50 protein-coding genes and 2 pseudogenes (2 of these 52 running past the window's edge) are annotated in these 57,671 nt (G+C 61.4%); 26 read left to right on the top strand and 26 right to left on the bottom strand.

The window, feature by feature from the left end; translation table 11 throughout:
- The 7 genes from pgi to VWZ81_RS08790 all read right to left on the bottom strand — a co-directional run.
- Positions 1-893, bottom strand: the 5' portion of a protein-coding gene (pgi, locus tag VWZ81_RS08820; protein ID WP_416542984.1) for a glucose-6-phosphate isomerase. Its footprint begins 748 nt before the window's first position; the window shows 893 of its 1,641 coding nt (coding positions 1-893); its start codon is at positions 891-893; the stop codon falls past the left edge of the window.
- Between the two features lie 184 nt (positions 894-1,077).
- Complete coding sequence (locus tag VWZ81_RS08815) at positions 1,078-2,073, bottom strand: ABC transporter ATP-binding protein (RefSeq protein WP_416542983.1); 996 nt, start codon at positions 2,071-2,073, stop codon at positions 1,078-1,080.
- Between the two features lie 12 nt (positions 2,074-2,085).
- On the bottom strand, positions 2,086-3,186 hold the full coding sequence (locus VWZ81_RS08810; RefSeq protein WP_416542982.1) for a Gfo/Idh/MocA family protein: 1,101 nt from the start codon (positions 3,184-3,186) through the stop codon (positions 2,086-2,088).
- 157 nt (positions 3,187-3,343) lie between these two features.
- Positions 3,344-4,183, bottom strand: coding sequence for a carbohydrate ABC transporter permease (locus VWZ81_RS08805; protein WP_044040979.1), 840 nt, complete (start codon positions 4,181-4,183; stop codon positions 3,344-3,346).
- A gap of 10 nt (positions 4,184-4,193) precedes the next feature.
- On the bottom strand, positions 4,194-5,120 hold the full coding sequence (locus tag VWZ81_RS08800; protein WP_416536595.1) for a carbohydrate ABC transporter permease: 927 nt from the start codon (positions 5,118-5,120) through the stop codon (positions 4,194-4,196).
- Positions 5,121-5,203: 83 nt separating this feature from the next.
- Complete coding sequence (locus VWZ81_RS08795) at positions 5,204-6,457, bottom strand: ABC transporter substrate-binding protein (protein WP_416542981.1); 1,254 nt, start codon at positions 6,455-6,457, stop codon at positions 5,204-5,206.
- Between the two features lie 77 nt (positions 6,458-6,534).
- Positions 6,535-7,464, bottom strand: a complete 930-nt coding sequence (locus tag VWZ81_RS08790; RefSeq protein ID WP_416536597.1) for an N-acetylmuramic acid 6-phosphate etherase — start codon at positions 7,462-7,464, stop codon at positions 6,535-6,537.
- A 177-nt stretch (positions 7,465-7,641) separates the two neighbouring features.
- Between VWZ81_RS08790 and VWZ81_RS08785 the strand changes: the two genes are divergently transcribed.
- From VWZ81_RS08785 to nagA, 4 genes are read left to right on the top strand one after another with little or no spacing between them, the layout of a single operon-like run.
- Entirely contained in the window at positions 7,642-8,589 is a 948-nt protein-coding gene (locus VWZ81_RS08785; RefSeq protein ID WP_416542980.1) for a BadF/BadG/BcrA/BcrD ATPase family protein, read from the top strand.
- Positions 8,586-9,344, top strand: a complete 759-nt coding sequence (locus tag VWZ81_RS08780) for a GntR family transcriptional regulator (protein ID WP_340547440.1) — start codon at positions 8,586-8,588, stop codon at positions 9,342-9,344. Before VWZ81_RS08785 ends, VWZ81_RS08780 begins: the two co-directional genes overlap by 4 nt.
- Positions 9,345-9,368: 24 nt before the next feature.
- Entirely contained in the window at positions 9,369-10,397 is a 1,029-nt protein-coding gene (locus VWZ81_RS08775; RefSeq protein WP_416542979.1) for an SIS domain-containing protein, read from the top strand.
- Positions 10,394-11,554, top strand: coding sequence for an N-acetylglucosamine-6-phosphate deacetylase (gene nagA / locus VWZ81_RS08770; protein ID WP_340547438.1), 1,161 nt, complete (start codon positions 10,394-10,396; stop codon positions 11,552-11,554). The genes VWZ81_RS08775 and nagA overlap by 4 nt, the downstream gene beginning before the upstream one ends.
- A gap of 295 nt (positions 11,555-11,849) precedes the next feature.
- On the opposite strand, the gene VWZ81_RS08765 is transcribed toward nagA, so the two are convergent.
- The 7 genes from VWZ81_RS08765 to VWZ81_RS08735 all read right to left on the bottom strand — a co-directional run bounded on the left by VWZ81_RS08765 (position 11,850) and on the right by VWZ81_RS08735 (position 21,026).
- Positions 11,850-12,419 carry a Glu/Leu/Phe/Val dehydrogenase dimerization domain-containing protein gene (locus tag VWZ81_RS08765; RefSeq protein ID WP_416542978.1) on the bottom strand — a complete coding sequence of 190 codons (570 nt, stop codon included), beginning with the start codon at positions 12,417-12,419 and terminating at the stop codon, positions 11,850-11,852.
- 169 nt (positions 12,420-12,588) lie between these two features.
- Positions 12,589-16,218 (bottom strand): hydantoinase B/oxoprolinase family protein, encoded by a 3,630-nt coding sequence (locus VWZ81_RS08760; protein WP_416542977.1) that lies wholly within the window; start codon positions 16,216-16,218, stop codon positions 12,589-12,591.
- Between the two features lie 75 nt (positions 16,219-16,293).
- Positions 16,294-17,580, bottom strand: coding sequence for a TRAP transporter large permease (locus VWZ81_RS08755; RefSeq protein WP_416542976.1), 1,287 nt, complete (start codon positions 17,578-17,580; stop codon positions 16,294-16,296).
- Positions 17,577-18,131, bottom strand: coding sequence for a TRAP transporter small permease subunit (locus VWZ81_RS08750; RefSeq protein ID WP_416536603.1), 555 nt, complete (start codon positions 18,129-18,131; stop codon positions 17,577-17,579). The genes VWZ81_RS08755 and VWZ81_RS08750 overlap by 4 nt, the downstream gene beginning before the upstream one ends.
- Before the next feature lie 26 nt (positions 18,132-18,157).
- On the bottom strand, positions 18,158-19,195 hold the full coding sequence (locus VWZ81_RS08745) for a TRAP transporter substrate-binding protein (RefSeq protein ID WP_340547434.1): 1,038 nt from the start codon (positions 19,193-19,195) through the stop codon (positions 18,158-18,160).
- Between the two features lie 20 nt (positions 19,196-19,215).
- On the bottom strand, positions 19,216-20,046 hold the full coding sequence (locus VWZ81_RS08740; RefSeq protein ID WP_416542975.1) for a putative hydro-lyase: 831 nt from the start codon (positions 20,044-20,046) through the stop codon (positions 19,216-19,218).
- 77 nt (positions 20,047-20,123) lie between these two features.
- Positions 20,124-21,026 (bottom strand): LysR family transcriptional regulator, encoded by a 903-nt coding sequence (locus VWZ81_RS08735; RefSeq protein WP_416542974.1) that lies wholly within the window; start codon positions 21,024-21,026, stop codon positions 20,124-20,126.
- Between the two features lie 412 nt (positions 21,027-21,438).
- Between VWZ81_RS08735 and VWZ81_RS08730 the strand changes: the two are divergent.
- From VWZ81_RS08730 to VWZ81_RS08695, 8 genes and pseudogenes are all read left to right on the top strand, one after another.
- A pseudogene (locus VWZ81_RS08730) lies at positions 21,439-22,195 on the top strand (IS5 family transposase).
- A gap of 189 nt (positions 22,196-22,384) precedes the next feature.
- A pseudogene (locus tag VWZ81_RS08725) lies at positions 22,385-22,528 on the top strand (IS5/IS1182 family transposase); the annotation flags it as partial.
- 783 nt (positions 22,529-23,311) lie between these two features.
- Positions 23,312-24,439, top strand: a complete 1,128-nt coding sequence (locus VWZ81_RS08720) for a CaiB/BaiF CoA transferase family protein (RefSeq protein ID WP_416542973.1) — start codon at positions 23,312-23,314, stop codon at positions 24,437-24,439.
- 72 nt (positions 24,440-24,511) lie between these two features.
- Positions 24,512-26,500, top strand: coding sequence for a CocE/NonD family hydrolase (locus tag VWZ81_RS08715; protein ID WP_416542972.1), 1,989 nt, complete (start codon positions 24,512-24,514; stop codon positions 26,498-26,500).
- A 210-nt stretch (positions 26,501-26,710) separates the two neighbouring features.
- Entirely contained in the window at positions 26,711-27,715 is a 1,005-nt protein-coding gene (locus VWZ81_RS08710) for a glycosyltransferase family 2 protein (RefSeq protein ID WP_416542971.1), read from the top strand.
- A complete protein-coding gene (locus VWZ81_RS08705; RefSeq protein ID WP_340547428.1) occupies positions 27,712-28,113 on the top strand; it encodes a GtrA family protein in 402 nt (133 codons plus the stop codon). Before VWZ81_RS08710 ends, VWZ81_RS08705 begins: the two co-directional genes overlap by 4 nt.
- A 16-nt stretch (positions 28,114-28,129) precedes the next feature.
- Positions 28,130-28,915, top strand: coding sequence for a hypothetical protein (locus VWZ81_RS08700; RefSeq protein ID WP_416542970.1), 786 nt, complete (start codon positions 28,130-28,132; stop codon positions 28,913-28,915).
- On the top strand, positions 28,915-30,375 hold the full coding sequence (locus VWZ81_RS08695) for a hypothetical protein (RefSeq protein WP_416542969.1): 1,461 nt from the start codon (positions 28,915-28,917) through the stop codon (positions 30,373-30,375). Before VWZ81_RS08700 ends, VWZ81_RS08695 begins: the two co-directional genes overlap by 1 nt.
- Positions 30,376-30,469: 94 nt before the next feature.
- Here VWZ81_RS08695 and nadC read toward each other — a convergent pair whose 3' ends face one another.
- The 3 genes from nadC to nadA are packed head-to-tail and all read right to left on the bottom strand — an operon-like array spanning position 30,470 to position 34,047.
- Positions 30,470-31,324, bottom strand: coding sequence for a carboxylating nicotinate-nucleotide diphosphorylase (nadC, locus tag VWZ81_RS08690; protein ID WP_416542968.1), 855 nt, complete (start codon positions 31,322-31,324; stop codon positions 30,470-30,472).
- On the bottom strand, positions 31,321-32,991 hold the full coding sequence (locus VWZ81_RS08685; RefSeq protein ID WP_416542967.1) for an L-aspartate oxidase: 1,671 nt from the start codon (positions 32,989-32,991) through the stop codon (positions 31,321-31,323). Before VWZ81_RS08685 ends, nadC begins: the two co-directional genes overlap by 4 nt.
- Positions 32,992-32,994: 3 nt before the next feature.
- Complete coding sequence (nadA, locus tag VWZ81_RS08680; RefSeq protein WP_340547423.1) at positions 32,995-34,047, bottom strand: quinolinate synthase NadA; 1,053 nt, start codon at positions 34,045-34,047, stop codon at positions 32,995-32,997.
- A gap of 346 nt (positions 34,048-34,393) precedes the next feature.
- On the opposite strand from nadA, the gene VWZ81_RS08675 reads away from it, so the two are divergent.
- Genes VWZ81_RS08675 through VWZ81_RS08665 form a run of 3 tightly spaced genes read left to right on the top strand, consistent with a single transcriptional unit; the run spans position 34,394 to position 36,620 of the window.
- On the top strand, positions 34,394-35,098 hold the full coding sequence (locus VWZ81_RS08675) for an ABC transporter permease (protein ID WP_340547422.1): 705 nt from the start codon (positions 34,394-34,396) through the stop codon (positions 35,096-35,098).
- A gap of 5 nt (positions 35,099-35,103) precedes the next feature.
- Complete coding sequence (locus VWZ81_RS08670) at positions 35,104-35,820, top strand: ATP-binding cassette domain-containing protein (RefSeq protein ID WP_416536613.1); 717 nt, start codon at positions 35,104-35,106, stop codon at positions 35,818-35,820.
- Positions 35,817-36,620, top strand: a complete 804-nt coding sequence (locus tag VWZ81_RS08665; RefSeq protein WP_416542966.1) for a substrate-binding domain-containing protein — start codon at positions 35,817-35,819, stop codon at positions 36,618-36,620. The genes VWZ81_RS08670 and VWZ81_RS08665 overlap by 4 nt, the downstream gene beginning before the upstream one ends.
- Positions 36,621-36,767: 147 nt before the next feature.
- Here the strand turns inward: VWZ81_RS08665 and VWZ81_RS08660 are convergent, their stop codons facing one another.
- The 3 genes from VWZ81_RS08660 to apbC are packed head-to-tail and all read right to left on the bottom strand — an operon-like array spanning position 36,768 to position 39,029.
- Positions 36,768-37,244 carry a DUF6505 family protein gene (locus tag VWZ81_RS08660; RefSeq protein ID WP_416542965.1) on the bottom strand — a complete coding sequence of 159 codons (477 nt, stop codon included), beginning with the start codon at positions 37,242-37,244 and terminating at the stop codon, positions 36,768-36,770.
- The gene (locus VWZ81_RS08655; RefSeq protein ID WP_340547535.1) at positions 37,244-37,951 is read right to left on the bottom strand and encodes a DUF4444 domain-containing protein; all 708 of its coding nucleotides are present in this window, start codon (positions 37,949-37,951) and stop codon (positions 37,244-37,246) included. Before VWZ81_RS08655 ends, VWZ81_RS08660 begins: the two co-directional genes overlap by 1 nt.
- A gap of 13 nt (positions 37,952-37,964) precedes the next feature.
- Entirely contained in the window at positions 37,965-39,029 is a 1,065-nt protein-coding gene (gene apbC / locus VWZ81_RS08650; protein WP_340547418.1) for an iron-sulfur cluster carrier protein ApbC, read from the bottom strand.
- Positions 39,030-39,158: 129 nt separating this feature from the next.
- Between apbC and VWZ81_RS08645 the strand changes: the two genes are divergently transcribed.
- Positions 39,159-39,941: a hypothetical protein gene (locus VWZ81_RS08645; RefSeq protein WP_416542964.1), complete on the top strand. Its 783-nt coding sequence runs from the start codon at positions 39,159-39,161 to the stop codon at positions 39,939-39,941.
- A gap of 29 nt (positions 39,942-39,970) precedes the next feature.
- Here the strand turns inward: VWZ81_RS08645 and VWZ81_RS08640 are convergent, their stop codons facing one another.
- A complete protein-coding gene (locus tag VWZ81_RS08640; RefSeq protein ID WP_416542963.1) occupies positions 39,971-41,920 on the bottom strand; it encodes a 4Fe-4S binding protein in 1,950 nt (649 codons plus the stop codon).
- 394 nt (positions 41,921-42,314) lie between these two features.
- Between VWZ81_RS08640 and VWZ81_RS08635 the strand changes: the two genes are divergently transcribed.
- From VWZ81_RS08635 to VWZ81_RS08590, 10 genes are all read left to right on the top strand, one after another.
- Positions 42,315-42,851 carry a DUF3305 domain-containing protein gene (locus tag VWZ81_RS08635; RefSeq protein WP_340547534.1) on the top strand — a complete coding sequence of 179 codons (537 nt, stop codon included), beginning with the start codon at positions 42,315-42,317 and terminating at the stop codon, positions 42,849-42,851.
- A complete protein-coding gene (locus VWZ81_RS08630) occupies positions 42,848-43,612 on the top strand; it encodes a DUF3306 domain-containing protein (protein ID WP_416542962.1) in 765 nt (254 codons plus the stop codon). The genes VWZ81_RS08635 and VWZ81_RS08630 overlap by 4 nt, the downstream gene beginning before the upstream one ends.
- A 42-nt stretch (positions 43,613-43,654) precedes the next feature.
- On the top strand, positions 43,655-44,302 hold the full coding sequence (locus VWZ81_RS08625; protein ID WP_416542961.1) for a TorD/DmsD family molecular chaperone: 648 nt from the start codon (positions 43,655-43,657) through the stop codon (positions 44,300-44,302).
- A gap of 59 nt (positions 44,303-44,361) precedes the next feature.
- Positions 44,362-44,553 carry a twin-arginine translocation pathway signal protein gene (locus VWZ81_RS08620; RefSeq protein WP_340547413.1) on the top strand — a complete coding sequence of 64 codons (192 nt, stop codon included), beginning with the start codon at positions 44,362-44,364 and terminating at the stop codon, positions 44,551-44,553.
- Between the two features lie 107 nt (positions 44,554-44,660).
- Positions 44,661-47,636: a formate dehydrogenase subunit alpha gene (locus VWZ81_RS08615; protein ID WP_340547412.1), complete on the top strand. Its 2,976-nt coding sequence runs from the start codon at positions 44,661-44,663 to the stop codon at positions 47,634-47,636.
- A 12-nt stretch (positions 47,637-47,648) separates the two neighbouring features.
- Complete coding sequence (gene fdh3B / locus VWZ81_RS08610) at positions 47,649-48,242, top strand: formate dehydrogenase FDH3 subunit beta (RefSeq protein WP_014875661.1); 594 nt, start codon at positions 47,649-47,651, stop codon at positions 48,240-48,242.
- 94 nt (positions 48,243-48,336) lie between these two features.
- The gene (locus tag VWZ81_RS08605; RefSeq protein WP_416542960.1) at positions 48,337-49,578 is read left to right on the top strand and encodes a formate dehydrogenase subunit gamma; all 1,242 of its coding nucleotides are present in this window, start codon (positions 48,337-48,339) and stop codon (positions 49,576-49,578) included.
- A gap of 51 nt (positions 49,579-49,629) precedes the next feature.
- The gene (locus VWZ81_RS08600) at positions 49,630-50,919 is read left to right on the top strand and encodes a c-type cytochrome (protein WP_416542959.1); all 1,290 of its coding nucleotides are present in this window, start codon (positions 49,630-49,632) and stop codon (positions 50,917-50,919) included.
- A 4-nt stretch (positions 50,920-50,923) separates the two neighbouring features.
- Complete coding sequence (locus tag VWZ81_RS08595) at positions 50,924-51,049, top strand: hypothetical protein (RefSeq protein WP_340547409.1); 126 nt, start codon at positions 50,924-50,926, stop codon at positions 51,047-51,049.
- Positions 51,046-52,407 (top strand): sigma-54 dependent transcriptional regulator, encoded by a 1,362-nt coding sequence (locus VWZ81_RS08590; protein WP_340547408.1) that lies wholly within the window; start codon positions 51,046-51,048, stop codon positions 52,405-52,407. Before VWZ81_RS08595 ends, VWZ81_RS08590 begins: the two co-directional genes overlap by 4 nt.
- Positions 52,408-52,458: 51 nt before the next feature.
- On the opposite strand, the gene VWZ81_RS08585 is transcribed toward VWZ81_RS08590, so the two are convergent.
- The 5 genes from VWZ81_RS08585 to VWZ81_RS08565 all read right to left on the bottom strand — a co-directional run.
- Positions 52,459-54,429: a cache domain-containing protein gene (locus tag VWZ81_RS08585; RefSeq protein WP_416537583.1), complete on the bottom strand. Its 1,971-nt coding sequence runs from the start codon at positions 54,427-54,429 to the stop codon at positions 52,459-52,461.
- A 161-nt stretch (positions 54,430-54,590) separates the two neighbouring features.
- Positions 54,591-55,322, bottom strand: coding sequence for an SDR family NAD(P)-dependent oxidoreductase (locus tag VWZ81_RS08580; protein ID WP_416542958.1), 732 nt, complete (start codon positions 55,320-55,322; stop codon positions 54,591-54,593).
- The gene (locus VWZ81_RS08575) at positions 55,319-56,050 is read right to left on the bottom strand and encodes an SDR family NAD(P)-dependent oxidoreductase (protein ID WP_416542957.1); all 732 of its coding nucleotides are present in this window, start codon (positions 56,048-56,050) and stop codon (positions 55,319-55,321) included. Before VWZ81_RS08575 ends, VWZ81_RS08580 begins: the two co-directional genes overlap by 4 nt.
- A gap of 1 nt (position 56,051) precedes the next feature.
- Positions 56,052-56,600 carry a DUF3833 domain-containing protein gene (locus tag VWZ81_RS08570; protein WP_416536623.1) on the bottom strand — a complete coding sequence of 183 codons (549 nt, stop codon included), beginning with the start codon at positions 56,598-56,600 and terminating at the stop codon, positions 56,052-56,054.
- Positions 56,597-57,671 carry the 3' portion of an MFS transporter gene (locus tag VWZ81_RS08565; protein ID WP_416539997.1) on the bottom strand. It continues 149 nt past the right edge of the window, so the window shows 1,075 of its 1,224 coding nt (coding positions 150-1,224); the start codon falls outside the window, past its right edge; the stop codon is at positions 56,597-56,599. The genes VWZ81_RS08570 and VWZ81_RS08565 overlap by 4 nt, the downstream gene beginning before the upstream one ends.

Here is a 57,671-nt window from a genome sequence, read left to right as displayed (position 1 = left end):
CGGAAATGGCGGTCCATCGCCGCCCCGCCCGACAGGAACTCGCGGAAATTCGTGGCCCCGATGGCGATCATGATCGGCAGGCCAACCGGCCCCCAGAGCGAATAACGCCCGCCCACCCAATCGGCAAAGCCAAAGACCCGTTCGGGGGCAATGCCAAAGGCACCGGTTTTGTCCAGCGCCGTGGAAACCGCCGCCAGATGCGCAGAGGTGTCATCCCCCAGTGCGGCCCGCAGCCAGTCCTGCGCGGTGCGGGCATTGGTCATCGTCTCGATGGTGGTGAAGGTTTTGGAGGCGATGATCACCAATGTGGTCTGCGGATCCAGAGCTTTCAGCGTGTCGGCGATATGGGCGCCATCGACGTTGGAGACGAAATGGCAGCGCGGACCGTCGTGGTAGGGCGCCAGCGCCAGCGTGGCCATCGCCGGGCCAAGGTCGGAGCCGCCGATGCCGATATTGATCACATCGGTGAATTTGGCGCCGGTGCTGGAGCGCAGGCTGCCATCGCGCAGCGCCTCGGCAAAGCTTTCCATCTGTTGGAGGGTCTGACGCACCGGCGGCAGGATATCCTCGCCATCGACCAGGATCGGCGCGTCAGTCTGTGCCCGCAGGGCAGTATGCAGAACGGCGCGGTCTTCGGTGGTGTTGATCTTCTCGCCCCGAAACATCTGGCTGATGCGATCGGCAAGACCGGCCTCGACGGTGAGGCGCTCCAGTAGCGAGAGCGCGGTGGCGTCCAGCGCGGTTTTGGAATAGTCCAGCAGCAGCCCGTCGGTTTCGGCGGAGAAGCTCTGAAACCGGTCTGGCGTCGCGAAGAGCGACAGGAGCGGGATATCGGCGGTCTCTGTCCGGTGCTGTTCCAGAAGCTGCCAGATCTGCGTCCGGGTCTGCGTCATCGTCGGTCTCCCTCGGTTGTCCTTGCCCCGTTGCGAATCACTCAAGGGCACCGCTGCCGATTAGTTAGCGCTAACATGTGCATTTGTAACGCCCTAATATAGCAGGCCGCGCGAATAGGCCCAAATCGGGCTGTCACGGGTGAAAATGGGAGCCGGAATGAGGGGCGGGCCGGGGCGTGCCGGATCAGACCCGCTGACCCGCAGCATCAAAGGCGAGGCAGTTGGCCGGATCAAAGTCAAAGGTCAGCGTTTCGCCCACATGGGTGTCATGCTGACCAAAGAGGCGGGCGGTAAAGGTCAGATCCTCGCCCATGTCGACCAGAATATTGGTGTCGCCGCCCAGTTTTTCCACGTGAATCACCTCGCCTGTGAGCGGGCCATCCGGGCTGATGCGGGCATATTCCGGGCGAATGCCGATGAACTGTCCGGGGTTGCCGCCCAGACGCGGGGCGGGGACAAAATTCATGGCTGGTGCGCCAATGAATTCCGCCACAAAACGGTTGGCAGGATTGTTGTAGAGTTCCATCGGGGTGCCGACCTGTTCGATACGGCCGTCGCGCAGCACGACGATTTTATCCGCAAGGGTCATCGCTTCGATCTGGTCGTGGGTGACGTAGATCATGCTGGCCGACAGCTGACGGTGCAGGCGGGCGATTTCCAGACGGGTGTTCATGCGCAGGGCGGCATCGAGATTGGAGAGCGGTTCGTCAAACAGGAACAGCTTGGGTTCGCGCACCACGGCGCGGCCAATGGCGACGCGCTGCCGCTGACCGCCCGACAGTTCCGAGGGGCGGCGATCAAGGTAGTCCTCCAGCGACAGCATCCGGCTGGCTTCGGCGACGCGGGCGGCGATTTCCTCCTTGGGCTGGCGTTCCTGTTTCAGGGCAAGCGCCATGTTTTCGCGCACGGTGAGATGCGGATAAAGCGCATAGGACTGGAACACCATGGCGATGCCGCGTTTGGCGGGGGGCGTGGTGGTGACGGTCTGGCCGCCGATGGTGATCTCACCCGCCGTGGCGTCCTCAAGCCCAGAGATCACCCGCAGAAGGGTGGATTTGCCACATCCCGACGGGCCGACAAAGACCACGAATTCGCCGTCCTCCACGGTGAGGTTGATATCTTTCAGCACCTCGACCGGGCCGAAGGATTTGCAGACATTGGTAAGCTGTAGGGCGGTCATGGCGGGGATCCTTCAGGTCTTCGGGTTCGCAGAGGGCGAGGTGGGCGCTGTCGCCGCGGCCTCGGTCTGTTCTGGCTGTACTGTGGTCAGGTCAACGGGCGCGCCGCTGCGGATGCTCTGGTCGGCGGCCAGACAGATCGCCAGCGACGCAACGGCGTCCTGCATGTGCCGCTCCATGTCGATGTCCTCGGCAATGACCCGCAGCATATGGGTCTGTTCGGCAGCGCAGAGCGCCTGATGGTCGGGTTCCTCGGGCAGGTCGATGCGGCGGTCCGGGGTGTCTTGCGTGCTGCGATGCACGATCAGGCTGCCGACGGCGGTATGGCCATCGACATCGTCCGAGCCAGCCTTGTCTGTTTCGGTGATCGAGACGGATCCGTTGGGGGAAATCACGTCTTTTACGAAATACGCGGTTTCGGACATCATCGGTCCCCAGCCTGCCTCGTACCAGCCGACGGAGCCGTCAGAGAAGGTCACCTGAAACTGGCCGTAGTTATACATATCCTCGGCAATTTCATCCGACAGGCGCAGGCCGATGCCATGGACGCGCTGGGGTACGGCATCGGTGATCTGGCACATCACATCGACATAATGCACGCCGCAGTCCACGATTGGCGAAGTGGTCTGCATCAGTGCCTTGTGGGTCTGCCATGTAGGGCCATCGGACTGCTGGTTGAGGTTCATGCGGAACACATACGGGGGCCCGAGATCGCGGGCCTCGGCAATCAGGCGCTGCCAGCTGGGATGGTGACGCAGGATATAGCCCACCATCAGCTTGCGCCCCAGACGGCGGGCGGCGTCGGTCACTGCGCGGGCATCGGCAACCGTGGTGGCCAGCGGCTTTTCGACGAAGACATCCGCGCCGGACTCCATTGCGGCAATGGCATAGGCGGCATGGCTGTCGGAATAGGTGGCGATGACCACCAGATCGGGTTTGGTCTGCGCCAGCGCCTGATGGAAATCGCTATAAACCGGATAGTCCTGCAAGGGGGCCTGTGCAGGCGCGCCGGAGCGGTTGACGAGGCCGACGATCTGCGCGGTTTCGTCATTGTGGTGAGCCAGCGCATGGGCAAAGCCCATATTGCCAAGGCCTGCGATCAGTACGCGGGTCATTTGGGGCCTCCGCTGTGGTCAGGATGGCTGCTGTGATGATGGCGAGAGGACAGGCTGAGCGCCGGGCCAACAAGCGGCTGAAGACTGCCGCTCCGGGGGGCTGGCCCGACGCGGCCCGGCACTGCTGCCGGACGAGCGCATAGCGTGATATGTCGGATCATTTCACCGCTCCTGAGGTGATACCGCGGATCAGCTGGCGCGAGAAGATCACATAGAGCACCATGACCGGCAGGATCGCCATCGACAGCGCCGAGAGCACGGCGTTCCAGTCTGTCACGAACTGGCCGATGAAGACCTGGCTGCCCAATGTCAGCGTCTTGGTTTCCTCGGCCGGGGCCAGGATCAGCGGGAACCAGAGATCGTTCCAGATCGGGATCATGTTGAAGACGGCGACGGTGGCCATGGCCGGGCGCACCAGCGGCAGCACCAGGCGGAAGAAGATGGTGTATTCCGAAAGCCCGTCGATGCGGCCGGCGTTCTTCAGATCATCGCTCACCTGTTTCATGAATTCCGACAGGATGAACACCGCCAGCGGCAGACCCTGCGCGGTATAGACGAGGATCAGCGCAGTCAGCGTATTGACCAGCCCGGTGTCCACCATCAGCTCCAGAATGGCGACGGTGCCGATGCGGATCGGGATCATGATGCCAAGGGCGAGGTACAGGCCGAGCAGCATATTGCCCTTGAACCGGTATTCGGCGAGGGCGAAGGCGGCCATGGCGCCAAACAGCAGCACCAGCGCCAGCGACACCACGGTGACAATCATCGAGTTCTGAAAGTAGAGGAAGAAATCCCCCTGCTTCAGGACGGTCTGATAGCCGACCAGCGAGAATGTGTCGGATGTCGGTAGGCCGAGAGGGTCGCGAAAGATCGCTTTGCGGGTTTTGAAGCTGTTCACCAGGATCACAAACACCGGAAACAGGGCGATCAGCGTGTAGGTGATCAGCGCACCGTGGGCGAGGATGCTGTTGAACGGGTTTGAGCGGGATTTATGCATCATCGGATCCTCAGAACTGGTAGCGGCGCAGACGGGTCTGGATGCCGAAGAGATAGATGCAGACACCGATCAGGATGATCGCGAACATGGCGGTGGCAATGGCGGACCCCATATGCGGATCGCCCAGTTGCAGCTGAAAGCCGAAGAAGGTGCGATACATGAAGGTCCCAAGGATATCGGTGGAGAAATCCGGCCCGGCAAGTGCGCCTTGGGTGGTGTAGATCAGGTCGAAGGCGTTGAAGTTGCCTACAAATGTCAGGATCGAGATGATCCCGATGGAGGGTAGGATCAGCGGCAGTTTGATTTTCCAGAAGGCGGACATGCCGGTGATGCCATCAACCTCGCCGGCTTCGATCACCTCTTCGGGGATCGACAGCAGGGCTGCGTAGATCAGCATCATCGGGATGCCGACAAACTGCCAGACAGAGATCAGCGCCAGCGTGGTCAGCGCGTAGTCTTCCTTGCCCAGCCAGGGGGCAAACAGCCACTTCAGGCCAATGGCGTCGAGGAGGTCGGGGGTGATGCCCCAGATCGGCGAGAGGATCAGTTTCCAGGCGAAGCCGACGATGACAAAGCTGAGGATGGTCGGCACGAAGATCGCGGTGCGATAGAGTGCGGCAAACCGGAGCCGGGGATGGCTGAGGATCGCCGCCAGCGCCACCCCGATTGGGTTCTGCACCAGCATATGCACGATGAAGAACCAGAAATTGTTGCCAAGCGCATTCCAGAACTGTTCCGACCAGTTGGGGTTGCCGAACAGGGTCTGAAAATTGGCGAGGCCGACGAACTGGCGGATCTGGTCGCTTTCGCTATAGAGCGCGAGCCGCAGGGTATTGAACAGCGGGAAGATCATGATGGCCGTATAGACCAGCACAGCGGGCGCCAGAAAAACGGCGATATGCCAGCGTCTGCGCGGTTTATGAGGGGTGTTTTGCATGATGTGTCCCATCTGTCGACGGGTCCGGGCCGCGTGAGGCCGCCCGGACGCCTGAGTCTGTGGTCAGTCAGATCGCGGCGCGCTTATTTCTGCGGCTCGTACCAGCTGGCCAGACCCTCTTGCAGTTCAGCGCCGAGATCAGCGGCGGCCTTGGTGCCCTTGATCGCGGCAACGGAGGCCCCCCAGGTTTCGTTTTCGAGGTTCGGCGTACCGCGCGACAGGATCTGATAGGTGGAGCGGATGGTGCTCTCACACTCGCCACGCCAGGAGACGAATTCCTGCGCCAGCGGATCATCCATCGCGACCTTATGGTTTGACAGCGAGAAGAAGCCCGGCAGCGCGTTGGCGTAGATTGCGGCGAATTCAGGCGAGCCGACCCAGTTCAGGAAGGTCTTGGCAGCTTCTGCATTGGGGGAGGCGGCATTCAGGCCCACCGCGATATCGGTGTGATCCGAGATGTAGCAGGTGTCGCCCGCCGCTTTGACTGGCGGTTTGAAGGCGCCCATGGCGAAATCGGCCTGGGTGTTGAAGCCGGAGATTTCCCAGCTGCCTGCCGGATAGATCGCGGCGCGGCCCAGGGTGAAGATGTTCTGGCTGTCGGGATAGGTCTGGGCTTCATAGCCGTCGCCCATGTAGGCACCCCATTTCGACAGGGTCTCATAGGGGGCGACCCACTGCTCGTCGGTCAGTTTCTGGTCGCCTGCGATCAGGGCAAGACGGCCTTCCTCACCTTTCCAGTAGTTCGGGCCGATGTTGTTATAGCCCATGGTGGCGGCTTCCCACTGGTCGTTGGTGCCCATCGCCAGCGGAATGTAATTGCCGTCCTGTTTGATTTTCTCCAGCGCCGCGAAGAACTCGTCTTCGGTCTCCGGTACGTCCACGCCCAGCTCGGCAAAGGCGTCCTTGTTGTAGATGAAGCCGTGGATCACCGAAGCAATCGGCACGCAGAAGGTGGCGGAGCCGTCATCTGTCTGCCAGGCGGATTTGGCCACATCGGAGAAGCTGCTCATCGCCTCAAGATCGGACAGATCGGCCAGCTGGCCCTTGTCATAAAGACCAAGCGAAGCATCAAAGGGGCGGCAGGTGATCAGATCGCCGGCGCTTCCCGCATCCAGTTTGGAGTTCAGCACGGCGTTATATTCCGCCGGGGCAGAGGGGGTGAACTTCAGCTTGATGCCGGGGTTGGCGGCCTCAAAGGCGGGGATGATCTTGTCCTGCCAGAGGGCGAGGTCATCGTTGCGCCAGCTCTCAATCGTCAGCGTGACGTCTTCGGCAGCGGCTGCGCCGCCGAGCACGGTCGAGCCGAGCAGCGCGAGGGTAAAGAGTTTGCGTGTCATTCTGTATCTCCCAGTTTGCATGTTTGGTATTTGAAATCAGGGTCTTGGTGACCTCTTGGGTGGCGCGTGGCCGACCGTTACACCTGTGCGAGCGCGGCTCGCAGGTTGTCCTTGTTATGGCGCAGCAGCGTGTCCGCCGCAGTGGGGGAGGCCGCACCCTGCAACAGCAGAATGGCGGCTTTCACCGCGCCGCCGGTCTGATCCAGCGCGCGGGCGGCGGCCTCGGCGTCCTGCTGTGTGAGGGTGCAGACTATGCGGATCGCGCGTTGGCGCAGCTTGGCGTTATCTGCGATCAGATTGACCATCATACCGTCCATCACATGCCCCAACCGGATGCCTGCCAGCGTCGACATCATGTTGAGCGCGGCCTTCTGCGCGGTTCCGGCGCCCATGCGGGTGGAGCCTGCGATGACCTCCGGCGGTGTTGGCAGGCAGATTGCCACATCGGCCAGTTGCAGCAGTGGCGTGTCTGCGTTGTTGGCGATCGCGATGACCTTGGCGCCGGCGGCCTGTGCGGTTTTTGCAAAGCCGATCGGGAATGGCGTGGTGCCGCTGGCGGAAAGGGTGATCGCCACATCACCTGCGGTCACTGCGGCGGCAGCCTTGCTGCCGGCCGCGCTGTCATCTTCAGTATGGCCGGGCATCCGCCCGTCGGATGGGATGCCGCCGGCCATGTGAATGGAGATCTGATCGGCGCTGATGCCGAATGTGCCGGGCAGTTCGGCGCCATCAGCCAGCGCCATAAGGGCCGAGGAACCTGCCGCCGCATAGTGCAGGTGACCAGCGTTGCGCAGGCATTCCGTCAGCAAAGCGGCGCCTGCGGCGATGGCGGGGCGGGCGCTGTCTACAGCTGCCAGTGCGCGCGATTGCCCGTCGAGAAGCGTGTCGAGGATATCGGCATCGGCGCGCAGATCGAGCCCCCTGGCGCGGGGGTGCAGCGTTTCCGTCTGCGCATCGGTGGGCGCCGATATGCGTGCTGCGGACGGTTGTTCGCTGGTCGATGCCATGTGATTCCTCCCCCTCAGGTGAATGAGAAGTATTTAATACCTATGCAATACCACTTGTCTACCATTTAATTATTTTCTTGGTCTGGTGTAGGTTTTTCAAAGAGTTATCTACTGTGGTGTCAACACTTGCGGCCGATAGGTCTTTCTTTTGGTTAAAAGGTATCTTATAGGTATTGCATGACTGACTCGTGCTTTCCATATCTGATCGCCGTGGACGGAGGGGGGACCTCCTGTCGCTTTGTCCTGCTGGGGGCGGGCGATCCTGCGGCTGATCTGCCTGATACCTCCGCGCCCAAGAGCTGCGGGGCGTCGCCGCGCCGGCTGGTGGTCACCGGGGGGAGCGCCAATGTCTATACCGCGCCCGAGCTTGCGGTTGAGACGCTGCGCGCGGGATTGGGCGATCTGCAACGTCAGGCGGGCCTTGACGATGAGGCTTTTCACCAGATCCCGGTCTATGCAGGGCTGGCGGGGGTGATTGATGCCGGGTCGGCAGCCTTTGTCGCCTCGGCCCTGCCGCATCGGCATATCCGGGTCGAAGATGACCGGATGCCTGCGGTTGTCGGGGCGCTTGGCGAGGGCACTGCCTGTCTGATCGGTGTCGGCACCGGGTCATTTCTGGGCCGTCAGGTGGCGGGGCAGGTCACGCTTATTGGTGGTCACGGGGCGGTTCTTGGCGATGAGGCCTCGGGCGGCTGGCTGGGGCGGCGTGTGTTGCAGCTGACGCTACAGGCGGCCGAAGGGATCGAGCCGATGACGCCGCTGCTGCGCAGCTGTCTCAGGGATTTTTCCAATCAGACTGCCGAGATTGTCCGGTTTGCCCAGACCGCGCGTCCGGCGGCCTTTGGCGCCTATGCGCCGCGGGTGGCGCAGGCTGCCGCTGCGGGCGATTCCGTAGGGCGGCGGCTGATGGCCGAAGGGGCGGAGTATCTGTGCCACGGGTTGCAGGCGCTGGGACGTCGGCCGGAGGAACCGGTTTATCATATCGGCGGTGTGGCGGCGCAATACGCCGCCTATCTGCCTGCGGATGTGGCGGAGTACCTGCAGGCGCCGGTGGGCTCGCCACTGGACGGGGCGCTGGAGCTGGCGCGCCGCTTTGCTCGCGAGATCCGGCAGGAGGCGCTATGACGGTCGAGGAATTCCTGAAACCGGCCGCCTGGCTGGAGGACGCCGCCGGGCCACGCTATGTGCGGCTGCGCCAGCGTATCGAGGACGGTATCGAGACCGGGCTGCTGCCCAAGAGCGCGCCCTTGCCCGCCGAACGAGAGATTGCAACGCTGACCGGACTGTCGCGCGTCACCGTGCGCCGCGCCATGCAGGATCTGGTGGATCGGGGCATCGTGGTGCAGCGGCAGGGCTCGGGGAGTTTTGTGTCCGATGGCACGCCCAAGGTGGAGCAGTCGCTGTCGCAGCTCACCTCGTTTACCGAGGACATGGAGCGGCGCGGCTATGACACCAGCGTCGAATGGCTGGAACGCGGCATCCATACCCCTTCGCCCGAGGAGGTGATGGCGCTGGCGCTGACCTCGGGGGAGGCGGTTGCGCGTATTGCCCGTCTGCGGCGTGCCAATGGGCGTCCGATGGCGATCGAGCGGGCCTCGCTTCCGGTGGATATCCTGCCCAATCCGCAGGCCGTCCGGGGGTCGCTTTATGAGGTGCTGGAGCAGACCGGCAGCCGCCCGGTGCGGGCCTTGCAGCGGATTTCGGCGATCAACCTGCCGGAGTATGAGGCGCAGCTGCTGGGGGTGGAGCCGGGAATGGCGGGCCTAAGCATCGTGCGGACGTCTTATTTGCGCAACCGTCGCGTGGTGGAGTTCACCCGCTCGATCTATCGCGGCGATGCTTATGATTTTGTCGCCGAGCTGCGGCTCGGGACGAGCTAACCTGGCGACCCTGAGGAGGGAACCATGACAGATATCACCAAGATGCGTCGCGAGATCGACGAGATCCCGACCGCCGTGGATCGGCTGCTGAGCCAGGGCGAGGCGGATATTGACGCGGTGGCCGAGGCGGTGCGCCGCCTTGATCCGAATATTATGGTGACGGTGGCACGCGGATCGTCCGACCATGTCTGCACCTATCTGAAATATGCCAGCGAGATCCTGCTGGGGGTGCCTGTTGCCTCGGTCGGGCCGTCGGTTGCGTCGATCTACAAGGCGCCGTTGCGGCTGCAGGGGGCGCTGAGCCTGGCGGTGTCGCAGTCGGGCAAAAGCCCGGACATCGTGGCGATGGCGGAAAGCGCGCGCCGTGACGGGGCGCTGGCGGTGGCGCTGACCAATGATCCCGCCTCGCCGCTGGCGGCTGCGTCGGACCATGCGCTGGATATTCACGCAGGGCCCGAGTTGAGCGTGGCCGCGACGAAGACCTTTGTCACCTCGGCGGTGGCGGGGCTGTGGCTGGTGGCCAAATGGGATCGCAATCAGGCGGTGCTTGCGGCGCTGCACGCCTTGCCGGAGCAGTTGGAGCGCGCCTGCCGCATTGACTGGCCCGAGGTGCGCGAGGCCATCGGCGCGCGGTCATCGCTGTTCACGCTGGGGCGTGGTCAGGCGCTGGCGGTGTCGAATGAGGCGGCGCTGAAGTTCAAGGAAACCTGCCAGCTTCATGCGGAGAGCTATTCCTCGGCGGAGGTTTTGCATGGGCCGGTGTCTATTGTGGAAGAGGGGTTCCCGGTGCTGGGCTTTGCGGCGGCGGATGCCGCTGAGGACGCGCTGGCGGGTATCGCCGATCAGATCGCGGGCAAGGGCGCGCAGGTCTTTGCCACCAGCGACAAGGTGACGGCGGCGCGGCGGGTGGATCATATCCGCACGGACCATGCGCTGACCGATCCGATCAGCCTGATCGTGTCCTTTTATGCGATGGTTGAAGCCTTTGCCGCCTCGCGCGGGATTGACCCCGATGCGCCCCGCCACCTGAAAAAAGTGACGGAAACGGTATGACCGGCGACCGGCAACCGCTGCGTGCGCTGACCGGTGCCCGCATCCTGACCCCGGTGGGCTGGGAGGAGGACAGCGCGCTGGTCCTGCGCGGCGACCAGATCGCGGCCGTCCTGCCCGTCGGCAAACTGCCCGAGGGGGCGGAGGTGACGGAGCTGACCGGTGGGATCCTGACGGCGGGGTTTGTCGACCTGCAGGTCAACGGTGGCGGCGGGGTGATGTTCAACGACGCGCCCGAGCTGGAGCAGTTGCAGGTCATCGCAGCGGCCCATGCGCAGATTGGCGCGACCTCGATCCTGCCGACGCTGATTACCGATACGCCGGATTTCGTCGCCCGCGCCATCGACGCCGTGGACGCCGCGATTGCCGCCGGGGTTCCGGGCATCATCGGGCTGCATCTGGAGGGGCCGCATCTGGCGGTGTCGCGCAAGGGCGCGCATGATGCGTCTTTGATACGCCCGATGAGCGAGACCGATCTGGAGATGTTATGCGCAGCGGCCACCCGGTTGCCGGTGCTGAAGGTGACGCTGGCGACCGAAGCGGCGACCCCGGCGCAGATCCGGCGGTTGAGCGAGGCGGGCGTGCTGGTGTCGCTGGGTCATACCGATGCGAGCCACGCCGATTGCGTGGCGGCGGTTGCGGCAGGCGCGCGCTGCGTCACCCATCTGTTCAACGCCCAGAGCCAGCTTGGCAATCGCGAACCGGGTGTTGTCGGCGCCGCCCTTGATCTTGGCGGGCTGTCAGCGGGGCTGATTGCGGACGCGGTGCATGTGCATCCGGCATCCATGCGGGCGGCGCTGGCGGCCAAGACCGGGCCCGGGCAACTGTTTCTGGTCAGCGATTCCATGGCCACCGGCGGCTCCGATATCGACCGCTTTACCCTGAATGGTCGCGAAATCCGCCGTGACGGCAATCGGTTGACGCTGGCTGACGGCACCCTTGCGGGCGCCCATCTGGAGCTGGCAACGGCGGTGCAAATCCTGGTCGAGACCTGCGATCTGCCGTTGGAGACGGCGCTGGAGATGGCCACGAGCCGGCCGGCGGATTTGATCAGGCGGCCCGATCTGGGGCGCTTGCAACCCGGCGCGCGCGCCGATGTGCTGCATCTGAACGACGCGCTGGAGCTGCAGCAGGTCTGGCAGGGCGGCCTGGCGCTGTAGCTGCTGTTGCATCGTGTCGCTCAGCGATGCCTCATACGGTGAAACTTGGCGCCAACTGTTCTGCTGGGGCTGGAAGTCCTGCTGGTCTGCTCTGAGGTCATGCTGACCGATCCTGCACGACCCACGAACGGCAGAAAAGCGCGGATAGTGTGCGTTGCAAAGTCGGTCATTTGACGCAACCAGCCGAGGGTTTCTGCTGCGCCGCAGCCGACCGTTCGCTGCGACTGCGAGGTTTTGCAGCCGGTGAGCTGACACAATGCGGGACGGACCCGACTTTTGCTAATGCAGCCAGTGCTTACACAGCAATCTCTCGCGGTTGCAGCAAAAATAATTCTGCGATGCGGCCCGTGTTGGACCTGTCACGTTTTAGTGCCGCCCCAGGTGCTCGTTTAAGCCACCTTCCGTGCGAATGCGACTGGGATCGGAATATCACATTCATCGTGCAGCGCCTCTGCTCCATCTGGCGCATAGGTGCCGCCTTCAATCCCGCTGCCCCCCCCAGGGGTTTGCCGGTATCACAGGCCAGGCCGTTGATATCTTCGGGCTTCTGGTGCCGGTATTCATCGGCGATCCACATCATGGTCAGTTCATTGGTGTCCCTGTCGGGTGCCGGAACATTCATGCCTGAGTTCAAGAACCCATGGCGGATCAATTCCTGGGCAAAGCGCCGGGTGATTTTTTCCAGCTCATGTTCTTCCCGGTGGCGTGGGTCGATCCGCAGGGCGCCCTTGGAGCCGCCGAACGGCGGCCCCAACAAAGCACATTTATGAGTCATAAGCGCCGCCAGCGCCTCAACCTCTTCCTGATCGGTATCCGGAGAATATCGGATGCCGCCCTTTGCCGGAGGGTTTTGGGTGGAATGCACCGCGCGCCACCCTGTAAAGGAGTGCATTTTGCCACGCAGCCGCACACCGAAGCGGGTCACATAGGTCGCGTGGCAGATGCGGATTATTTCTCATCCAGCCCTTCTGGCAAATCGATTGTGGATGCTATGTCGTTAAATATGGCATTCACATCAGGCAAGAACGCACGACTCATCGGATGGCCCCCAGCAGGCGGGGCATCAAAGATGCCTTTGCGGTGCCAAAGCCGCCTCCGCCTGGGGTTTTCATGATGAAGACGTCATCGACCCCCATTTGAGTTTCATCATTCCCTTTCAGCATTTGCACATCCCCGTTGCTGCGCTTAACCGAGTTTTCACCGGGTTTGCCCGGTTCACCACCTGCTGCGCCATGGGGCACGGTTTCCCGATGCGAAGACAGCACCGTGACGGTCATCGGAGTGAGGAACCGCAGCTTGCGGATAATCCCGTTGCCGCCCGTGGTTTCCCCCGCGCCGCCAGAGTCCTGCCGGATCGAGAATTCATCCACGCGCACCGGGAACCGAGTTTCCAGAACCTCCGGGTCCGTCATGCGGGTGTTTGTCATATGGCTGTGCACCGCACTGGCCCCGTCAAAACCATCCACTGCGCCTGTGCCACCGCAGATCGTTTCATAGTTTTGATACTCATCGTTCCCGTAAACGAAGTTGTTCATAGTGCCCTGCGAGCCGGCGATAACACCCAGAGCACCATAAAGCGTATCGGCAATGGCCTGGCTGACTTCGGTATTACCTGAGATCACCGCAGCTGGGAATTCCGGGTTGATCATTGAGCCCTTTGGCATTCGAACCTCCAGCGGCTTCATGCAACCTTCGTTCATCGGGATATCGGACCCGACCAGCGTGCGGAAAACGTAAAGAACAACTGCGCGGCAAATCGAGTAAGGAGCATTGTAATTCAAAGAACTCTGATCAGAGGTGCCTTCAAAATCGATGATCGCCTTGCGCTCGACTCGGTCCACCGAAATGCTGACACAGATCTTTGCACCACCGTCCAGTGGATATTCAAACGAGCAATCCTTTAGAACATCCAGAACCCGGCGTACGCTTTCTTCGGCGTTGTCTTGCACATGGCCCATATAGGCGTGCACGACACCAAGCCCAAACTGCTCTACGATATTCTGCAACTCTTTGACGCCCGTGGCATTTGCAGCCACCTGCGCTGCCAGATCAGCCATATTCTGATCGATGTTCCGACAGGGATATGGTCCGCTGCCCAGCAAAGCGCGCGCTTCTGCTTCGCGCAAAGTGCCGCGATCCACCAGCAGGAAGTTGTCGATCAGGATACCTTCCTCATCAATGGTCTTGCTGTCTGGCGGGGCTGAACCCGGGGTTTTGCCACCAATATCTGCATGGTGACCGCGGGATGCTGTGACGAAGATGATGTTTTTCCCATCCGCGTCAAACACCGGGGTGATGACGGTGACATCCGGCAGGTGTGTGCCGCCATTAAAGGGATTGTTCATCATGAACACATCGCCCGGGCGGATCTTGTCTGTGTTTTCGCTGAGAATAGATTTGACGCTGCCGCTCATGGACCCAAGGTGGACAGGCACGTGTGGTGCATTGGCCACCAGGTCGCCGTTGGCATCAAAGATCGCACAGGAAAAATCAAACCGTTCCTTGATGTTTACCGAATAAGCGGTGTTGGCTAAAGTTGCCCCCATTTGTTCGGCAATCGACATGAACAGGTTGTTAAACACCTCAAGCATTACTGGATCGACGGTCGTGCCAATCGCCTCTTTGCGTTCCAATGGCACAATCCGCGTCAGCACAAGGTTGCCACCTTCGCGGCATTCTGCTTGCCAACCATCTTCGATGGCATTGGTCCCAGTGGGCTCAAAAATGATTGCTGGTCCGGTGACCTTGTCACCAATGGTCAAGCCGGTTCGATCCACCATTGGAACATCTTGCCAACGGCCATTGCTATACATGGAGGCGTTCAGGTTCTTACAACGCCCTTCTTCATTGACAGGAAGCGTTACATCTTCGCCAGTGGATCCGATGGATTCTGATGTCAGAAGGTCGATGATTAGCTGATTGTAGTCCGGCACAAAGCCGAAGCGCTGCTCGTGCGCTTCCTCAAATCCTTTACGCATCTCCTCGACGGTTCCAAAAGGAACGTCCAGGGTCTGATGTGAGCCATCGGTCCTAATATGAGCTGTGCGAACAATTTGAATCGCCTCTTTGGATACACCCTGTTCCAGAACTTCGTTATGCGTTTCAGCATCCAGCCCTTTCAGAACAGTTTCCGCTTCAGAGACATTATTGATGGGCTGCGCAAACTGGTATTCCCGCAGGGCACGTACATCCGCCAACCCCATACCGAATGCTGAGAGAACGCCCGCAAACGGGTGAATGAAGATACTCTCCATGCCCAGGACATCCGCAACCTGACAGGCGTGCTGCCCCCCCGCACCACCAAAACAGTTCATGGTGTATTGGGTCACATCATAGCCGCGCTGAACACTGATCTGCTTGATCGCATTTGCCATGTTTTCCACGGCGATGCGCAGGAAACCTTCGGCAAGTTGTTCCGGGCTGCGCTCTGGTTCCCCGGTTTCTGCCGATATTTCTTTGGCAAGCGCTGTAAATTTCTCACGCACGACCGCCACGTCCAGCGGCTCGTCGCCATTGAGGCCAAACACATGCGGGAAGTGATCTGGTTGAAGCTTGCCAAGCAAAACGTTGCAGTCGGTTACGGCAAGCGGGCCGCCACGGCGGTATGAAGCCGGGCCTGGGTTTGCACCGGCGCTCTCGGGACCCACTTGCATGCGTCCGTTTGAGAAGCTGAGGATCGAGCCACCGCCAGCTGCAACAGTGTGGATGCTCATCATCGGTGCTCGCATCCGCACGCCTGCGACCTCGGTTTCAAAGGAACGTTCGAATTCTCCCGCATAGTGGCACACATCGGTAGAAGTGCCGCCCATGTCAAAACCGATGAGTTTGTTAAAACCAAGGGCTTCTGCACTGCGCACCATGCCGACCACGCCGCCAGCAGGGCCAGATAGGATTGCATCCTTACCTTGGAACAGGTTTGCATCGGTCAACCCACCATTGGACTGCATGAACATCAAGGACCTACATCCACCGCGTGTGGCACCAAGCGCATCGCTGACTTGCTGAACATATCGGCGAAGGATTGGCGACAGATAGGCATCCACAACGGTTGTATCCCCACGGGAGACAAGCTTGATCAGCGGGCTAACCTTGTGGCTAAGCGAGACCTGGGTGAAGCCGGATTGCTTTGCCATCTCGCCGATCTTTAGCTCGTTGTCCTGGAATCTGTAGCCATGCATCAGTGCCACCGCGACAGAGCGGTACCCGCGCCCGTAGGCCTGAGATAGCGCGTCGCGGACTTGACGCAGGTTCAAGGGTTCGATGACATTGCCATCGGCATCGACGCGCTCTTCAACTTCAATGACCTCTTCATAGAGCAGCTCAGGCAGCTGAATGTTCAGATCAAATAGGCGCGGCCGGTTCTGGTAGCCGATGCGCAGCAAGTCTCTCATCCCTTTGGTGATGAGCAGGATTGTCCGATCGCCTTTGCGTTCCAGAAGCGCATTGGTTGCGACGGTTGTCCCCATCTTGACTGCATCGATCGTGCCTTCGGGGATAGGGCTGTCCGCGTCCAAGCCTAGAATTTCTCGGACCCCTTGAACTGCCGCGTCTTTGTAACGCTCGGGGTTTTCGGAAAGTAGTTTATGGGACTGAAGCGTTCCGTCCGGTTTTCGTGCGACGATGTCGGTAAACGTACCGCCTCGGTCGACCCAAAATTGCCACATGGCATAGCTCCTTTGTTTGCCGGGCAACTGCCCGGCATGTTTTCTTTGGTGAAATGCGGCCCCTTAGGGCCGCGGTTATTGCTGGATGGATTCCGGAAGGTAGAGAGCGATCTGAGGGAACGCGAGTAAGGCCGCTACCATAAGCAGCATCACAAAGACGAACGGGATGGTACCCAGCATCACGTCGCTCAGTTTCCCGCTCTTACGTGCGCCTTGCACGACATAGAGGTTCAAGCCGACCGGGGGTGAGATAAGAGCCATTTCAACGAGAACGATCATCATTATCCCAAACCAAATCACATCGTACCCAAGCGCCGTGACCAGGGGCACGATGATCGGGATCGTTACAACCATCAGCGACAAGGTCTCGATGAAAAATCCGAGTACAATGTACATGCAGACAATCACCAGCATGGTCATCAATGGTGAAAACCCAAGCCCATTGAGCAGAGCCTGAAGTTCCGCGCCCAGACCGGCCGAGGCCAGTGTGAAGTTCAGGAAAGACGCCCCAATGATAACCAGCATGATCATGGAGGTGATCTTGATGGTGCCAACGATGCTCTCACTGATCATCTTGATTGAAACGCCACCAAAGGCTGCTGCGATGAGCACTGCGCCTGCAACACCAACTGCCGCTGCCTCTGTCGGAGTGGCCCACCCCATGTAGATGGTCCCGATGATAGCACCGAAAAGGATGACGATGGGGATGAGCTGAAAAAGTCCGCGGATCATCTCGGCGATCGGGAACACCCGTCGAACACCGCCCAATTCGGGTCGGATCATACAAATGAGCACAGTGATGAGCATGAAGCCCACCGCAAGCAAAAGACCTGGCATGAGACCCGCGAGAAAAAGTTGCGGGATAGATGACTGCGTCAGGAAACCGTAGACGATAAGGTTGATTGATGGCGGGATCATGATGCCAAGTGTACCGCCAGCGGCGATGGCCCCTGAGAAGAGCTTTGGGTCATACCCGAGCTTTTCAGCCTGTGGCATGGCGACCGTTGCGACGGTCGCGGCCGTCGCGACAGACGAGCCCGAAATGGCCGAAAACATCGTCGAGGTAGCCACATTCGCGTGGACCAGCCCCCCTGGCATCCAAGACACCCAACGGTCCAGCGCGGCGTAAGTTCTGTTGGCGATACCGCTGCGGACCAGGACCTCACCGAGCAAGACAAAGAATGGAATGGCGATCAATGTGGCATTGTTTGATGTCGACCAGACCAAGTTTCCGAGTCCTTTGGTCAGCGGAAAAGGGCTGAAGAATGCGTCGATTCCGAATCCAAGGAGGAATAACACGATCCCAACAGGGATTGAGAGCGAAAGCAGGGCCAGCAGGCCGACTGAAATTGGCCAAATCATGTGTGGATCTCCGCGTCTTCTTCGCCGACGATCCCGACAGCAGCTTCGGATTTTTCAAATTCACCGCGCAAGACCAGCATGACTGCGGCGACCAACGTGAGCCATGCGATGACCGCAAACCAAAGCCAGCCCGCAAACCACGGTAGTTGAACCAGTGCCAGAGGTGTCTCCAGCGGTGTATTGGCGCGCGAACTGTTTATGATTGACCGCTCAACGACAGGCCAGGACCTGATGGCAATCACGGTGACGGTGCTCGACAAGACGAACAGAGAGAACAGGTCAAAGAGGGACCGTCCGAGGGCGTTGACACGCCCCCGGAGAATATCGATCCGAATGTGACTGAGTTCGAGCAGGGCAAATCCCATACCCCAGGACGTAACAACAGCCATGACGTAGCCACTTATTTCATCAGTTCCGCCGAGAGTGCCTCCCAACTGCCTGATCATGATTTCAGCGATGATGAACACGACACATGTCAAGAGCAGAACACCAATCAGCATTGCTACTGCTCGATTGAGCCGCTTCATCGTCGCAAGTATTTTCTCGGGCATTGGAAGCACTCCCAGGGAACTATCTGTTATTCTACGGCAACAGACACGCCGACGACTTGACCGACGCTAGTGTTCCACCGCTTGGCCCAATCAGCACCTGCGCGTTCAGCCCACGCCGGGAGAACTTCGCTGACCAGGGTTTCCCTCGCGTTGTTGAAGTCTTCTTCCGAAACTTCGACAAGCTTCATGTTACGCGTTTCGCCAGATGGGCACTCGCCATTCCCTGTCAAGCAGGCGATGTCATTGACCAGCGCGTCTTGAGCGACTTCCCATGCAGGCTCCTCAAATTCGGCTGACACCTGGGTTTGGATCAATTCCTGAGTTTCGGTGCTTAGAGAATTCCATTTGTCCAGATTGATGGCGGTGACCACCGGATCCCAACCACCCAAGGGGATGGCCAAAAGATTGGTAGATACTTCCCACCACCCAGAGCTGTAGCCAGATCCGGCACCAGTTACGGCGCAATCGACCACCCCTTTCTGGAGAGCACCAGGTACTTCGGCAAAGCTGACGTTGACACCCTCAGCTCCAAGGGCTTCGAGGAACTTGGCGGTCATACGCCCAGAGGCACGGACCTTTAGGCCTTTGAGGTCAGCAAGAGAGTTCACGTCACCATTGCAGAATACGACCTGTGGTGGGTAGGGCGCGATCGCCAGAACGTGACTGTTGAAGCGGTCCCGATAGATGTCGCTAACCATCGGACGTGCAGCATCGACCATCGCGCGGGCTTCGTCGGCCGTAAGTGCAAGCAGCGGCACATCCAGACCTTCGAGTTCGGGCGCATCGGCCACTGCATAGTCGCCAACTGTCATTGCAACGTCATAAACGCCGTCCCCGAGCAGACGGAAAACGTCTCCAACACCAAGGTTCATTTGGTTGTGCGTGGTCAGGCTAACGTTGATTGATCCACCGGAAGCTGTTGGAAGGGTTTCCGACCAGAAAGGTGCTTCAAATTGTTTGTGAAGTGGCAAGCCGGACCAACTGCCGACGACAGCCAAATCTTCTGCGATTACAGGCGATGCAAGCAATGCGGTTGCCGCCAGATATGCAGTGAATTTTCTCATCTTAGTTCTCCTGTTTGGACTTAGTTTGATTGATGATTGTCGGGTGCTAAGATCGGATTCTCTGCATCCTGCGGTATATCGGTAATCAGCATATGACCCGGCTTATGTGTGATGCAGAGAGGGAGTTTGGCCTGCTCGATAGCTGCCTGTGGAGTAACGCCGCAGGCCCAGAAAACGGGTATAAACCCGGCTTCCACTGGCGCTGGATCGCCCCAATCAGGGAGGTTAACGTCTTGAATCCCGATTTCCGCAGGATCGCCCCAATGCACTGGTGCCCCATGCGCAAGGGGGTAGTTCTTAGAAATGGCGATTGCGGTTTTTAGCTGATCTTCAGGAATTGCCCGCATGCTGACGACCATCGGACCGCCAAACGGGCCCGATGGAAAGGTTTCGATTGATGTGCGGAACATTGGCACTGTTTTGTTATTATTAATGTGCCACAGTTGGATGCCTGCATCATTGAGTGCATGCTCGAATGTGAAAGAGCAGCCCAGAGCAAATGCGACCAAGTCGTTGTGCCAGATGTCTCGAATGTTCCCGACAGTGCTTTCCAGCTTCCCGTCACGATAAATATTGTAAGCCGGAACATCAGTACGAATATCGATGTCCCTGCCCATGGTGAACATCTTTGGATTCCCAGTGTCGGAGACACCGGTCAACGGACATGGCTTGGGGTTGCGTTGGCAGTAGCGCATGAAGTCCAGGGCGGACTCTGAGGGCATGATTGCGATGTTGGCTTGAAGAAATCCGTTACCCAGCCCAGCTGTGTGAGAGTGGTAGCTGTCGCGGCGAATAACGTCTCGAATTTCTGCTAGAGGTTTTTGGACAAGTTCTGCATGTGAGATTGGCAAAGTACGATTCCTCCCAGTGGTGGGAGTATCGATCTGGGCCAACATAAAAACAAATTAAAAAGATCTTCGCAATCCCATTAAAGTTTTTTATCGTCGAAGCTTTGTGCAGTGGCGCTTGCGATGGCCGCTGCGGTTTCTAGTAGATGGCTCTTTGGATCACCGAGGAAAGACGCTGAGAATTTCAGGGGGTTTGGGCGCCACCCAGGATCGAACTCGCAAATTCGCCCTTCAGATACGAAGCGCTGCCCCAAGACACGCGGCAATGCAGCGACGCCCAAGCCAGATTCAACTAAGCGAAAGCAAGCTGACAGCGAAGAGGAGGGGAAGAGTGAGTAGTTTGGACCCAAATGTTCAAGAAGTTCAGAGCGCAATTCCCGAAAAGGACGCGTATTTCTTGCATATGTAAATATGGGCTTTTCTAGGTATCGAGACGGTTGGTCGTTGGAGCTTTGGTCACTTTCGGCTCGGTACCAGGCAAGATCCACTTCTGGTAACTCGACGTTGTCGACAGAGTACTCAGAAATTGGCCCTAGTAAGACGGCAAGGTCGATCTCTCTATCAAGCAACATTGTACGGAGGTTGACCGATATATCGACGTTGATCTCGATTTCGAGGGCAGGATACATTCGATGAAGCTCTTCAATGAATAACGGTAACCAGCATTGAACGATAGTTTCGGAAACTCCTAGGCGAAGATGGCCCTCGATACCTGAGGGATCCATAACATCTCGTTGCACGAGCTCTGAAAGCTGTTCGAACTGTTTTGCATAGCGGGCGAGAATATCCCCTCTCTTGGTCAAAAGAACGCCTCCACTCGTTCTTTCAAACAACTCCACGCCCAAGGTGTTTTCTAGGTTTTTGATCCGCGTAGTCACGGCTGGTTGTGTCAAGCCTAGCTCATCGGCTGCCTTGCTAAATCCACCGAGGCGCACGACGGTCAGAAATGCCCGTATTTGTTCTAAGTTGAGACGAGTGTTCATTTGGTTCTGTTCCTGTCTTCTCCGATAGAGGTCGTTCGGAAAATGCTTCATTGAGGCTTACTGTGTTCGCCGCGCAAGGTATCGTATAAATTTCATTTATGAAATTTGAGATTTTTTTTGATTTTTATTGATGTTCGGCAACGTCGATAGGTTCGAGGGGCAGTCATCTAACCTTCGTCACAGCAAAGGATCACATTCATGCCCCGGAAAATACTAGTACCGATCGCACCGGATCACCCGACCTCCAGTGACGAAGTGCTCAGTCGGGCCAAAAAGCTTGTTAAAGAGTGGGGGAAACATTGCCTTGACCGTGATGGAGATGTGGCCCGAGATATATGAACAGTTGAGCTAGGCCGTGTTGACAAAAGGGATTCAGAGGCAGCGCTGAACGTGATTCAAGTTGGTATCTGCGATGGAGACCAGCTTGGCACGAGACCTTATGTCGGACGAAGAATGGGTGTTCTTTGAGCGTTTCATCCTTTCTGCCCGTGCCCCGAACGGACGCAAACCAACCAACCACCGGCTTGTTCTTGATGGGATATTCTGGATTGCCCGGACCGGCGCGCCATGGCGCGATCTGCCGGAAGAGTTTGGCAAGTGGTCGAGCGTCTACCGCCAGTTCCGGCGCTGGACGCTGGCGGGGCTCTGGGAGGAGATCATGGACGCCCTGCAAATGATCGATAGCACCGTGATCCGGGCCCATCATCAGGCAGCGGGTGCAAAAGGGGACTCCGCGACAGGGTTTCGGGCGCTCAAGAGGTGGCTTCACGACCAAGATCCACCTCCTCGTCAACGCGCATGGTCTGCCCATGAGGACAGAGATCACGCCGGGCCAGACATCCGACTATCTCGGTTTCGATCTGGTCATGGCCGACAACCTGCCCAGTCCCAGCGTGTTGCTGGCGGATCGTGGCTATGATGGCGATAGCATCAGGGCGAACTTGAATGCGCGCAACGTCCTGCCCGTTATCCCAATGCGAAAATCTCGTAAGAAGCGTATCGGTGTCGACCGCTCGCTTTACCGCCTGCGCAACCTGGTCGAGCGCTGCTTCAACAAACTAAAGAACGCACGCCGCGTGGCAACTCGCTACGACAAAACCATGGAAAGCTTCCTGGGCTTCATCGACATTACATCCATCCGGCTTTGGCTCAGACATTTGTCAACATGACCTAGGTGGATTTCCCGTTCCTCATCCGGCAGTGTGCCGGGACGAAGGAACAACGATGGCAAGACGACCCAGACAGAACCAAAGCCCTGCATTCAAGGTGAAAGTCGCATTGGCAGCTTTGAAGGCGTTGTTGCAGCACTCTGAGTGCTAAGGATTCACATCACGAATCCATGCGGTTAGACCGGGCAGATGAGCAAGCCCGCACCTGCCCGCTACCGTAAGACGAATTGGTTCAGCTACAACGATGCGCTCAGAAAGCGCGGGTCGCTTCTGATCTGGTTGGACAAAGAGATGACCTGGCTCGCGCCGCTTGATGGCAGCCCCGGTCGCCCATCTGGAGCTGGCAACGGCGGTGCAGATCCTGGTCGAGACCTGCGATCTGCCGTTGGAGACGGCGCTGGAGATGGCCACGAGCCGGCCGGCGGATTTGATCAGGCGGCCCGATCTGGGGCCCTTTCAAACCCGGCGCGCGCGCCGATGTGCTGCATCTGAACGACGCGCTGGAGCTGCAGCAGGTCTGGCAGGGCGGCCTGGCGCTGTAGCTGCTGTTGCATCGTGTCGCTCAGCGATGCCTCATACGGTGAAACTTGGCGCCAATTGTTTTGCTGGTTCCGGACGCCCTGCTGGTCTGCGCTGAGGTCATCGTTGCTCCTTTCTGCAACGCAGCTATATTGCAAATATGAAATGGATTGTCCTCGTTTGTGGAATATTACTGCATCTTTGCAGCTTGGCTAATCGTTCAAGTGGGCAAAGGCGTGTTCTTCACCCATAGCGGTTTTGCGGAGTGGGATGAGGAGTTATTGGCAGCGTATCGAGAATGTTGTTTTATGACCGATTTGCGATCAGCAGTACCCTTCGCTTTGCTTGGATTAGTATTGCTTGGGTTCGTAGCGTGGAAATTCTTGCGGAATTATGCTAACCGATCGCACTAATCACACTTAAGAGAGCAACATCCGCTTGTTCCGCCTGGCCACTCCCTTCTTAAGACACTCCGCATGTTTTGATCAAATTATTTGCCCGCAGAGGAATGGATAGGCTAAGTCTCTGTCAGAACACTCTGCCGTGCCTTGGCAGGGGGATGTCCCGCAGATTGCGGGCGGACTGACAGGAGTGCCCATGACACCGCTTGCAGGTTTGAAGGTGGTCGAGCTGGCCCGTATTCTTGCGGGGCCATGGATTGGCCAGTCGCTTGCCGATCTGGGGGCGGAGGTCATCAAGGTCGAGAGCCCCGAGGGGGATGATACCCGTCGCTGGGGCCCGCCTTTTATCGAGCGCGACGGTGATAAAACAGCGGCCTATTACTATGCGGCGAACCGGGGCAAGTCCTGCGTCACTGCGGATTTTCGCACTGAAGACGGCAAACAGACGGTGCTGGAGCTGATCCGGGATGCCGATATCCTGATCGAGAATTTCAAGGTCGGCGGGCTGGCGAAATACGGGCTGGACTATGGCAGTCTGAAAGCGGTCAATCCACGTCTGATCTACTGTTCGGTGACCGGCTTTGGGCAGGATGGGCCTTATGCGACGCGGGCGGGCTATGATTTCCTGTTGCAGGGCATGTCCGGGCTGATGTCGATCACCGGTGCGCCGGAGGGTGAGCCGCAGAAGGTTGGGGTGGCGATCACCGATATTGTCACCGGGCTTTATGGCACCATCGGCATTCTGGCAGCGGTGGAACAGCGCCATAGAACCGGGCGGGGGCAGCATATCGACATGTCTCTGCTGGATTGCGCCACCGCGATGCTGGCCAATCAGAACATGAACTATCTGGCAACCGGCACCAGCCCGACCCGGATGGGCAATGAGCATCCCAATATTGCGCCCTATCAGGTGATGGCGGTGCGCGACGGGCATGTGATCCTTGCCGTTGGCAATGACGGCCAGTTTGCGCGGCTTTGCGAGGTTTTGAACATGGCGGCGCTTGCGGTTGATCCGCGCTTTACCTCCAACCAGCTGCGGGTGGCCAACCGGGGCGAATTGACACCGATGCTGGCGGCAGCGCTGGCGCAATGGGGGCAGGCGGATCTGTTGGCGGCGCTGGAGGCCGCGACCGTGCCTGCGGGGCCGATCAACACCATTGAGCAGGCGTTTGAGGACCCGCAGATCAGGCACCGCCAGATGCAGATTGCGCCGGAGGATGTGCCGGGCGTGCGTGGTCCTTGGGTGTTTTCCGATGCGGAGCTGGCGCTGGAGAAATCCGCGCCAATCCTGCCGGTGGCGCAGGATATGTCGCAGGGAGACTAGACCTCCGGATCGCCTGCCGATTGGGTGGGCGGCAACAGCTTGAGATTGAAGCAGACAGGAAGAGGGCGCGCCATGGCGATGGAGATCACCGGAGTTGAACATCTGTGGATCCCGCTGCCAGATGGGCGTCGGCTTGCGGCGCGGATGTGGCGGCCAGCGGCAGAGGGGTGTTATCCTGGGATCCTGGAATATCTGCCCTATCGCAAACGAGACGGCACCGCGCCGCGCGATGCCACCACGCATCCGGTCTTTGCCGCTGAGGGCTATGTCTGCCTGCGGGTGGATATCGCCGGCACGGGCGATAGCGAGGGGGTGTTTGACGATGAGTATTCCGAACAGGAGCTGAGCGACGGCGAGGCGGTGCTGGCCTGGCTTGCGGCGCAGGCCTGTTGCGATGGGAATATCGGCATGATCGGGATTTCCTGGGGCGGCTTCAACGGGTTGCAGCTGGCCGCGCGTCAGCCAGAGGCGTTGAAGGCGGTGGTCAGCGTGGCCTCAACCGTGGATCGCTATGCCGATGATATCCATTTCATGGGGGGCTGCCTGCTCAGCGATAATGCCAATTGGGCCTCGCAGATGTTTGCCTATCAAACCCGCCCGCTGGATCCCGAGCTGCGCCCGGACTGGCGCGAGGCCTGGGTGGAGCGGATCGAGACGCTGCCGTTTATGGCCGCGGACTGGCTGTCCCACGCGCAGCGCGATGAATTCTGGAAACACGGTTCCATCTGCGAGGATTGGTCTGCGATCAAGGTGCCAGTGCTGGCGATCACCGGCTGGGCCGATGCCTATGTGAATGCACCACCTGCACTGGCGGCCCATATGCAGGCGCCCGCCAAGGCGCTGATCGGCCCGTGGGAGCACCGCTATGCCCATATTTCCAAGCTGGAAGGGCATGATTTCCACGGCGAGGTGCTGCGCTGGTTTGATCGCTGGCTGAAGGGCGTAGACAGCGGCGCGGAGGATCTGCCGGATTATCGCACCTACATGCAGGAGCATTTCAATCCGACCAAGGAAAACAAACCCCGGCAGGGGCGCTGGATTGCTGAGACTGCATGGCCCTCCCCGAATGTGCGCGAGGTGGCGCATCATCTGGGACAGCAGGGTACGTTGCAGGCGGTGCCGGGTGCGGGGGAGGTTGTGGTATCCAATCCAGCAACCCTGGGCATGGGGAGCGGGTATTTCTGCGCAGGTATGCGGATCGACAATGAACTGCCGGGCGATCAGGCGGGTGATGATGCGCTGTCGGCCTGTTTCGATACGGCGCCGCTTGAGACCCCGCTGGAGTTGCTGGGTCGGGCGCGGCTGCGGCTGGCGTTCTCTGTCGACAGACCGGTGGCGCAGGTGATGGCGCGGCTGTGTGATGTGGCCCCGAATGGCGTGTCGCAGCGCATCACCTATCGGGGACGCAACCTATGCCATGATGAGAGCCATGAGAACGCGGCGCGGCTGGTTCCCGGCAGGCGCTATGAGGTTGAGTTTGCGCTTAATGAATGCGCGCATCGTCTGAGGGCTGGGCATAAGCTGCGGCTGGCGCTGTCGACCTCCTACTGGCCGATCGTCTGGCCCGCGCCCGAGCCTGTGGCGCTGACCCTGCATCTGGAGGGATGTGCGCTGATCCTGCCGGAACGTTCACTCGCTGAGGAGGTCGAGGCGCAGGCGCCAAGCGCCGCGCGGGATTATCCGACCTATCAGGCAGAGGTCACCCGTGCGCCCTCCGGCACATCGAACACCTATGAAGAGGCCGACGGCACGCTGGTGCTGGAAACTTTTGATGACTATGGCGCGGCCATTGACCCGGTGCATGGGATGGAGGTCGGCAGCCATGTCGCCATGCGCTATGCGGTGCATCCGGATGATCCGGCCAGCGCCACCTTTACCAGCCAGTGGCGGTTTACATTCGCGCGCGGTGACTGGCAGGTGCAGGTCGATACCGACAATGAGATGCGCGGTGATCGGGAGGATTTCCATCTCTGGCGCAGGGTTGTCGCCTGCGAAGGTGCCGGGCAGACCGAAGTCTGCGTTAAGGAATGGAGCGAGAGCCTGCCGCGCGATTGTTTGTGATTTCGCATCAAATCCTGTTAAAAATCGCTGTTTTTCCCCGGATTGACCCCCAGTTCGCCACGGTTTGGCCACGTTCTGTGACCAAAAACGGAACTGCGCGTTAACCATTTCGGGTGAGAATACCCCCTTGAAATGTTTTCATCGCGCTGGAATGCCGGGCGGATGGTCCCTCGGTTGTGAGCAGACGATAAACAGAATTGGGGCGAGAAGGTGCATCTATCCGTTGTTGTACCCTGCTATAATGAGGAAGAGTCCATCCCCCTGTTGGTGGATCGGTTGGTGCAGGCAATCGAACCTTGGGCGGAACGGGCCGAGATCATTCTGGTCGATGATGGTTCCAGCGATGAAACCTGGGCCGCTATGGAAGCGGCGCATAAGCGTCATCCGGTGGTGCGGGGCATCCGTCTGTCGGCCAATCGCGGCCATCAGGTTGCGCTGACGGCTGGGCTGGAGGCGGCGACCGGCGCGCGGATTTTCATGCTGGATGCCGATCTTCAGGATCCGCCGGAAATTCTGCCCGACATGATGATGATGATGGATCGCGGCTATGACGTGGTCTACGGCCGCCGCGCCGAGCGCCAGGGGGAAACCCTGTTCAAGAAGGCGACGGCCTATCTGTTCTACCGTTTTCTCAATACGCTGTCGGATGTGGATATCCCCAAAGACACAGGCGATTTCCGCCTGGTCAGCCGTCGCTCGCTGGATGCGGTGCTGAAAATGCCGGAACGCGCGCGGTTCATCCGCGGCATGTTTGCCTGGGCCGGATTTCACCAGATTGGTCTCGAATACATCCGCGAAGCCCGTGTCGCGGGGGAAACCAAATATCCGTTCAAGGCGATGCTGCGCTTTGCCACCGATGCGCTGACCGGGTTCTCCACCAAACCGCTGAAAATGGCCACACGGCTGGCATTCTTCAGCCTGTTGGTGACCGTGCTGATGGCGATTTATGTCTTTGGCTCGCTGATCCTGTTCAACACCGTTGCCGGTTGGGCCTCGGTTCTGCTGGCGATCTCTTTCTTCTCCGCGATCCAGCTGCTGACGCTGGGGATCCTCGGCGAATATGTCGGACGGCTTTATATGGAGAGCAAACAGCGCCCGCTGTATTTCCTGTCGCAGCAGACCGGGCATCCCGCCGCCCATGCGGTCGATTTCATCGGCGACAGCCGCGCCGTAGCGGCGCCACTGGCTGAACCGGCCCAAAAAGAAGCGTCATGATCCGCGCCGCCGTTCAGAAAGATCTCGGCCAGTTGATCCGCTTCGCCATTGTCGGCGTCTCGGTTGCAGCGCTCTATGTGCTGGCGTTCCTGGGGTTCCTGCATATCGGTCTGGCGGCGGGGCTGGCCAATGCGCTGGCTTTTGGCCTTGCGGTTCTGGCGCAATATGTCGGCCAGACCGTCTGGACGTTCCGCCAGAAGCTGGGCCAGCCGGACCAGGCGCTGCGGTTTGGCTGCACGGTCGGCCTTGGGTTTGTGACTTCGGCGCTGCTGACGGGTGTCATCGGTCCGATGCTGGGCTGGCCGGAGTGGCTGGCGGCGACCACCGCCGCAGTCTGGCTGCCGGTTCAGAACTACCTGTTTTTCAAGATCTGGGTCTACGCCGGACACGGCGCGTAAAGAGGAGTGGCAAGAAATGTCGCATGTGTATTCAAATGAATTCTACGATTACATCGAGGCCGGCGCGCGCAGCTCGGCGAAGGCGCTGATCGCGGCGGTGCAGCCCTGGCTTGGCGCGCGGAGCGTGCTGGATCTGGGCAGCGGTCGCGGTGTCTGGCTCAGTGAATGGGCGAATTCCGGCGTTGCTGACATCGCCGGGGTGGACGGCGATTATCTGGATCGTAACCGTCTGGCGATCCCGGCGGGGTGTTACCATGCGGCGGATCTGACCGGCGATTTTGATCTGGGTCGGCGGTTCGAGCTGGCGCAGAGCCTGGAGGTTGGTGAGCATCTGCCGACGGCGGCCTCCGCAACCTTGGTTGCGGGGCTGACGCGCCATGCCGATCGGGTGCTGTTTTCGGCGGCTGTTCCGGGGCAGGGCGGCGAGTTTCATATCAATGAACAGCCGCTGTCCTTCTGGCAGGATCTCTTTGCCGCGCGGGGCTATCGGGCGTTTGACTGCGTACGCCCGGCGCTGAGAGAGGCCGAGGGGGTAGAACCCTGGTATCGCTACAATACCGTGCTCTATGTGAATGAAGCGGGGCGTGCGGGTCTGCCGGAGGAGGTTCTGGCAACGGAGCTTTTGGCGGGGCAGCCGGTGCCGCCTGCGGGCAATCTTGGCTGGCGGCTGCGCCGGGGTGTGGTGTCGCTGATGCCGCAATTGATGGTGACCCGGATCGCACAGATCCGCGCTGCGATCATCGCGCGGCAGGCGCGGGCGGCAGGGCTGGTGGGTGCGGATACGGCAAAGGGCACAATATAATGACACTGGTGATGGACAGCCCGGTTGTGGCGCGCCGGGACGCTGCAACGCCCCTGCTGGCGACAATTGCGGTGGCCTTTTTCGGGCTGCTGATCGCGGCGGTGTTCCAGCTGCCGGATCCGCTGATCCGTCACGATGATTACCCTGCGCTGTTTGGCGATGCAGAGACCTATTATGTCAAAACCCTGATGGAGGGGCGCTGGGTCAATTACCTGTGGCACCTGCGCGAGACACTGTTACCGAGCTGGGCCAACTATCTGATCTACAACGGGTTATGGGCGGTGGTGCTGGGCTGTCTGGCGCATAATGCGCTGGGGGCCGGGGCGGCGCTGTGGCGCAAGGGCGCGGTGGCGCTGATTGCGGGGCTGTCGGCGCCTGCGCTGCTGATTTCACTGTGGTTCAACACGCTGATCCCGGGCATGGCGATCCTTGCCATCTATGCGCTGGCGACCACGCAACTGTCGGATCGGGCCTGCCGCTGGCTGCTGGTGCCCTTTGTGCCGCTGGCGCTGACCGCCTATACGACCTATCCGTTCTTTCTGCTGGCGCTCTGTCTGACCCGTGCGGACACGCAGCGCTCTGCCCGGGATCTGGCATCGCTGCTGGGGCTGTTTATCCTGTGTTTTGCGCTGGCGATGGCGTCGATCTATACGCTGAACTACCTGTTTCACGGTGTCTTCGGGATCCCGATGGCGGAGTGGCGGATGCCGAAGCCGGCGCATGATCTGGCATCGCTGCTGGCAAATATCGGGCTGATTGGTGATTTCCTCGGCAGCTCGGCCTCGCTGGTCTCGTTCCACTTCCTGCCGCTGACCGTATTTCAGGTGGCGCTGTTTGGCTGGGCCGTCTGGCTGGTCGGCAGATCCGACCCCTGGCGCGCGACCTATCCGCTGGCGGGGATCTGCCTCGGGATGGGGCTGATCTTTGTGCAGACGATCAAGACCGGCATCACCCTGCCGCCGCGTGTCTCCGGCTTTGTATGGCTGTATTACGCGGTGCTGCTGGGGCTGCTTTCGCAGGAATTGGCGGCGCGGGGCGGCGTCTGGGACCGCATCGGACGCAATCTCCTGGCCTTTGTGGCGCTGATCTACCTGGCGTTCAACCTGCTCCAGCATCGCGATGTGACCGCCTGGCAAGCCGACAGCCGCAGGATGGCCGATCAGATCCTCCCGGTGGAAGGTCCGATCTATGTCACCGGCACCTATCTGTCGCTGCCATCGGGCAAGAAATCCGGCTTGCAGCACGATCTGTCGGTGGCCTTTCGCCTGACGCAACTGACCGGGCGTGATGTGGTGATCTGCGCGATGACACCGACGGCCTGCGCCCATCTGCCGGCGGAGGTTCAGGCCGGTGCCAAGGGGCCCGACTATGAGGTGCGCAATCTGGACGTGGGCAGCGTGGTGATGTTGTCGGCAACGCCGATCCGTGCGGCGGCGCATAACGTGCCTGCGGGCGGCTGAGGACGGCGCAAAGAACATCGAACGAGAAACGGGGGCGTGCGGGCCCCCGTTTTTCTGATCAGGTCTGGTCAAGAAACCAGAAGGTGCGAAGACCTCAGAAATCGAGACCGAGATCCAGCGTCTGCGCCGAATGGGTCAGCGCGCCGGAGGAGATATAATCAACCCCCGTGGCTGACACCTCGGCAATGCGGTCGCGGCGCATATTGCCGGAGGCTTCGGTGACCAGATGACCTTTGGCCATCGCCACGGCCTTCGTCAGGGTTGGCGTGTCCATATTGTCGAGCAGCACCACATCGGCGCCGCCCGTCTCCAGCACCTCCTGCAACTGTTCGAGGGTGTCCACCTCGATCTCGACCTTCATCATGTGGCTGACGTTGGCCGTGGCTGCGCGCAGGACGGCGGCGACACCGCCTGCGGCGGCGATGTGATTGTCCTTGATCAGGATCGCATCGGAGAGACCGTAGCGGTGGTTGTATCCGCCCCCATGCAGCACGGCCTGCTTTTCGACCATGCGCAGACCGGGTGTGGTCTTGCGGGTGCAGGTGATGCGGGTGGCGGTCCCCTTGGTCTCTGCCACGAAGGAGGCCGTCAGGCTGGCGATGCCAGAGAGGCGGCCTGCAAAATTCAGCGCCACACGTTCGCCCGAGAGGATCGACGCGGCTGATCCTGCGATGGTCATCAGGGTCTGACCAGGAGTGCAGGGGCTGCCGTCAGCCACGCGCGTTTCGATCTTCAGCGAGGGATCAACCAGATGAAAAGCGATGCGGGCAATCTGCATACCGGAGATAACGCCGGTATCGCGCGCATTGAGCCGGGCCTCATAGGTGGTGCCTGCCGGGATCACCGCGCGGGTGGTGATATCCCCGCTCTGGCCGAGGTCTTCCAGCAAGGCAGCGCGGACCAGCGGTTCCAGGATCAGGTCGGGCAGAGTGGCAAAGGACGGGGTCATAGCGGATCCTTGACGGCGGCGGCGCGGATCGCACGCGCCTCGGTGAGGGTAATACGAGTGCGATGGGCCTGCGCCGGGTCGGCCTCAGGATAATCGTCGCGGAAATGGCCGCCCCGGCTTTCGCGGCGGTCCAGCGCGGCGGCAGCAATCAGGGTGGCGGTGGCGCACATATTGGCAAAGCTCTCGTCGTCGCCGAACTCTGCCAGCAGCTCCTCGATCGTTCTGAGGGCGGTTTTCAGCCCGGCTTCGTCGCGGCGAACGCCGACATGGGCAGTCATGGTTTCGCGCAGGCGGGCGATGGCGCTGGCCGGGGCGGCGGGCGTTGTGGCAGGGGCGAAACTGAGGGACAGTGCAGGCGGCGTGCGCATCTGGTCCGGTTGCGGGCCAAGTGTTGCGGCAATGTCCCGGGCAGCGGTGCGGGCATAGACCAGAGCCTCCAGAAGCCCGTTGGAGGCAAGCCGATTGGCGCCATGCAGCCCGGTCGAGGAGGCTTCGCCACAGACCCAGAGACGGCCGAGGCTGGCCCGCCCCTGCATGTCGGTGTCGATCCCGCCCATGTGATAATGGGCGGCAACCGCCACCGGGATCGGGTCCGCAACGGGATCAATACCGGCGCGGGCGCAGGTCTCAGCCACGGTTGGAAAGCGGGTCATCACCTCGGCGCCAAGAGCTTCGCGGGTGTCCAGCATCGGGCGACGGCCGACCTGGGTTTCGGCAAAGATTGCGCGGGCGACGATGTCACGGGGGGCCAGTTCGGCGTCCGGGTGCGCGGCCAGCATGAAGCGGATGCCGTCCTTGTTGATCAGCGTGGCGCCATCGCCGCGCAGCGCCTCGGTGGCGAGGGGCGCGGGGTCTTCGCCGATGTCAAAGGCGGTGGGGTGAAACTGGACAAATTCAGGATCGGCAATGCGGGCACCGGCGCGGGCGGCAAATCCGATCACTTGGCCCCGGATGCGGGGCGGGTTGGTGGTATGCGCAAACAGCCCCCCGGAACCGCCCCCCGCCAGAAGGATCGCAGGGGCGCGGATCAGCACGGGCACCGAGGTGCCGCCAGCATCGCTGACCCAGACGCCGGTGACGCGGTCGTCTGCCACCTCCAGCCGCACGGCCTGGGTGCCTTCGTGGACCTGAACCGAGGCTGTGGCGCGCACGGCGGCAATCAGCGTTTCCATGATCTGCCGACCGGCCTGATCGCCTTTCACCCGGACAACACGGGCCATGGAATGGGCCGCCTCGCGGCTCATGACAAAGCCGCCGTCAGCGGTGCGATCAAAGGGTGTGCCAAGGTCGGTCAGATCGAGAATATGATCCTGGGCAACCTGTGTGACCATGGCGGCGACCTCGGCGTCGACAGTGCCAGCACCGGCGCGCACCGTATCGGTGGCGTGGGCGGCAGGGCTGTCGGCCTGATCCATCGCGGCGGCAACGCCGCCCTGCGCCCAAGCCGAGCTGGCGCCCTCGCCAAGTGTTTCGGGTGAGATCATCAGCACCGGCCGCGGGGCCAGTTCGAGGGCGGCATAGAGCGCGGCCATCCCCGCGCCAACGATCACCACGCGATCAGTGTCACAGGCGGCGGTGGCTTCGGTCAGGGCCTGCACATCCAGCTGGGCCTCTGCCGTGTTGTCGGCCTGATGGTCAGAGACGACCTTGGCGCCGGGGGTGTCCAAGGATCAGATCCCCAGTTTCTGGCTGAGATCAATCATCCGCTGCACCGCCACACGGGCCTTTTCGGCGACCTCGGGATCGACTTCGACCGGTTCGGACATCGTGTGCAGCGACCAGAGGATTTTCTCCAGCGTGATCTTCTTCATGTAGGGGCACATGTTGCAGGGGCCGACGAATTCAACCTCCGGCAATTGGTCGGCAATGTTCGAGGCCATCGAACACTCGGTGATCAACATCGCCTTTTCGGGCTTTTCGTCGGTCACATATTTGATGATGCCACTGGTGGAGCCTGAGAAATCGGCCTCATTCACCACATCCGGCGGGCATTCGGGATGCGCAATCAGCCGGGTGCCGGGGTTCCATTCGCGGAAATCGCGCAGGTCCTTGGCGGTGTATTGCTCGTGCACGATGCAGGAGCCTTCCCACCAGACCACGTTCTTTTCCGGCACCTGCTGAGCGATGTTCTGCGCCAGATACTGGTCCGGGGTCATGATCACGGTGTCGGCGTCCTGTGCGGCCACGATCTGGGCCGCGTTGGAGGAGGTGCAGCAGATATCGGAGGCGGCTTTGACTTCAGCCGTGGTGTTCACATAGGTGACAACCGGCGCGCCGGGATATTTCGCCCGCATCTGGGCGATGCCCTCTGCGGTGATCGATTCCGCCAGCGAACAGCCGGCCTCCATATCGGGGATCAGCACGATCTTGTCGGGGCTGAGGATCTTGGAGGTTTCGGCCATGAAATGCACACCGCATTGCACGATGACGTCGGCCTCCACCTTGGTGGCCTCCATGGCGAGCTGGAGGCTGTCGCCCACCACGTCGGCGACCCCGTGGTAGATTTCAGGCGTCATGTAGTTATGCGCCAGAATCACAGCGTTGCGTTCTTTTTTCAAGGCGAGGATGGCGGCGACATAGGGCGCGTAGGTGGCCCAGTCGACGGGGTTCACCACCCGGTCCATCTTGGCGTAGATCTCTGACATCTCTGCGGCCAGAGCAGGATTTGGCGCAAGGTCATAGTGATTGGCGAGCTGATCGCGCATGGTTTGCAGATCGAACATGGCATTTCCTCAAAGCTGCGCCTGACGTGGCACTTTGGGGAATTCTTGTTTCATGTTCACATTTAGCACGCAAGCGAGTGCAGCCGCTTTGTTGCGTAAAAACCGGAAATCCTGATGCAAATCGGCGGCAATCGGGGCGCATCGGCAACCTGACGCTGGGGGCGGCGCCAAGACCATCTGACCATCGGGCGATGTCAGCGCAAACAGTGCGCGGTCAATTTGTCCAATTTTCACACCCGGTGTCGTTTTTGTCTATTGGGCGGGCTGATATTGTGGTTTGCAGATAGCGTTCACACAGTATCGGGAAGCGGTAAGACCGGTCCCACAAGGGAGAAAATCCGCCTCCATGTCTGATCTCTGGGAAGGATTGGTCCAGGCCTTTTGGCTGGTGGTCACGCTGGATGGCGATCTGGTCGAGATCACGCTGCGTTCGTTGCGGGTCACTTTGACCGCGTTGCTGGTGGCCTCGGTGATTGCGCTGCCGCTGGCGGCGCTGCTGTCGGTGCGCCGGTTTCGCCTGCGTCGGGTCACTATTGCGGTGCTCAACGCCCTGATGGGGCTGCCGCCGGTGGTCGTGGGGCTGGTGGTCTATGTGCTGCTGTCGCGGGCCGGTCCGTTCGGGGTGCTGGGGCTGCTGTTCACCCCGACCGCGATGATTATTGCGCAGGTGATCATCATCGTGCCGCTCATCGCCTCGATCGCGCATCAGTCGCTGCGCGATCTGTGGAGCGATTACCACGATCTGCTGATTTCGCTGAATGCCAGCCAGAGCCAGCGCATTGCCACGCTGCTGTGGGACGGGCGGCGGGCGCTGCTCACGGCGGCGCTGGCCGGGTTTGGTCGCGCGATCGGTGAGGTTGGGGCGATCATGATCGTTGGCGGCAATATCGACCATGCCACCCGGGTGCTGACGACGGCGATTGCGCTGGAGACCGGCAAAGGGGATTTTGCCATGGCGCTGGGGCTTGGCTTTGTGCTGATCGCGTTGGCGGTGGCGGTGAATCTGACCATCCACTGGCTGGGTCAGACCGAGAGCGAGGGCCGCTGGTGAGCAAGGTGAGCAGTCTTTTTCCGCTGGTTGTCGAGGCGGCGCAGGTGCGCCGCCGTGGCAAGACACTGATAGGTCCGGTGGATCTGCGGCTGGACGGGCAGGGGACGACCATCGTGATCGGACCGAATGGTTCGGGCAAGACCTCCCTGCTGAAGATGCTACATGGCATCCTGCGACTGGGGCAGGGGCGGATCAGCTGGGGCTGCGCCATGGCCGAAGCCCAGCGGCGCCAGGCCTTTGTGTTTCAGACGCCGGTGATGATGCGCCGCTCTGTGGTGGAAAATATCGCCTATCCGCTGCGGCTGAACCGGGTGGCCCGCAAGGTGGCGCTGGCCGAGGCCGAGATCTGGGCTGAGCGGATCGGTCTGGGCGGCGATGCGCTGCACCGGCCTGCGGTGCTGCTGTCGGGCGGTGAGCGGCAGAAACTGGCGCTGGCACGGGCCCTGATCCGCAAGCCGCAGCTGCTGTTCCTGGATGAGCCTTGCGCCTCGCTCGACGGGCGCGCCACTCGCGAAATCGAGGAGATCCTGACCGAAGCGGCAGCGGCAGGCACCCGGCTGATCATGTCGACCCACAATATGGGTCAGGCGCAGCGTCTGGCGGATGAGGTGCTGTTTGTTCTGCACGGTCAGATTGCCGAGTTTTCAGCGGCGGAGGCATTTTTTACCCGGCCCCATACCGAACAGGGCCGCGCATTTCTAAGAGGAGATATTGTCGAATGAAACGGATTGTGCTGGTGGCACTGGCTGCGCTGACAATGGGGACGGCGACGCTGGCGGAGGAGATGAAGCTGGCGGTGACCACATCCTTCCACAACTCCGGTCTGGCAGAGGTTCTGCTGCCGCAGATCAAGTCGGATCTGGGGCTGGAGGTGCAGCTGTTGGTGGTGGGCACCGGTCAGGCGATCCGTCTGGGCGAGGCGGGCGATGTGGATGCGATTCTGGTGCATTCGAAGAAGGCCGAGGAGGCGTTTTTGGCAGGCGGCAACGGCACCCATCGCCGCGAGATCATGTATAATGATTTCGTCTTTGTAGGCCCCAAGGCGGACCCGGCGGGCATTGGCCGCGCGCAGTCGGCAGCGGAGGCACTGCAAAAAGTGGCCGCATCCGAGGTGGCTTTTGTCAGTCGCGGCGATGACAGCGGCACCCACAAGAAAGAGCTGAGCCTGTGGGCCGCGGCGGATCTGTCACCTGACGGATTTGGCGGCTGGTACAACGCTGTTGGCGCAGGCATGGGGGCCGCGCTGAATACAGCCTCTGGCATGGGGGGCTACATCATGTCGGACCGCGCAAGCTGGCTCAATTTCGCCAACAAGGGCGATCTGGCGCTGCTCTATGCGGGGGATCCGGTGCTGTTCAACCAATATGCCTATCTGCCGGTCAACCCGCAGAAACACCCCCATGTGAAGGCAGAATCCGCAGCCCGGCTGGAAGGCTGGCTGGTGTCGGATACCGCCAAGGAGCTGATCAACGGCTACCAGATCAATGGCGAGGCGCTGTTTGTGTTCAACGCGGCGCCATAGGCGATAGCGGCATCCACAGCACAGCGGTTGCAATGTGCAGACGCCGCGCCTGAGCGCGGCGCCTGGCCCAACGGGAGCGGGGGGCTTTGACCCGCCGCACTCCGGGCGGGAGGGGCCGGTTGCGGGCTTCGCGCCGTGCGTGGTCAATCAGTCGTCGGTCACATGGATGGCGAATTGTTCCAGGCCCGCCTCCTGCGGCTCGATGCTGCGATAGCTTTCCTTGACGCCCGCCTCTGTCAGCTCGCGCATCACCGTCAGCAGCGTATTGGGCGCGTGATCGGCGCAGAGTTCCGCCATATGTGCCAGCTCTTCCGCAGCCACCGGGCGGGCGGCGGCCAGATCCGGGGCGCCGTAGTAGCTGACGAAATGCGCGGCCAGCAGATCGGTGAGGCCTGCCAGCTCGCTCTCCTCGATCCGCGTCACCGCAACAAAGGTGACACGCCCGCCGGTTTCCAGCCCCATCCAGCCATTGGCAAAGGCCTGGCGCTGCTTGCCGATCAGGTCGGCCTCTTCCCAGTTGGAAAACTCAAACCCGCCCGAAATACACCATTCGCCGGTGTGGGCCGGGCTGGCAAAGACGTTCTGATCGCTCTCGTCGAAATGAATGGCGCGGGCAAGCTGCATCACGGTGTCTCCAGTAGGGTGGTCAGGGGGATCAGATGGGTTGTCGCCTCGTCCCGCAACAGCAGGCCGAAATCTTCGTCCACGCCGAGGAAGGTGCCATTCAGGCCCGCATGGGTGACGGTTTCGCCAATATCCTGGGCAAGGCCGCGCCAGGTCGTGTGCACCGGCTCCGTGCCGTCCTCTTCCCAGCGGTTGATCCAGTGCAGCGCGTGGCGGGCCCAGCTTTCCAGTAACTGGCCTGCATCCACATCGGCGCAGCCCTCGGCATAAAGCGCGGTATCCTCGGGACGATCGCCGGTTTCCCCGTCGCTCGGCGGCCAGAGCGGCAGGTCGAGGCCGATGACCAGCCAGTCTGGCACCTCTGATGGCGCGGTTGTACTGGCGGCGGCACGCAGCCGGCCGCAGCGCCCGCCGTTGATGCGCAGGCCGCCGTCCCATTGCAGATGCACCGCCACCTCGGGCGGGGCCAGCGCGCCAAGGGCGTTTTGCAGTGCAATACCGCAGACCGGAAGCATGGTCATGGCCTGCCGCAGGGCAACCTCGGGCGCAAAGACAAAGGCCGCCTGAAGCCGGTCATGCAGCAGGTTATGCACCACCAGACCTGCGTCGCAGCCCAGAACCGCCTTCTGACAGGCGATGGCAAAGGGATCGTCGGCCCCGCTGAGCGCGAGCCCCTCCATCAGGGGGGGGAAGCTGAGGTCGCTCATTTCGGCCATCGGATCAGGCCTGACCCTTGGCGATCAGATCTGCCGCCAGATCGTGGAACGCCTTGGCCTGCGCGCTGTCGGGTTTGCTGACCGCAATCGGCGCGCCACCGTCGGCGGCAACGCGCACATCCAGATGCAGCGGGATCTCCGCCAGCAGCGGCACATTCAGTTTCTCAGCCTCGGCAGCAACGCCGCCATGGCCAAAGACATGTTCCTCATGCCCGCAGTTGGAGCAGATATGCGTGGACATGTTTTCCACCATGCCGATGATCGGCACGTTGAGTTTCTGGAACATGTCGATGCCCTTGCGGGCGTCGATCAGCGCCACATCCTGCGGGGTGGACACCACGATGGCGCCGTCCACATGCGCCTTTTGCGCCAGCGTCATCTGCACATCACCGGTGCCCGGCGGCAGGTCCACGATCAGCACGTCCAGCGCGCCCCATTGCACCTGCATCATCATCTGCTGGAGGGCCCCCATCAGCATCGGGCCGCGCCAGACAACCGCCTGATCCTCGTTGGTCATCAGGCCGATCGACATCATGGTGACCCCGTGGTTGCGCATCGGCAGGATGGTTTTGCCATCCGGGCTGGCGGGCCGACCGGAGACCCCCAGCATCCTGGGCTGCGAAGGGCCGTAGACATCAGCATCAAGCAGGCCGACACGGCGGCCCTGAGCGGCCAGGGCACAGGCGATATTCGCCGAAACCGTGGACTTGCCGACGCCGCCCTTGCCGGAGGCAACCGCGATGATCCGGTCGACGCCGGGAATTTTCTGCGGCCCCTGCGGCTGGGCGGCCGGTTTGGGCTTCAGGTCCGGCGGCGCCTTTTCGGAATGGGCCGTCAGCATGGCCGAAACCTTGCCGGCGCCGGGCAGCGCCGTCACCTTTGCGTCGGCTTCATCGCGCACGGGCGCGTAGATATCGGATTTGGCCGGGTCGATTTCCAGCACAAAGCGGACTGTGCCCTCTTCGATATTGAGCGCGCGGACGATGCCAGCGGCGACAATATCGCTGCCGGACACCGGGTCTTTGATGGTCTTGAGCGCCTCTAGGACAGTTTCACGAGTGAGGGACACGCCGGGGTTGCTCCTTATTGGGGCGAGCTTGGTCTAAGCTGGCTTGATTGTTTTTGATGGCCTGCGGGGCTTTTGGCCCCGGCTGTAACGGCTCTTGACGGGGATGTAGGTGGTTTCCTAGCATTTCATATGGTCTGGGTATGTACTCTTTTGCGCGGTTACGCGGGAATACTGGCGATAATTCTGCTTGCGCTGATCCTGCGACCGGCCAGCGGACAGGCCGAGAGCGATCCGGCAAAGCTGCGACTGGCCGCTCCTGCGCCACTGGTGGAGACCGGGGTGTTGGGGTTTCTGTTGCCGCGGTTTTCGCTGAAGACGCAGGTGCGGATCGAACTGGTCGACAGCAATGATGTCGCCGAGATGATGCTGGGCATGACCGGCCAGCCCGTGATGGAGGGGGACGGGACCGTCTGGCATCTGGAGCTGATCGCGCCGGATCACGCCGGGGCGCGGCGCTTTGCAGACTGGCTGACCTCTGATGTGGGCGCGCGCACGATTGCCGCCTTTGCCCCCGAGGGGCGCCAGATGTTCCGGGTGCCGAAGCAGGCACAGGCCGCGGTGGCTGTGACCACATGGGACGGCGACGCCGGACGCGGATACGATCTGTCCAAATCCCACTGCGGGCGCTGTCACGCGGTGGAGGAGGCCGGACGGATCAACAGTATCGGCTCGACCCCGTCGTTCTATGTGTTGCGCAGCCTCGCCAATTGGGAGGAGCGGTTTCAGGCCTTCTACGCGCTGAACCCGCATCCCGCCTTTACCCAGATTGCCGAGATCACGCCGCCCTTCGACGAGGCACGCCCCTCGCCGATTGTTCCGGTCGAACTCACGCTGGACGAGCTGGAGAATATCCTCGCCTATGTGGCCGTGCTCAGCCCCGCGGATCTGGGGGCGCCGTTGGAGCATAAGTAGCGTCATCATCTTATCGCGGCATTTCGGGATCAGTGATCCTTGCGTTTGCTGAGGTAGTCCTCGGTGGTGCGGACACGGGGGCGCTCCGCGCCTGCAAAGGGCGAGTTCTTTTGATGGAACTGCGCGTTGACCCGGCAATTGTCACACATCTGGATCATCCGGGCGGCATCCGGGTTGGCGAACATCGAATGTTTCCCGGCCAGTTTCTCGGTGATCTTGTCGATGGTGGATTTGACGCCGAAGAGCGAACCGCATTCGACGCAGGCAAAGGGTTCTTCCTCGTGCAGGACCACCTGTGACAGCGCGTCGGATGTCAGGTTCAGGCGTGGCTCGTAGCGGATCGCGTCCTCCGGGCAGACATTGGCGCAGAGACCGCATTGCAGACAGGCATCCTCCTGAAAGCGCAGCTGCGGCAGGTCCGGGTTGTCCCCCAGCGCGCCGGAGGGGCAGAGCGAGACACAGGAGAGGCAGAGCGTGCATTTGTCGGCGGCGACCAGAACAGCGCCATAGGGGGCGCCCTCGGGCAGGGGCAGCGTTTCGGCTTCGGGCAGCAGAGCCTTGGCGGCCTGACGGGTGATCTGGCGCCGTGTGCCCATCGGGCGCTGCGGGGTTTCCACCCGCGCCTGAGCGCCGCTGCGGTCAAAGAGGCGGTCGCTTAGCTGATCCGGGTCGTTCAGCTCCAGCAGATGCAGGTAGGGCCCGGCAATCGCCGTGGCCAGAGCCAGCTCGTGGTCCTGCACGTCGCGCTCAGCCCTAGGCGAGAGCAGCACCGAAACCTCGGCGAAACCGGCAGCGAGGGCGGCGAGGGCTTCGGCGTGACCAAAACTGTTGAGCGCCTCGACCGACAGGGGGATCACATCCGCCGGCAGGCCGCGGCCGTGGCGGGCGGCCAGCTCGACCATCTGATCACCGTGCTGATCGACCACCAGCAGGCGGGGGACGTTGCCACCAGCCTCTGCATATGCCTTGGCCAGGGTCTGGATCCGGCGCATCAGCGCATCGGTTGGCGGCGCGTCATAGGTGATTGCGCCGGAGGGGCAGAGCACGGCGCAGGAGCCACATCCGGCGCAGATCATCGGGTCAATGCTGACATGATCGCCGGCCGGGCTGATGGCACCGGTCGGGCAGACATCGAGGCAGCGGGTGCAACCGGTCTGCTCGGCGCGCGAATGGGCGCAAAGCAACGGCTCGCTGCGCACGTAGAGGGGTTTTTCGAAAGTGCCGACCAGCTGGCTGGCGCTCAGCGTGGCCTCGGCGACGGCCGGGGCGGACTTTGGATCGGCGCGCAGGTAGCCGTCACGTTTTTCGGGCGCGGGAAACAACGGCTGGCCGCCGCGCAGGTCGAGAATGATATCGCAGACCGACTGCCCGCCGTCGCGCGCCTCGTCCCAGGTCCAGCTGCGCCCGGTGACGTCCAGCTGTTGCAGCCGGTCGATGGTGACGGAAAACTGTCCCAAGGCGCCCCGCGCATGGCGCAGCTGGCCGGAAATCACATCGTAGGCGCGGCTATGAGGGGGGTCGCTCGGCGTCTCGAGAAGCACGGTCACCGCGAGGCTCTCCTGCAGCCGCTCGGCTGCGGCATAGGCCACCTCCGGCGCGCCAAGGATCAGGCAGAGCCCCTCCGAATGCAGGTCTATGGTCTTTGACAGGGGCGGTGTCAGCGTTGCCTCAGCAATCAACGCGGTCATTTTGGGCAGCGTCGAGGCGGTATCGGCGGTCCATCCGGCCCGGTCGCGCAGGTCGACAAAGGCCGGGGCCGGCTGGTCGATTTCCTCTGCCAGCGCCTCGAAAATCCGGTGCTCCTGGGCGCAGCAAATAATTGCGTCCCCCTGCGAGATGGCCTGTGCCGCCTGTTCGATCTGATCGGTACAAAGCGCTGAATGCAGCTTTGAACAGGGCAGGCCTGTGCTACGGGACAATGCCTCGGAATCGATTGATTGCGTTCCGGCACAATCACATAGAATCAATTGCTTAGACATGTTTTCTCCGCGTGTTTCTCGCTTGGTGAAAGCAGCAGAAATCCGCCGCTCCGGGCTTAGACTAGGCATGTTTGCGCAAGCAGGTAAACCGCAATTTGCCGGTCAGCCGTGCCGCCGGGTGGCTTAGATGAGGCAAGTGATTCGCCGTGGCAAGGCATCGCGCTTCCCCTGCGTTAAGCCTGAGTGAATTAGTCGAATTAGACTTTTCGTCCGCACTGTCCAAAGGGGGCATGTCGGGCTGGTCAAATTGACCTTTGATGTTGATTTAACGCGCCATCAGCAAAAGTTATCTTCCCGTGTGGTCGCAGAATGCGGCACTGTTTTGTCAACCGAACTGACCAAATAGGGCGTTGACGTGTCTGAGACCGGGGATCGCAGTGCAAAGACGGATGTGATGCCGCTGGGTGTCGTCCTGCGGCGTCAGCCGGGGGTGACCCGTTGGGCGCGCTGGTCGTGGAAGGCAACCTCGGTGCTACCGGGCGCGGCGCAGGCGGACTGGCAGCTGTTACGCGAAGCGGGCGAGGTGCGGGAGTACCACGCCGCCACCCTGCCGCTGGAGCTGCACCGGAGCGAGGCCGAGGCCTATCTGCACGGGCTGACCGCGGAACCACCCTGCATCTATGTGGTCCTGCGCGACGGCGTGTCGGACGATCGGCCGCTTGAGGTGCTCTTGGTGACGGCCTCGCCCTATGAGGCGCAGGATTACGCCGACAACGGCGAGGATCTGGTGGAAAAAGTACCGATGCCGGACGGGCTGATTGCCTGGGTCCGCGATTTTGCGCAGCTGCATTTTCACGACGAGCCGTTCAAGAAACGGCGCCGGGACCGGGTCAAGACCGACGCCAGCGAGGACGGGATCGGCGATCCGCGCATCTCGCAGATGACCGATGTCTATCGCTCGCCCGCCCTGAAGAAGGCGCGCCTGTCATGAGCCGGGATGATTTCTGGTCCCGCCGCCGCGCCCGTGTTGCGGCCGAACAGGAGGCTGAGGCCGCCGAGGTCGCTGCTGCCGCACGTCAGGCCGCCGAAGAGGCGCTGGAGGAGAAAAGTGACGCCGAGATCCTGCAAGAGCTGAACCTGCCGGACCCCGATGAGATGCAACAGGGCGATGACTTCAGCGTGTTCCTGAAAGAGACCATTCCGGCGCGGATCCGTACCCGCGCCCTTCGCCGTTTGTGGACCAGCAATCCGATTCTGGCCAATGTCGACGGGCTGTTGGATTACGGCGAGGATTTCACCGACAGCGCCATGGTGATCGAGAATCTTCAGACCGCATATCAGGTCGGCAAGGGCATGACCGCGCATGTAGAGGAGCTGGCGCGGCAGGCAGAAGAGGCCGCAGCCACGACCGCTGACACCGAGCAGGAGGCCGAAGCGCTGGCCGCTGAGGAGACGGTCGCGGCGGTCGCGCCGCATGAGGCAGCCTCATGCGACTCTTTGCAGGCCGGTGCTGGGCAGGCCGAGACAGCGCCGCTCGAATCCGTGCGCCGCCCAACCATGGGCTTGCAGTCGCCGTCAGGTGGTGCCGATCCAGACCATGCACAGGAGGCGGCAGCCCGGATGCCGTCAATGCCGACAGCGGCTGATCCCGTCTTTGCCGCTGTTGCTGATCCCGTTCCCGATCCGGTGGCGTCGGCGCCGAGGCGTATGCGCTTCACCTTTGCCGCTGACACCAACGCACCCGCCACCTGACCCACCCGAAACCCAGACCAAGACCCCTGCGAGGAGACACATATGACCGCCGAGCACGCCCAGTCAGAGACAGCCGAACAGACGGCCGGTCCTGCCATTCCGCAGGATGAAGACCGTCTGCGTGCGGATCTCTACAATTTTCTGGGCCTGATGCTGTCGGGGCCGCCGGATGAGATGCTGTTGGCGCAGGTGGCCGGTTTATCCGGGGATGACACCGACTTGGGCACGGCGATCAACGCGCTGGCGAAAATCGCGCGGCTGACCAAACCTGCGGCCGCTGAGCGGGAGTTCAACAAGCTGTTCATCGGTCTGGGCCGTGGCGAGCTGCTGCCCTATGCCAGCTACTATCTGACCGGATTTCTGAACGAGAAACCGCTGGCAGCCCTGCGGCAGGACATGGCTGCGCGGGGCATGACACGGGCCCAGAATGTCTATGAGCCGGAGGATAATATCGCCTCCCTTATGGAGATGATGGGGGCGCTGATTGCCGGACGTTTCGGCACGGCAGCACCGCTGGGTGACCAGAAACAGTTCTTCAACAAACACATAGGCCCCTGGGCCGGGCATTTCTATTCCGATCTGGAGGCGGCGAAGAACTCGGTTCTTTATGCCGCCGTCGGTGCCGTGGGCCGGGTCTTCATGGAGATCGAGGCCGAAGGATTTCGAATGAGTGCGGAGCAATCCGCCTGAGCCGGGACGGCGTGCCGTCCTTAACCCACGTGAGCCAACCAACTGAGGAGGAGGATCACATGACCAGAAAGACCGAGGAGGCCCAGAGCCGCCGCGACTTTCTCAAGCTGGCAGCGACCACAACGCCGATTGCGGCAATTGCGGTGGCGACGACCGGCGGCACGGCCGAGGCGGCCGAGCCTGACCTGACATCGGAAGTGATGCAGGATACCGCGCACACCCGCGCCTATTACGACAGTCTCCGGTTCTGACCGACCGGTGATGTTTTGAACGCCCACGGCGACTGGTTGCGTGACGCCCGACTGCCAAAGGCCCCCGATAACCCAGCGAACCCGTAAGGGAAGCAAGGGAGGAACACATGCTTAGGAAAAAGACCAACGGGGTTGCGCGACGCCCCCAGCGGACCAGTATCCTGTCCAAGGTTGCAGAAAGCTCCGTTGACCGCCGCGCGTTTCTGCGCGGATCCGGCCTCGCGATTGGTGGGCTTGCCGCCATCAGCGCCACCGGTGGATCCGTCACCAAGGCCAATGCCGCCACGGCTGCGGCTGGCGCGGTGGAAACCGTCAAATCCGTCTGCACCCACTGCTCGGTCGGCTGTACCGTCGTAGCAGAGGTGCAGAATGGCGTCTGGACCGGTCAGGAACCCGGTTGGGACAGCCCGTTCAACCTCGGCGCCCATTGTGCCAAGGGGGCCTCCGTGCGCGAACACGCCCATGGAGAACGCCGTCTGAAGTACCCGATGAAGAAAGAAGGCGGGGAATGGAAGCGCATCAGCTGGGAACAGGCGATCAACGAGATCGGCGACGGCATGATGCAGATCCGCGAAGAGAGCGGACCCGACAGCGTCTATTGGCTTGGCTCGGCCAAGCATAACAACGAACAGGCCTATCTGTTCCGCAAGTTCGCCGCCTATTGGGGCACCAATAACGTCGACCACCAGGCGCGGATCTGTCACTCGACCACGGTTGCGGGTGTTGCGAATACATGGGGCTACGGCGCCATGACCAACAGCTACAACGATATCCATAACTCCAAGGCGATCTTCATCATCGGCGGCAACCCGGCAGAGGCGCATCCTGTCTCGCTGCTGCATGTTCTGAAGGCCAAGGAGCAGAACAACGCGCCGTTGATCGTCTGCGATCCGCGTTTCACCCGCACGGCAGCCCATGCCGATGAATATGTGCGTTTCCGCCCCGGCACCGATGTGGCGCTGGTCTGGGGGATCCTGTGGCATATCTTCGAGAACAGCTGGGAAGATAAAGAATTCATCCGCACCCGTGTCTGGGGCATGGATCAGATCCGCGAAGAAGTGGCCAAGTGGACGCCCGAGGAAGTCGAGCGTGTGACCGGCACTCCCGGCAGCCAGCTGAAGCGCGTGGCGCGGACAATGGCCAACAACCGCCCCGGCACCGTGATCTGGTGTATGGGTGGCACCCAGCACACCACCGGCAACAACAACACCCGCGCCTACTGCATTCTGCAGCTTGCGCTGGGCAACATGGGCACATCGGGCGGCGGCACCAATATCTTCCGTGGCCACGACAACGTGCAGGGCGCAACCGACCTTGGCGTTCTGAGCCATACATTGCCGGGTTACTATGGCCTGTCGGCGGGCGCATGGGCGCATTGGGGCCGTGTCTGGGGTGAGGATAGCGAATGGCTTGCCGGTCAGTTCGACACCACCAAAGGGGCCGATGGCAAGGACAAGTCGATGCAGAACCTGACGGGTATTCCGGTCAGCCGCTGGATCGACGGCATTCTGGAAGACAAGGCGAACATAGACCAGCCCAATAACGTGCGGGCCATGGTCCTGTGGGGCCATGCGCCGAACTCTCAGACCCGTATGACGGAGATGAAGACGGCGATGGAGAAGCTGGACATGCTGGTCGTTGTCGACCCGTATCCCACCGTCTCTGCGGTGCTGCATGATCGCACCGATGGTGTCTATCTGCTGCCCGCCTGTACCCAGTTCGAGACCCGGGGTTCGGTCACCGCGTCCAACCGGTCCTTGCAGTGGCGCGACAAGATCGTCGATCCGCTGTTCGAAAGCCTGCCGGACCATGTGATCATCGCCAAATTCGCCAATAAATTCGGCTGGGGCGACCGGTTCTTCCGCAATATCGAGATGGAAGATGCCGAGACGCCGAATGTCGAAAGCGTCACCCGCGAATTCAACCGTGGTATGTGGACGATCGGCTATACCGGCCAGTCGCCGGAGCGGATGAAAACGCATATGGCCAATCAGCACACCTTTGACCGCACCACGCTGCGGGCGGTGGGTGGTCCTGCTGACGGCGATTACTACGGGATGCCCTGGCCCTGCTGGGGAACCGCTGAAATGGGTCACCCGGGCACGCCAAACCTCTATGACATGTCAAAACCTGTCTCCGAGGGCGGCCTGACCTTCCGCGCGCGCTTTGGTGTGGAACGGGATGGCGACAACCTGCTGGCAGAAGGTGTCTATTCCGCAGGCTCCGACATTCAGGATGGTTATCCTGAGTTCACCTATCAGATGCTGAAGGATCTGGGCTGGCACACCGAGCTGACCGCGTCCGAGCGGGCCTTTATCGCCAAGGCTGCCGGGGTGGATGGGTTTGCCGATTACACCCACGAAGTTGGCGAGCAGAGCATGTCGCCCTTCCCGTCGGACTATGACGACAAGGTGGCCAAGGTGAACTGGAAAACCGACCTGTCGGGCGGCATCCAGCGGGTTGCCATCGCGCATGAATGTGCGCCCTTTGGCAACGCCAAGGCGCGTGCCGTGGTCTGGACCTTCCCGGATCCGGTGCCAATCCATCGCGAGCCGCTCTATACCAACCGCCGGGATCTGGTCGAAGACTACCCGACATATGAGGACCGTCACGCCTACCGGCTGCCGACCCTCTATGCGTCGATCCAGAAGAACGACGTCTCCAAGGAATATCCGATCATCCTGACCTCAGGTCGTCTGGTCGAATATGAAGGCGGCGGCGAAGAAACCCGGTCCAACCCGTGGCTTGCGGAATTGCAGCAGGACATGTTCGTCGAGATCCACCCGCGCGATGCCAACAATATCGGCATTCGCGATGGCTCTCAGGTCTGGGTCGAAGGCCCGGAAGGCGGCAAGGTCAAAGTCATGGCAATGGTCACAGAGCGGGTCGGAGAGGGCGTTGCCTTCATGCCGTTCCACTTTGGTGGTCACTACCAGGGCACGGATCTGCGCGACAAATACCCGGATGGGGCTGACCCCTATGTTCTGGGCGAAAGCTGCAACGTCGCACAGACCTATGGCTACGACAGCGTGACCCAGATGCAGGAGACCAAATGTACTCTCTGCAAAATCAGCGCAGCATAAGGAGAAAGAGATATGGCAAGAGCGAAGTTTCTCTGTGACGCCGAACGCTGCATTGAATGCAACGCCTGCGTGACGGCCTGTAAGAACGAGCATGAGGTGCCCTGGGGCATCAACCGGCGTCGGGTGGTGACCATCAATGATGGCAAACCCGGCGAGCGGTCGATCTCGGTCGCCTGTATGCATTGCTCGGACGCACCCTGTATGGCGGTGTGCCCGGTCGATTGCTTCTACCAGAACGAAGAAGGCGTGGTCCTGCACTCCAAGGATCTCTGCATTGGCTGTGGCTATTGCTTCTACGCGTGCCCCTTTGGTGCGCCGCAGTATCCGCAGGCGGGCAACTTTGGCAGCCGCGGCAAGATGGACAAATGCACCTTCTGCGCCGGTGGTCCCGAGGAGACGCATTCCAATGCGGAATTCTCCAAATACGGGCGCAACCGGATTGCAGAGGGTAAGCTGCCCATCTGCGCCGAGATGTGCTCAACCAAGGCGCTTTTGGCCGGTGACGGCGATGTCGTGTCTGCGGTCTACCGCGAACGCGTTGTCGCCCGTGGCTTTGGCTCGGGTGCCTGGGGCTGGGGGACAGCCTATGACCAGAAGGGCGGCTGATCAGCCCTCTTTGACATGAAGGGATGGCCCGCCCGCGCGGGCCGTCCTGTTTTCCTGTTCAGTTTCCAAGACAACCCATGAAGGAGTGTGGCCCATGCTGCGCATCGCCTTTGCAATTCTGATGCAACTGACGCTGATGGCGGGGATCGCTGCGGCGCAGGACACCCAGGGTGCCCCTGCGGCGGAGGCGGTGCCGGATCGCAGTGCCACGGGTGGGGCGCAGACGCTGGAGGATATCCTGGCCCGTCAGCGCGGCGAAAAAATCGACGACAGTTTCCGCAGCGACGATACCGGTGCGGGCGCGATTGGCGCCGGGATCACGCAACAGCTGGGCACGCTCGGTGGGGCCTCCGATCCCGAACTCTGGCGCGCAATCCGCTACAACGCGGCAGATCTGCGGGTCTCGGCGGGGGGCGATGTTGCCACTGTTCTGGTGCAGGATGGCGGTATGCGCTGGCTGACTTTCCGCGATGGGCCGCTTCGCACCTATGGTGGCTGGCTATTGCTGGGCACGATAGGCTTTCTGGCGCTGTTCTATCTGCTGCGCGGCCGTATTCGCATAGACGAGCCCTCTACCGGACGCACGGTCACCCGCTTTCAGTTCATCGAACGCTTTGCCCATTGGATGCTGGCGGGATCCTTCATTCTGCTGGGCGTTACCGGATTGGCCAGCCTGTTTGGCCGGATGGTGATCGCCCCCTATCTGGGCAAGGAGATCAACGCGGGCCTGCTGATCTGGAGCAAATGGGTCCACAACAATGTTTCCTGGGCGTTCATGCTGGCGCTGATCATGGTGTTTGTCATGTGGGTGGCCCACAATATCCCCAACCGTACGGATCTGGTGTGGATCCGCCAGATGGGCGGCATTGTCGGCAAGGCCCATCCGCCCGCTAAGAAGTTCAACTTTGGCCAGAAGCTGATTTTCTGGTCGGTGATTGTTCTTGGAACCTCCATTTCGGTTTCGGGCCTGTCGCTCCTGTTCCCGTTTGAGATGCCGCTCTTTGCCAAGACCTTTGCCATCTTGAATGATCTCGGCCTGCCGCAGCTGGTGGGTTATGGCACCCTGCCGGTTGACCTTGCACCGCAGGAAGAAATGCAGCTGGCCCAGAGCTGGCACGCCATTATCAGCTTTGTGCTGATGGCGATTATTCTGGCGCATATCTACATCGGCTCGCTGGGCATGGAAGGTGCCTTTGACGCGATGGGATCCGGCGACGTGGACGAGGCTTGGGCGCATCAGCACCACTCCATCTGGTTGGAGGAAATGCGCGAAAAAGGCGAAGTCACGCCAGAGGGCAGCAGCGGCAGCGCCAAGGGCGCAACACCGGCGGAGTGACCGGCGGTGTGGTGCCGCCTGTCAGCGCTGGTTCTGCGGACGGGTCATCTGTTGGCCGCCTGCGCTGCGACTGTTCTGGCGCTGCCCGCAGGTGCCGATCCGGCCGACGGGGATGAGTTCACCACGTTGAAAGGCCACGGCGGCCCGGTGATGGCCTTGGCGGTGTCGCCCGAGGGTCAGGTGGCCACCGGCAGTTTCGACAATGCCGTGGGCCTGTGGAGCGATCGCACGCCACGCTGGCTTGAGGCCCATGATGCAGCGGTCACCGCTCTGGCCTTTGTCGATGCCGGTCGTCTGGTCACCGCGGGGGATGATTTCGCGCTCTACCTGTGGCCGAAGGGCGGCCAGCAGGCCGAGTTGATCGGCCGCCATCTGGGCAAGATCCGGGCGCTGGCCATTGCCCCTGACCGCGAAATGCTGGTGTCGGCGAGCTGGGACGGCAATATCGGTCTCTGGCCATTTGACGGAGGAGCGGAACAGCGCATAGCGGTTGGCAGCGGCATCAATGACGTGGCAATCGGACCAGGGGGGGCGATTTATGCCGCCACGATGGAGGGGCAGATACTGGTCTACGAGGACGCAGGCCAACCGCCCCGCCGCCTGGTCGATCAGGGCTTTGGCATTAACCAGCTGGCGCTTGGCCCCGGTGGCGACTGGCTGGCCTATGGGGCTGTGGATGGCGCGACGCGCGTTGTCGACACACAGACCGGCGAGCCTGTAGCCGATTTCACGCTGGAGCGACGGCCTATCCTTGCAATGGCCCATCATGAGGGCACCGCGCGGCTCGCCGTCGGGGACGGGCAGGGCTATATCATGATGGTGGACACCGAGACCTGGCGCATCAGTGCCGATTTTCGCGCCACCCGCGACGGGCCGGTCTGGGCGCTGGAGTTTGCGCCGGACGGGCAGACCATCTGGGCCGCCGGGCTGGATGATCTGGCCTATGGCTGGCCGGTTGCCCTGATGGGAGAGGCTGAGGCGCAGATGGCAGGCAACCGCGGGTTCCTGAAGGACCCAGAAACGATGCCCAACGGCGAACGGCAGTTCATGCGGAAATGCTCGATCTGCCACGCGCTCGGCCCCGGTGAGAGTCGCAAGGCGGGACCGAGCCTATATGATGTTTTTGGTCGCCCGGCGGGCACGCTGGCGGGTTATCGCTATTCGCAGGTCCTTGATGGATCTGATATAATCTGGGGAGAGGCGACAATTGATGCCCTCTTCGATCTGGGGCCGGATCACTATATCCCCGGCTCCAAGATGCCGATGCAGCGGATTACCGATCCGCAGGACCGGCGCGATCTGATTGCGTTTCTGAAACGCGCAACCAAGGTGGAGAAGTAACACAATGAAAGCCATGTTGACGGGGTTTGCCGCCATCATCGTGATCGCCGCCGGCGCCAATCTGGCACTGGATCAGGCGGGGTTCGCCTCTTACGAGGTGCATTCCGGGCCGGCCGTCCGACTGGATTGACCGTGCTGACAACCGCGCCGCCGCCCCGAGATGAATATGGGGAAAACCTTGCCGGTGCGTCGATCCTGGTGATCGATGATGAACCAGGTATGCGCAATTTCATGACCAAGATCCTGACCCCCCGCTGCAAGCGGGTGGAGCAGGCGGCGTCTGCCGCGGAGGCGTCCAATATTCTGGATCAGGCGCATTTCGACCTGATCATCCTCGACAATATCATGCCCGGCAAAACCGGGCTGGAATGGGTGCAGGAACAGCATAAGGTCGGCCTGTTTGCCGATACGGTGCTGGTCACCGCCTATGCGGATCTGGAAACTGCCATTCAGGCGCTGCGGGTCGGGGTGGCGGATTTCGTGCTGAAACCGTTTCGCGCCAATCAGATCCTCAATTCCGTGGCACGGGCCCTGGACCGCAAGCATCTGCGGCGGGAAAACTACCTGCTGAAACATGCGCTATCGGCGGAGGGCACCGCTGCGCGGGGGCGTTTGCTGGGGAAATCTCCTGCGATTCAGACCGCGCGTGACATGATTACCCGGCTGGCGCCGCTGCCGACGCCTGTGTTGTTCACCGGCGCCAGTGGCACCGGCAAGGAAATCGCGGCGCGGACGCTGCATTCGCTGTCGGACCGCGCGGAGAAGCCGTTTGTGGCGGTGAACTGCGCGGCTATCGCGCCTGATCGCATCGCGCATGAGCTGTTCGGTATGGTGGATTCGCAGGACCGCCGACAGGACGGGCTGTTTCTTTATGCTGATGGCGGCACGCTGTTTCTGGACGAGGTGGCCCAGATGCCCGAACAGGTGCAGGCTGCGCTGCTCCGCGTGCTGGAGGACCAGCGCATCCGGCCGGTCGGCGCAGAGCGCGATATCCCGCTGAACCTGCGGTTCCTGTTTGCCACCAATGCCGATCTGGAACAGGCCGTGGCCGAGGGCCGTTTCCGTGCCGATCTCTATCACCGGATCAATATCGTCAACATCCAGATGCCACCGCTGCGCGAACGGGTTGAGGATATCGTGGAGCTGGCGGCGCTGTTTATGGAGCAGTTCTCTACCACGCTGGCCATGCCTGCGCTGGAGCTCGACGCTGAGACCCTGCTGAAATTCAGCCGCTACGACTGGCCAGGCAATGTGCGTGAGCTGCGCAACCTGATTGAACGGTCGGTCATTCTCGGCGCCTTTCCTGAGGAGTTCGCAGGCACCGGCGGGATCACGGGCAGTGCTGCGATGGATACGCTCGATCTGGTGATGCAGCGTCATATCGTGCATGTGCTGGATGCCTGTGACGGCAATCGCGCCGAGGCCGCCCGACGGTTGGGGGTTTCGCGGAAAACGATTGATCGAAAATGCGCCAGTTGGGGGCTGTGATATCATCCGAGCGATAGGTGGATGGACGGCCAGCGTGTCGCGGGCTGTGGCTCAGTCCCCGGCCTTGACCGCAGGCAGCCAGATCGAAAAGACGGCGCCTTTGATCTCCCCGTTCTCAATCCGGGTGTCGGCCGAAATCACCCCGCCGGCGCGCTGAATCAGGGTCTGGCTGATCGACAGCCCCAGCCCGGTGCCTTCGCCCAGTTTGGTGGTGTAGAACGGGTTGAACACCGACGGCAGATCTTCGGCAGCGATGCCCGGCCCGGTGTCCGAAACCTCAAGACAGGCGCCGCTGACACCGTCGCGCTCCATCGGCCTCAGGGCCAGCAGGAGCCTGCCGCAGCCCTCCATGGCCTGCGCCGCGTTGAGGATCAGGTTGATCACCACCTGCTGCAATTCGCCCGGGTCTATGCGAACCGGTGGCGTTGCGGCGAACTGTTTTTCAACGGTAATGGCCTGTTTGGTGATCACGTGATCGACCAGCACCAGACAGTCGGAGACAACCGGGGCCAGATCCAGGCTTTCCTCGAAGGTGCCAAATTCGGTGGGGCGCGCAAATTGCAGCAGTTTGCCAACGATGGCGCTGATCCGCAGGATCTGATCGTCAATCAGCGCCAGCTCGGTGTCCACTTCCTCGGCGGCGGCGCCCAGAGTCATCCGCATCACATCGACGTTGCCCTGTATCACGGCGACAGGATTGTTGATCTCATGCGCCACACCGGCGGTGATCTCGCCGATGGAGGCGAGTTTCTCACTCATCACCAGCTGCTTATAGGTTGCCTCCAGTTTTTCGTTGGCGGCGCGCAGTTCGGCGGTGCGCTGGTCGACACGCGCGTTCAGCTCCTCTGCCCAGTCGCGCAGTTTCTGGTCACGATCCTGAACCTGATCAAGCAGGCTGTCGAGATGGGCCGCAACCTGTCCGATCTCGTCACGGCGCCCGACATTGCCGTTGCGCGCGGTCAGATCGCCACGTTCGACACGGGCCATGGTGTGGCTCATCTGCTCAAGCGGCGCAAAGATCCCTTTGGCCAGCCACAGGAACAGGGGCGCGGACAACAGCAGAACGGACAGGAATGACAGCACCACAGTCCAATAGGCGGAGAGTTTGGCCGCCGCAAAGGGCGCCTCAAGGAAGCCGACATAGAGCATCCCAACGCGACGCCCGAAGCTGTCGGTGAGCGGCAGATAGCCGGAGATATACCAGTCGTTCACCACAAAGGCACGGTCGAGCCAGGTCTGCCCCTCACCCAGCACCGCATCGCGCACAGCCTGCGAAACCCTGGTGCCTAGCGCGCGGACGTCTTCAAACAGGCGAACGTTTGTGGAGATACGGGTATCTTCCAAAAACAGTGTCGCGGTGCCCTTGCGGCTGATGCGATGACTGTCGCCCAGATAGACCAGCGCATTGATCGTATCGATGAAATCAAGATCCCGGTTCAGAAGCCGGCCCGCCACCAGCACGCCTTCACTGCCGTTATTGGTCACCGGCGCGGCGGAATGGATCACCATGCCGCGATCTTCCGCCGGTCGGGTCGTCGGCGCGGCGGCCTCGGTCTCGATCAGGGAAATACGGGCCCGGTCACGCAGGTCGGCAGAGATCTCATCCAGGTCCGCAGCGGAGAAAATGTCGATTTCCGAGGCCAGCCTGCCCTGCGCGGCGCGGTCGATCACCGGCCAGCGGCGCGCCTCGCGGTCAATATTGCGCAATGGCAGATAATAGAGGAAATCAAGCTGGAGGGATTGCCGCTGCTGGTCAAGAAACCGCAACTGATCCTGCAACGGTGCGCGCAGGACCTCGGCAAACCGGGCCGAGCTGGCGATTGCTGCCAGATCATCGCCGGTATTGGCCTGCAACTGGCGCAAATACTGGTCGGCGATTTTCAGATCGCTTTCTACATTGACGATCAGAACATTGTCGTAATCCGCGTTCCAGCGCGCCATGGCCACGACCAGCAGCAGCGGCATCACCACGCTGAGCGGCAGAAGTGCGAGCAATAGGAGGCGGAGCCGGACGGATTTCAAGGCGGCAAGGTCCTGTAGGCAGCTGGCACATCGGGTGAGTCCGCAGAGCGCATGGCTGCGTGCGGTGTTCACCCACTGTCGCATGGGGCCTGCTGGATGAGCAAGTCCGGCGCTGTGTTTGATGACACGGTCGCCACGATCTGGTGGCGATCAGCCCATCATCAGGCTGGGATTTCCTTGCCTGCCCAGTCGAACACCCGCCCGCTGTCCTTGGCCGATAACCGGTCGATCACCTGGGCGAGGTAGGCCGCGGCCTGTTGTGGCTCGAACAGAGCGTCGTCGGGGACGTTCTTTGAAAAAGGTTCCGACAGCGGTGTTTTTACGGTGCCGGGATGCAGGCCGACACAGATCATCTCCTCGTTGCTGCGCGCGGTTTCGATGGCGTAGTTGCGGATCAGCATGTTCAGTGCCGCTTTGGAGGCGCGATAGGCGTGCCAGCCGCCGAGGCCATTGTCGCTGATCGAGCCGACCCGCGCCGACAGGGCGGCAAAGACCGCGCGCCCCTTGCGAGGCATGATCGGCAGCAGATGTTTGGCAATGATAGCGGGGGCAAAGGTGTTTATTTCAAACACCTTGCGGAACGCCAACGGGTCCTGCTGACGATAGGATTTCTCAGGCTTAAGCCCGGCCTCGTCGGAGAGGACCCCGGTTGCAACGACGACCAGATCCGGGGCGATACCCCTGCGGCGCAGATCATCGGCAAACCTGGCCAGCTGGTCCTCATCCGTGATATCGGCGCGGTAGCTGTCGACGCCGGCCTTCGGTGGCAATACGCCGCGCGCGACCGCCGTCAGGCTGGCGGGGTTTCGCGCCGCAAAATGGTCAACCAGCGCAGACCCGATGCCACCGGAGGCACCGATAATGACGATGTGGCGCGGCGAATGGGGGCTCATTTTCCCGCCCCCATCAGGCGCAGGAACAGTTTGCGGGGAAGATGTTTGCCGATGGTGAAGACCCAGGCGAAGGGGGCGGGGAAACTGGTGCTGAAGCGCCCGCTTCGCATCGCTTTCAGGCAGGCATCTGCGGCCTCATCCGGGGTCCGGATCATCGGCATCTTGAAATCGTTCTTGTCGGTCAGACGGGTTTTGATGAAACCCGGATTGATCACCTGAACCTTTATGGGGGTCTGGATCAGATCGGCCAGGAGGTTTTCGGCCATGTGTATAACGGCCGATTTCGACGCGCCATAGCCGGTCGCTCCGGGCAGGCCCGTGTGACCGGCGAGTGAGCCGATCAGCACGATATGCCCTTCGTTGGCAGCGACCATCTGCGGTATGACGCGGCCAACCACACGAATTGCGCCCATGAAGTTCACGTCGCAGATCAGCTCGACCTTCTCTGCGTCCCAGTCCTGCGCAGGCATCGGGTCATAGGCCCCGGCACAGTAAAGGAGGCCATCCACCTTGCCGATCTGCTCCACGGCCCGGCTGATGGCGTCGGGATCGGTCACATCCAGTGGCAGGGCAGTGGCATTGCTCAGCGTGCCCGCCAACTCCTGCAGGCGCTCTTCGCTGCGCGCTGACAGCACCAGCCGCGCGCCTGCGGCATCCAGCTTCTCAGCGATCGCACGCCCCAGCCCCTCGCTCGCGCCGACGATCCACCAGGTCTGTCCTGCAAACATCTCACTCTCCCTTCGGTCGCATGGTGGCGATCAGCTCGGCCACCTTGATGCCGAATTTGCGCATTTCGGAACGGTTCATGATCGTGCCGTTCTCCATCAGATACATCCAGTCGATGACATCCAGCACATGGCCACCGGCGCTTTCTGGCAGGCGGATGCGATAGGTCAGGCGCACGGCGGCTCCCATCTGCTGACCCTGTCCGGTGCCGATGATGTCATCTGCGGTGGCGGTGAAGCTGCCGTTTTCGCCCATGGTGAGGAACCATTTCCGCATCTGCGTGCCGCCGCTGGCGTAGGAGAAATTCTCGCTCAACGTGCCGGTGTCGCCCTCCCATTCGCCCGTCATCGTGGCGACAAACCGCGAGGAGACGCGCCCCAACGGGCCGTAAATCATACCTTCGGAGATCATCTCGCCGCTCAGATGTGTGCGAATGTCGAAGGCGGGACTGGTATTGGCATAGTGTTCGGGGTGCTGGCTGCGAAATCCCAGCCCAGGGCGAAGGAGCGCAAGCAGCAGCAACAGAATGATGGCAACAAGCAGGAGTTTCATGACGCGGTTACCTTTCCAGGGAGGCGGATCACCATCGCGATGGCGATAAGTTTGATGCAGCAGGGAATGATTGCGTAGGCCCATGTCAGCGTCTGCAGGGCGGCGGCGCTGTTTTCGCCACCGGGGGTGAAGCCGCTCATCTGCAGAAGCGGCAGCAGGAGCACAGCAGCGGCGGCAAGCGCGAGTTTGGCAGCAAAGGACCATAGCCCGAAGGCCTGCCCCGCCTGCAACCCGGCGCGCGCCAATGCGCGTGAAAACAGCACCGGCAGGATCACCATATCCGCGCCGAGCGCGGCCCCCGAACCAATGCAGATGGCGGCAAAGCCAAGGCTGGCGCCGGGCGGAAGAAAGGCTGCGGAGACAAAGGCAAGGATCGCCAGTGCCATCGCCGGAAACAACACCTCGCGCGCGCCGAACCGCTCTGCCGCGCGGGTCCATAGCGGCACCGATAGTCCCGCTGCGAGAAAGAACAGGACCAGAAAGGGGCCGGCCATATCGGCAAGCGCCAGCTTGTCCTCGACGAAGAACAGAAACAGTGTCGATGTCATGGCGACCGGCAGGCTGTTCACGAGGGCCAGCGCCAGCAGGCGAAGGCCACCCGCTGCACGCAGCGCGGTGATGGACAGCGGGTGTTCGGGGCGCGGTGCCGCTGTCCAGAGGCCGCGGGTCAGCCACCAGACCACACCGCAGAGTGCGGCCAGCATCCAGCCAAAAGCGGGGTAGCCGCCGTGGCCTGCGCCGACGGCAACCAGCGCGCCCGGCGCCAGGGCTGCCAGGATGATACCGGCCAATGTGCCGCCCTCGCGAAACCCGGCCAGACGGATCAGCGCCTCCGGGCTGCCTGCAAGCGCGGTGCTTTGCCCGTAGAACAAAACACTTCCGAGACTATAGGCTGTGAACAGAAGCACCAGGGCGATGACGAACCATGGCAGCACGCCCCCCGCCGCCGGGCGGTAGGTGTAGAGCAGGATGAACCCCACTGCCATGCCAAAGGCCGCCAGAGCTGCAAAGGTCGCGCGTTCCTGCGGCCAGCGGTCGGTGACCCAGCCCAGTAGGGGGTCCTGCACGAAA

This window comes from Phaeobacter sp. JH20_34, from assembly GCF_048056095.1.
GTDB lineage: Bacteria > Pseudomonadota > Alphaproteobacteria > Rhodobacterales > Rhodobacteraceae > Phaeobacter > Phaeobacter bryozoorum.
This window is presented reverse-complemented; position numbering and strand designations above follow the sequence as displayed.

What these genes read in the sequence shown, in the direction of transcription:
- VWZ81_RS08620 (WP_340547413.1), top strand. Translation starts at nt 44,362, where the DNA reads ATGACCAGAAAGACCGAGGAGGCCCAGAGCCGCCGCGACTTTCTCAAG.
- VWZ81_RS08715 (WP_416542972.1), top strand. Translation starts at nt 24,512, where the DNA reads ATGGCGATGGAGATCACCGGAGTTGAACATCTGTGGATCCCGCTGCCA.
- VWZ81_RS08800 (WP_416536595.1), bottom strand. Translation starts at nt 5,120, where the DNA reads ATGCAAAACACCCCTCATAAACCGCGCAGACGCTGGCATATCGCCGTT.
- VWZ81_RS08595 (WP_340547409.1), top strand. Translation starts at nt 50,924, where the DNA reads ATGAAAGCCATGTTGACGGGGTTTGCCGCCATCATCGTGATCGCCGCC.
- VWZ81_RS08580 (WP_416542958.1), bottom strand. Translation starts at nt 55,322, where the DNA reads ATGAGCCCCCATTCGCCGCGCCACATCGTCATTATCGGTGCCTCCGGT.
- VWZ81_RS08695 (WP_416542969.1), top strand. Translation starts at nt 28,915, where the DNA reads ATGACACTGGTGATGGACAGCCCGGTTGTGGCGCGCCGGGACGCTGCA.
- VWZ81_RS08615 (WP_340547412.1), top strand. Translation starts at nt 44,661, where the DNA reads ATGCTTAGGAAAAAGACCAACGGGGTTGCGCGACGCCCCCAGCGGACC.
- nadA (WP_340547423.1), bottom strand. Translation starts at nt 34,047, where the DNA reads ATGTTCGATCTGCAAACCATGCGCGATCAGCTCGCCAATCACTATGAC.
- VWZ81_RS08700 (WP_416542970.1), top strand. Translation starts at nt 28,130, where the DNA reads ATGTCGCATGTGTATTCAAATGAATTCTACGATTACATCGAGGCCGGC.
- VWZ81_RS08785 (WP_416542980.1), top strand. Translation starts at nt 7,642, where the DNA reads ATGACTGACTCGTGCTTTCCATATCTGATCGCCGTGGACGGAGGGGGG.
- nagA (WP_340547438.1), top strand. Translation starts at nt 10,394, where the DNA reads ATGACCGGCGACCGGCAACCGCTGCGTGCGCTGACCGGTGCCCGCATC.
- VWZ81_RS08745 (WP_340547434.1), bottom strand. Translation starts at nt 19,195, where the DNA reads ATGAGAAAATTCACTGCATATCTGGCGGCAACCGCATTGCTTGCATCG.
- VWZ81_RS08635 (WP_340547534.1), top strand. Translation starts at nt 42,315, where the DNA reads ATGCCGCTGGGTGTCGTCCTGCGGCGTCAGCCGGGGGTGACCCGTTGG.
- VWZ81_RS08660 (WP_416542965.1), bottom strand. Translation starts at nt 37,244, where the DNA reads ATGCAGCTTGCCCGCGCCATTCATTTCGACGAGAGCGATCAGAACGTC.
- VWZ81_RS08705 (WP_340547428.1), top strand. Translation starts at nt 27,712, where the DNA reads ATGATCCGCGCCGCCGTTCAGAAAGATCTCGGCCAGTTGATCCGCTTC.
- VWZ81_RS08640 (WP_416542963.1), bottom strand. Translation starts at nt 41,920, where the DNA reads ATGTCTAAGCAATTGATTCTATGTGATTGTGCCGGAACGCAATCAATC.
- VWZ81_RS08605 (WP_416542960.1), top strand. Translation starts at nt 48,337, where the DNA reads ATGCTGCGCATCGCCTTTGCAATTCTGATGCAACTGACGCTGATGGCG.
- nadC (WP_416542968.1), bottom strand. Translation starts at nt 31,324, where the DNA reads ATGACCCCGTCCTTTGCCACTCTGCCCGACCTGATCCTGGAACCGCTG.
- VWZ81_RS08645 (WP_416542964.1), top strand. Translation starts at nt 39,159, where the DNA reads ATGGTCTGGGTATGTACTCTTTTGCGCGGTTACGCGGGAATACTGGCG.
- VWZ81_RS08795 (WP_416542981.1), bottom strand. Translation starts at nt 6,457, where the DNA reads ATGACACGCAAACTCTTTACCCTCGCGCTGCTCGGCTCGACCGTGCTC.
- VWZ81_RS08570 (WP_416536623.1), bottom strand. Translation starts at nt 56,600, where the DNA reads ATGAAACTCCTGCTTGTTGCCATCATTCTGTTGCTGCTGCTTGCGCTC.
- VWZ81_RS08655 (WP_340547535.1), bottom strand. Translation starts at nt 37,951, where the DNA reads ATGAGCGACCTCAGCTTCCCCCCCCTGATGGAGGGGCTCGCGCTCAGC.
- VWZ81_RS08780 (WP_340547440.1), top strand. Translation starts at nt 8,586, where the DNA reads ATGACGGTCGAGGAATTCCTGAAACCGGCCGCCTGGCTGGAGGACGCC.
- VWZ81_RS08750 (WP_416536603.1), bottom strand. Translation starts at nt 18,131, where the DNA reads ATGCCCGAGAAAATACTTGCGACGATGAAGCGGCTCAATCGAGCAGTA.
- VWZ81_RS08810 (WP_416542982.1), bottom strand. Translation starts at nt 3,186, where the DNA reads ATGACCCGCGTACTGATCGCAGGCCTTGGCAATATGGGCTTTGCCCAT.
- fdh3B (WP_014875661.1), top strand. Translation starts at nt 47,649, where the DNA reads ATGGCAAGAGCGAAGTTTCTCTGTGACGCCGAACGCTGCATTGAATGC.
- VWZ81_RS08735 (WP_416542974.1), bottom strand. Translation starts at nt 21,026, where the DNA reads ATGAACACTCGTCTCAACTTAGAACAAATACGGGCATTTCTGACCGTC.
- VWZ81_RS08775 (WP_416542979.1), top strand. Translation starts at nt 9,369, where the DNA reads ATGACAGATATCACCAAGATGCGTCGCGAGATCGACGAGATCCCGACC.
- VWZ81_RS08805 (WP_044040979.1), bottom strand. Translation starts at nt 4,183, where the DNA reads ATGCATAAATCCCGCTCAAACCCGTTCAACAGCATCCTCGCCCACGGT.
- VWZ81_RS08815 (WP_416542983.1), bottom strand. Translation starts at nt 2,073, where the DNA reads ATGACCGCCCTACAGCTTACCAATGTCTGCAAATCCTTCGGCCCGGTC.
- VWZ81_RS08675 (WP_340547422.1), top strand. Translation starts at nt 34,394, where the DNA reads ATGTCTGATCTCTGGGAAGGATTGGTCCAGGCCTTTTGGCTGGTGGTC.
- VWZ81_RS08720 (WP_416542973.1), top strand. Translation starts at nt 23,312, where the DNA reads ATGACACCGCTTGCAGGTTTGAAGGTGGTCGAGCTGGCCCGTATTCTT.
- VWZ81_RS08755 (WP_416542976.1), bottom strand. Translation starts at nt 17,580, where the DNA reads ATGATTTGGCCAATTTCAGTCGGCCTGCTGGCCCTGCTTTCGCTCTCA.
- VWZ81_RS08630 (WP_416542962.1), top strand. Translation starts at nt 42,848, where the DNA reads ATGAGCCGGGATGATTTCTGGTCCCGCCGCCGCGCCCGTGTTGCGGCC.
- VWZ81_RS08760 (WP_416542977.1), bottom strand. Translation starts at nt 16,218, where the DNA reads ATGTGGCAATTTTGGGTCGACCGAGGCGGTACGTTTACCGACATCGTC.
- VWZ81_RS08575 (WP_416542957.1), bottom strand. Translation starts at nt 56,050, where the DNA reads ATGTTTGCAGGACAGACCTGGTGGATCGTCGGCGCGAGCGAGGGGCTG.
- VWZ81_RS08665 (WP_416542966.1), top strand. Translation starts at nt 35,817, where the DNA reads ATGAAACGGATTGTGCTGGTGGCACTGGCTGCGCTGACAATGGGGACG.
- VWZ81_RS08625 (WP_416542961.1), top strand. Translation starts at nt 43,655, where the DNA reads ATGACCGCCGAGCACGCCCAGTCAGAGACAGCCGAACAGACGGCCGGT.
- VWZ81_RS08790 (WP_416536597.1), bottom strand. Translation starts at nt 7,464, where the DNA reads ATGGCATCGACCAGCGAACAACCGTCCGCAGCACGCATATCGGCGCCC.